Here is a 57,671-nt window from a genome sequence, read left to right as displayed (position 1 = left end):
CGATTGATTGGCGCGGAAACTTGCGGTACAGCAGCACGAAAAGAAGTCATCACTTTTTGTAATTCGGGCAGAGCATTCCCTTGCTTCACCATCTGATCAGTAACTTTCTGTAGTTTGAGGTAATCAAAACTGCCATCTTGCATTTCTACCTGCATTTGGAAACCGCCTGATAGGCCCAAGCCTTGAATCGGGGGCGGTACAACGACTAATACTTTGGCATTTAATGTTTGTGCGGCAATTTTGCTAAACCTGGCATAAAGCGATTTTAAATCCTCTCCTTTTCCACGGACACTCCAATCTTTGAATATAATATACACGACACCCGCATTAGCCAGGTTGGCGTTATTATCGAGAAGAGAAATACCATCAATGCTAATGACGTTCGCAACACCAGGAACTGTGGAAACTTTTTTACTTAATTCATCCAGAACCGTTTCCGTGCGCCCGAGGGTTGCACCATCGGGTAAGAGGACGTTTAAAATTAGATACCCCTGATCTTCTATGGGAATAAAACCTGTCGGAATAAGGCTGATGCCACCAATAGCAATAGCAACTAACAGAACACCGATGAGGCAAACCTTATTCGTGTGATGTACAAGGCGATCCATGAATCGTATATAAGAGGCTTCGATAGGGTTATAAAAGCGATCGAAGGTACGAAAGAAAATATTTTTGGGTTTATCTGGATCAATCGGTTTCAGCCATAAGGCACATTGGGTCGGTTTCAATGTCATGGCGTTGATCGCACTAATGAAGGCCGTTGCAGCGATGACTAAAGCAAATTGAGCATACATCGCACCGGTTAAACCCGGCATAAATCCGGCGGGTACGAAAACGGCCATGAGTACCAGGGTAATACCAAGAATTGGTCCAAATAACTCACGCATTGCTTCAATTGCAGCCTCTTTGGGTGGCATGCCTCTTTCAATATGTTGTGTAACCCCTTCAACAATAACAATTGCGTCGTCTACCACAATACCAATAGCCAAGACCAGGGCAAACAAGGTTAATAAATTGATGCTATAACCTAATAAGAACATGGCAAAGAAAGTACCAATAATAGTTACTGGTACAGTGGTGGCTGGTACTAGCGTAGCACGGAAATTTTGTAAGAAAACCACAATGACCAGTAAGACTAAAATGCCTGCTTCAAAGAGAGTCTTATAAACTTCGTTCACCGAGGCTTTTACGAACATGGTTGTATCAAAAGGAATAGAATATTCCATTCCTGGCGGGAATTTTTTTGCCATTTTGGCAACGGTCTTACGTACTTCTTCGGCTACTTCCAAAGCGTTAGCTCCGGGAAGTTGGAATATTCCTATCGCTGCGGTTGGTTTGCCATTGAGTTTGGCAAGCTGACTATAACTGGAAGAACCAAGCTCGACTCGGCCCACATCCCGAATACGTACAATTTGTGCGGCACTACTCGCATCAGCTCTTTCATTGGGATCCGTACCTGAACTTTTGATGATGATGTTGGCAAACTCCTCTGGATCGGCAAGTTGGCCAGGGACATTAACAGTAAATTGATAAGGTTGTTGGCCTACTACAGGGGGAGCTGCGATTTGACCTGCAGAAACTTCCTTGTTTTGATTGCTGATCGCATTGAGAACGTCGCGTGGGTTCAAGGAAAAAGCGAACATTTTTTGTGGGTCCAGCCAGATTCGCATGGCATAGGCGCCTGAACCAAAGATAATGACGTTACCTACTCCAGGCAAACGAGACAGTTCATCCTGCATGTTAATCGTGGCATAACTGTCCAGGAATAAACCATCGTATTCGCCATTTTTGGATGTTAACGTAACAAATTGCAGGATAGCAGTAGATTTTTGCTGAACGACGACGCCTTGTTGTTGCACTGATTCGGGCAATTGTGCCATTGCTGCCTGGACGCGATTTTGTACCAGTACTTGAGCGAAATTGAGATCAGTACCGATAGCAAAGGTAACAATCAAAGTATAGTTACCACTATTGGTTGACGTGGATTGCATATAAAGCATATTTTCCACGCCATTGACTTGCTGCTCGATAGGAAGTGCTACGGTATTAATTAACGTCTTGGCATCGGCACCAGGATAATTGGTTGTTACTTGAATCGTTGGCGGTACTATCGCAGGGTATTGTGACACTGGTAAAACAACAATGGCAATCAAGCCAAGAAAAACCAGCAGTAAGGCAATAACATTTGCAAGTACAGGCCGTTCAATAAAAAATTTAGAAATCATTTCTGTTTCTTCTCACTTTGAAGATCCATTTTTAGACAGGAGGTATTTTCTAAAGCGTGCAAGTTAAATGGCTAATCGGTTTTTTAACCGCACTTACTTTTTCTCTTCCTCGTTTGCAAAACATTTATTTTCCTACTGATACTTGAGTCGACGAGTTTGTTTGCATTTTAGGGTTGACCAGGTTACCCGGCGTTGCATTCTGCAATCCGTCAACGATAATCTTATCCTCGGCATCAATCCCTTTAGTAATTGCTCGTTTGCCTTGTTCCAAACTACCTAATACCACGCGCCTTGATTCCACATAATTGTCTTTATTGACTAGTAGCAAATAGGGGCCGATTTGATCATATTGGATGGCGGTGTCAGGTACTGTTAAACGCGGGGTTTTTTTGGTCAATGGAATACGGACTTGTACAAATAAACCAGGCAATAAGGGATAATTTTTATTGGGTAAAAGGGCTCTAAACTGCATGGTTCCTGTTGAGGAATTCAGTCCTGTATTGACGAAATCAAGTTTCCCTTCATGAGGAAAGCCTGCTTCATTTTGCATTCTTACATAAACTGGAATTTGATTGATCTCGGAGGGTTTAAAACCACGGGCTCTTGCAGCGTCACGCAGTCTAATTAAATCCAGTTCATTGAGATTGAAATAAACATAAAGAGGATCAACCTGTTCGATGGTTGCCAGTTCAGTTGCCTTGCCATTACCGACCAGATTTCCGACATCGACCAGATGGCGACCAATTCTGCCGTCAAAGGGAGCAAGCACATGGGTATAACTGTAATTGATGGCTGCGACTTTAGCGTTAGCCTCTGCTTTGGCAACTTCTGCCTTGGATGATTCAGCCTGAGCTGCCCATTTTTCCACATTCTTTAACGAAGTGGCATTTTCTTTATACATTTGCTTTTGGCGTGCGGCCTCAATCTTGGTATATTCATAAGCGGCCTTTCGTGATATCACGGAGGACTCTGCTTCCACAAGTTTTTCATAGTAAGGCTGAGGCTCTATAACAAACAATTCCTGATCCTTTTTAACAAAGGTTCCATCAGTAAATTTTATTGCATCGAGGTAACCTTCAATTCGGGCAACCAAATTCACAGAGTTGAAAGCAACGGTATTACCTGTTTGGGTAATATATTCAGCCATCTCGATTGATTCCGGTTTTTTAACGATAACTACCGGAGTAGGCAATGGTTGTGTATTGCTGGTTTTATGGTGAGTTATCAGATAAATGAGGAGAAGGATAACGAAGGTGATGGCTGCTATTTTCACTCGGTTAATTTTTTTTTCTGAAGTCATATTCATCACCAGTTTGGTAAATAAAGTTGCTTTATTTGTTGTTCTTCAGTGAGCGGCGGCAGATGATTTTGTTTCTTTAACAAATTGCCCCAGTTGGTGCGTGCAGCCATATCTGCCTTGATATGTTTACGAACAATATCATTCCCACAACGGATTTGCCAGCCACCACCCAGAGCACGATAAAGTGCCACCAGGGATTGGGCAATATCACCCTGTGACTGTGTCAATGATTTTTGTACCCGCAGCAGTTGTCGTTCAGCATCCAGTAACGTGGTGTAATCCGTTTCACCTTCTTTATATCGAGTCATCGCCAATCTTGTGGTGACAGTGGCGGCGCTATTTGCTTTAACAAGATAGGCTTCGGATTTTTTTGTTTCCACATAACGAGTAATATTATCTTGGACTTCTTTCTGTGCTTGTAATACGAGATTGAGGTATTTTAACAAGGCTTGTTGGAAGGCTGCATCTTGCACCCGTACCTGGTTAGTAATTTGGCCATAATTCAGGATAGGCCACAGGAATGAAGGTCCCGCCGAAATATTGCGGCTTGACCAATTGAAAATATCACTGAGTGAACGATTGCCAATGGTATTAGAAGCAAAATAAAACGTTCCAGATAGTGAAAAGGCCGGATAGAGATTAGCTGCAGTGGCTCCTATCGCTTCAGATTGCGCGATGGCTTCCATGCGTGCTTGATAAACATCGGGGCGCTGTGCCAACGCCTCCCTGGGAATACCTACTGATACCATGGACGGTGCTTTGGGAATACCCTGATTCTTTTTGAGTAAATCATCTACACAGTTCGGTGTAGTACCAAGTAATACAGCCATTTTGTCTTTCTGTGTTTGCAGTTCACTGACTAGTGTAGGCAGTGTGGCCTGCGTTTCGGCAAGCTCTGTTTGTGCTTGTTCGACATCGAGCAAACTCGTTTGGCCTCCTTTATAACGAGACCGCGCGACCTTGAGACTCGCCGTCTGTAACTGAATATTGGCTTGAGTGACTCGTATTAATTTCTCATCGGTACGGATGCTGACATAGGTGCTTGCAATATCTGCAGTGAGGGTCACTAAAGCATCATCATAGGCAGCGACCGACGATAAGAACGTTGCATCATTGGAGCGAATAGCCCGGCGATATTTTCCCCAAAAGTCAATTTCCCAGCTCGCAGTAAAGCCGAGGGCAGCTGTTTCAAATTTGTTGGGTAAAATGTCTTGCAGTGAGCTACCGCCAATACGATTATAAGTAATATTACCCCCCATATTTTGCTGTTGGGGATAAAGCTCTCCTACTGCCTGGGCCAGTTGCGCTCTGGCTTGCAAAACCCGAACCCCTGCAACTTGTAATGATAAGTTATTGAAATAACCTTGCTGGATTAATGAAGTTAAGGTTGGGTCGTTAAATGCTTGCCACCAATTTGCATTCCGAATGGGGGCTGCTCTCACCCCGGGACCATTTTTCAACCAATGCGGTGCAATATTTTTTTTCGGCTCTTTATAGTTGGGGCCGACCATACAGGAACTTAGAACTAGACAACTTATTGCTATAAGAATCTTTAACATGTGGGCTACTATTTCCCTATATTACTAAAGTCTGTTGGCGTTTCTAGTCCCTTGGTGTTTATGCGTTCGGTGCTTCGCTGGTCACATACTAGTGGGTATGCTCCGCTACGATGCTCGAAAATCAATGCACAAACACGCAAGCTAGCGAAACGCTAATAGACCCTATTCCGGCCATGAAACAGGAGATGAAACAACTAAGCGGCAAAATAATTTTAAGCCCTGTTCTGAGCTAATATTATCTGTGATAGTACAAATGAACAAGTGCTATTGTGTCTTTCTTTGCAGGAAATATTCATTAAGACATCAGGTTAACTCTTCTAAGTTATTTTCCCTAGCGAGCATACTCTTTCATGTACTCAAGAATGTATCTTGGTAAATGAAGGGCGTTCTCTTCCTTATCATTATAAGGCGGTAATGAATGCGCCATATTCTCTGTGCAATAGGCATGATGTAGGGGAAAATTTTCATAGAGTAGCTGCACTTTGCCGGCTGCTTCTTTGCCATCAATTTCGGCGATAAATTCAAAAGCCAGGTCAATCCCGCTTGAGACACCGGCTGCAAGCCATATGTTCCCATTTTTTACCATTCTTTCTTCCGTGACATGTACATTTGAAAGCAGTCTTGCCTCTGGCATGGCTCGCCAATAAGTTGTTACTAACTTATCATGGAGCAGCCCTGCTTTATGAAGCAGGAACATACCAGTACAAATAGAAAGGATATATTGAGCATTTTGGGCTTGTTTTTGAATAAATGATATTAATTTGGCATTGTTTACTTCGTTAATTCTGCCTTTTCCGCCGGGAATAATTAGATAGTCTAATTGGGGGGCGCGTTCAAAATCACAATGGGTCTTTATTAGAATGTCATTGACACACTGTACATAACCCCCATCTTGAGAGATCAAATACAGGTTAATCGGCTCTGCAATGGTTTTCCAGAGAGAAAATACTTCCCAGGGAGCAATGAAATCAATCGGTTGACAATTTTCGTATACAAGTACTCCCAATGTTTTAGCCATCGTTTACTCCTTTAATAAAATGGACGTGTTTGGCGACATGACCATGACTATTCCAGGCACTGCTTTGTACATAATGCATTAAATTGCGCTATTAAGCCAGAGAGGTCAATCAAGAGATGAGAAACAGCGATTGATAAAGGGGGGGCAAAATTTAATAATAAAAATTAGTTGGGCTAATTAGGTGTTCTTTCTGGTAGCTTTCGAGTATTTCTATTTCTCCGATAGGAAGGATAAACTATTTCTTTATAGCTCTGATTCCAGCACTGAGTCTATTTTTAATGACGTCGCTTCTTATGCTGATTTTATTGATTATTTTAATCAGTATAGGGCTCATCGAAAGAGACGGTTTATTATTGCTGGTAGATTAATTTATTGCTTCCATTGATTTGGTTTCTAGTTTTTATTTATAAAAAAATACTATTGTTTTTTTATAATTTTATTTAAATTAATAAATAGAAAAAAAACACATATTGCTTATCTATAATGTAATTAGATATTGTTATGTGGATAGTCTGTATGTTTCACCCAAAAAATGAGGATAAAATAGCAAAGATACTTAAGGATTCTGATGCTGGTTTTAAGGTTGCCTCAGATACTAATGGTAATTTCCTAAAGTCCAGGTTATTTTCCACACAAACAGATGCTGCTTCCGTGTTGGTTAATATTCGCTCTAAAATAGATCTCAGCTATATCGCTATAGAAGTAGAACCAGGTGGGCGCGGTTGGTACATAGTTTATAATGCAAATCCAGCGGTTCTTAACCAATTTCCGCATGAAGGAATTGAAAACAATAATCTTCCAGAGCCTTAAATAGCGAGCTTTATCAATCATAGCGTTCTATGAAATTTTTAAATAGCTCAAAAGCTAATTCGGGCTGATCTAATAAAACCATATGGCCTGACTCTTTCACAAACACTAATTCCAGAGGATAGTCGACAGCTTTATAGACTAATCCCCGATTGTCTTTAGCTTGTATACGTATATCGTATTTATTAAGCCACATAGGGTGGGATAAATAAGGAACCATCAGATCTTCCATGCCATTAAAAATCAATATCGGTAATTGAAAGTCTTTTAATAATTTTACAATAAGAGGGGCTGACGAAATGGGAATAGAATTCATTAGATGATGGCGGACAATATGATTATCTTTACCGCATTCTACCCACGACCCTTTGGCTTTTACTGGCTTGTAATTTTCATCATTTAAAAAGTGGTTTAAATTATCTCGAATATAAGGGTATTTAATAATGCGGATATCATAGGTATTAACAACAGGAATTTGGTGTTTTTTAGTCAATATTTCTTTTAATCTGCCGAGGGTAAAATAAGCTGTTTTTTTAGCTAAATGCAAGCTTGGTTTTTCTCCTTTATCTCGTAGCTCATAGAATTGTTGCCATTTAGCGTGAGCTTTGGCTAAGAGCTCTTTTGCTTTTTGTTCATCAATTAGTGAATTATTTTTAGCAAATTCGACTTGAGTAATATTGATTGAATGAGGATCAATAAAGCCATTACCCATACCAATCCCTTTCAGGTTGAAATCAGTTGAGCGTTTGATTTCATAAGCAATATTTGGAATATCTTTACCGGCATAAGATTCACCAAAAATAAAGAATGCATTTTTTTTCAATTCTGGATGACGAGTAAAAAATTCCTGCAAAGCCTGTACTACATTCTGGCGCATTTCTTTGGGTGAGCTGGTATACCGTGATGGCAAAGAAAAGCCTGTTCCTACCGGATTATCCAGATAAAGCATATGGGAGACTTTTGTCCAGGCATAAGGGTTTTCTTTAAAATGGTAAGCTGCCGGTTTAGTGACCGTTTCCAGGTTTTGTAGAAGATAGGGGCCATTTTCTATAAATAGCCCAACCATCGACGAGCATCCCGGTCCGCCATTTAGCCAGAGTGTCAGTGGGGCATCAGGGTGATCAGCTTTAACAAACCAATACCACAATTGACCATGCTCTACGGGCAAATAGCCATGCTCACTCCTTGCCAGTAGCATAGTCATGTATTGTTGGGAAGATTTATGTGCCAGTGCCAAGTGATTTTGTAGAAACAAGGCAATGAAAAGATAAATTACCACAGGAAAATAATTCATAATTAATCTGCGAAATTTATTTTTAATATAGATTATACGTTAAAATTACCTCTTGTCTTGTAAGGTAGATTTTTATTCTGGTTGCTTACCAGTATTGTCTTTATGGTTAATAAAAGACCGAATAAAAATATTGGTCTTTAACACAGATTTATATTCTCTTTCTCTCAATTCTCCTGTCTATCAAAAAAAACTCTTTTTACCCGAGATTCGTTAAACTTAAAGACTATTTTCTATTAATCAAGGTGCGATTTTTTTATTCATTCTTAATGTTCAGATAATGTTCATATGATACTTTTGTGCAACATTTTAGTTGTGGAAATGGTGGTATGCCTAGATCTGATATCGTTGTAAAGCGTAAATCAATTGAAGACGTTAGTTTGCATGAAATACCTTTATTTGCGGGTAGTCAAACCGTCGAATGGCAAAAAGATGGACACACAAATCAATTAAATCGATTGGTGGTTGCAATTAACCGTGGGGCTGATGGCAAGGGTAAAATAAAATATAACACCATTGATGAGATTATTTATAACATCCAGGAAATATGGACCAGAGCACAGCTACCATTCCCTAATGAATCTGTTGATTCTGAAAGTTTTTTTTCAAAGTATTGGCCTCTACTTAAAGAAGCAATCGCTAAACATGCGAAAGTTCATGATTTATCTTACCAATCTTCCGCTCTTGATGAAGAGGTGTCTGATGGATGGGTTAAATTACAAATTTTTAAACGCCAACTCAATGAGGCCTCGTTGACAATAGAAACACCAGACGAATTGGATCTGGTAGCGAAGAAACCAGAGGATGATCTGGAGCGTGTTGTCGATTCATTCGATACATTGGAGCAATCTTATGTAATTAATGAGCGAAAGCAACAGCTTACTCGTGGTGCTATCAATAAACATATTGATGAATCGGGTGCTCTTGTCCCGCCAAGTATTTTTGTTGGGAGATTATTTGTTGGTTGTGGTTATGCTGGTATGACTTTAATGACCACCGATCCCTCAATACCGAAGAGTGCTGTAAAGGCCTTTAAGCAATTGCAACATTATGTTTCAACGGAGTGCTCTGGTCCTTTATGTCTGGAAACCCTGGTTATTTCCGAGCAAGAAGTAGGACATTGGACCAGTGCTGATCATCGAGCCGAACAAGAACATCCCTTGTTGGAAATACCGGGTAATGCAACTGCCAATGATTTTATTCCCAAGAGCCAAAGTTTGGGACGTACCCTAAGAACCAACACCAGGCATCTTTTCTATGCCAATACAGTTAACATGGCTCTCAAAGATACACCGCCACCTTTTTACGGTGTGTCTGTGCAGGCACTTGAAAGAAGAGAAAAGCATCTGGATGACTGGCATGTCGAGGCTACTGTCTATCATTACCGACTGAAGGTCTCCATTCCCCATGGTAACAAGACGCTTACTGCTTATATTTATGCCCAGTTCATGAATTTCTCACTGGGTATGGGTATAGGACAAAATACCTCCTTTGAGAATGCCCTGCAGTATGAATTCGTAAGACAAAGTAGAGAGATCAGCATCTCTTCGGGTATGGGAAAAAGTTTATATCAACAATATTCGACTTATGATTCAAAAAGAGGTTTTACACCTATTCTTCATGGAAATGAGTACGATCTCAGTTCCAGAGAAAGGCAATGCAGTAGTGATGTGAAAACAAGGCGAGTCGTTGTAATCGGTGGTGCAGGTGGTGCGGCTACAGCTTACAGGATTGCTGTGCTTGGTACAGACCTTCATGGTTATAGATTACTGAATGAAAATGGCGAATTAGTAAAAGATGGCAAGGGACTTCGCCAAAATCCTAATGTAAAAATTTTCGCGCGCGGCAAAGTGACTTATAATAACCTTGCAGTCCAGGCAACTGAATCTTTTGAACATGCCAAAGCAAAGAAAAATCTGTTTGAAAACTTTCTCTTAGTGGGAATTAAGAAAGCCGGGAATGGCGAAATAGTGTTGCGTTTCCATAAACGTGAAGGAGCGCGGGAAATAGAAAAGATAACCGCTCTTCATTTTAAGAAAATGATGCAAGATCCAGGAAGGCACAGTAGGCGCGTTATTCCTGAGATTGTAGAAGATAATGGCAAATTTTTTATTTTAAATCTCCACGAAGAAGTTTGTGATCAATTGATTTCTGGTATGGGGCAGGATGCCAGCAAGATTCGAGGCCTGATCTTATCTGAAGTCAGAGAGAGTGAATTAAGAACAGTAAGGGGACGTGATGGACATATTGTTGCCTTGACAACAGTGTCTGGAGAAATTCGTCTTAATGGTGCTATGGCAGGAAATGTTACGCGCCAATTTACTGAAGATTTAGCGGTAAGTTTGAAAAAATCCAGTCTTCCCAGAAATGGCAACGATCAGAACATTATGCCTTGTGTGCTTGGCAAGCTCTTTTCTTTCTTTTCTGCACGCCAAGAAGAACCTAAACTGCGTCGAGTCAGCATTAATGTCAATACTTGCTTTCTGCAAAGAGGGGATTTACGTGATGATAAGACCGAGTTTCAAGAATTTTTAGAGCATGCTGGATTAGCTTCTTCAGAGATAACAAAATTTGTTGAGTTTCTATTGAAAGAACGAACTACTGATCTCTCTGGAGCAGGTGTATCTTTTGAAAAATTAACAAGTTACTTGAAACTGGCTAAAATTGATAACCGCGTTCAGATTATATCTTCCTGTACATTGATTGCGACTAAGGATTTAGGTCCAGTTGACTTGAAACGGTCTAGAATAGATGAGCCGGTTCAGATTGTATCGTCCGGTACTTCGAGTGCGACGGAGAATTTAACGTCAGTTTCCCAAATATAGCCTCCAGATGCTGCTTTATATTGATATAAACTGGTAAAATATGTATCATTAGACTCCAGCAATTGTTTGGAGTCTCTAATGGCTAGCACTTCTAAAGACACGGCTTTTAATGAGGGGTTCACCCCCCCGACTTTCACCAAATTAAAAGACGCAGTAACCAGTGGCAATCATCAGCTTGTTGCCGATTTTTTATCTCGCGAAGGCTGTGAAACCTCTGATCCTTTGGAAGACACAGGCTATGAAGATGACGACGGCTATAATACGACTGTTTCCCATAGTTTGTTGTATGACGCAATTTCTTTTCCTGCCGTTCTTAAAGTACTTTTACAGGATGCGCGCTTCAATCCCAATGAGAAAGAGTATGATGCTTTTTATCGATGTTTAAATTTTGGATTGGTGGAAAGTTTAAAATGTTTTATCGAAGATAGTCGGTTCGTTATCCCTGCTGGTACGCTGAGAAAAGCAGCTGAACTCGGTGGTTATGAGCTCATCGATTATTTATTGACTGTCCCGGCTATTGTTAATAATGCTTCATTTCATCCAGAAATACATGAGGCTTTGCAGATTTCTGCTCAAGGTAAAAACAAAGAAATAGTTAAAAGATTTTTGGAGTGTTATCACCAGCGTGCAATCCCAATCCCTGAGCTTTTAAAACAGCAGGCACTGGTCCAGCAAGTCATTGTCAGCTCTAATCAAAATTATGATTTGGTTCCGGAAGAGGTAAGCGAAACGCTAAATCCAAGTGATATACCGCAACATGTGGCAAGAGAAATTACCTATGCCTCTGACAATCGCCATAGCTGGTTTCCAAGTGTTGGAAATGTCGAAGGAGCGAGCGAGAACAAAGATGTACCAGAGGGAAAAAACGTTATGTTTCGTTTTTGAACTTCCAAACCAAGTCAGACTGTTAGCGCCTGTTTTATATAAAATAGGCCATCTAATTCTTATAAAATTGAATGGCCATATCAGTACAAGCAATCCACTAGTATTAATAACTGCTTAGGACAGGCTCCCATGTTATCTCTCAAACGAGGTCTAAGGTGAGGAGTTATCTCTATTTCCATTTGCTCGTAATTTGCTCGTAAAATGAACATCATGTTTTTTCAAAAGTTTGACAGCTTAAAAATCGTCTACTATTAACTAATAATTACCTGAAAAAATACCCAGCCAAGGAATGGCAATGGTTTGTTAGCAAATACAAGGAGGTTGTATGTATTTAGGTAAATTAGGTTTTTTTAAGGAAAAGCAAGCGATTGAAAAACAGAATCTCAAGAATCACCTGGAACAAGTAACAACCAATCTAAAAAATAGTAATCTCAAAAGATTGCTACTTGCTCGTTTACAGCAAGAATTATATTTGCTGACTCTTTATGCTGCGCCCAAAATTAAGATGGCAGCTAAGAAGAAACGGTTATTATGTAAATTAAAATATTCGATGAAAAAGCGTAGAGCAAAAAAACGCGCCATTTTAAGTCATCGTCACACCATCAATTCAATGAAAAAAATTCCAGTTTCTTCTGCGGTCAGTTCCGGCCGATTGAAAATCAGTGGGGATACTGTCAACACAGATCCAGGAATTGTACTTTGGTATGCACTAAGAAGCGGTTTATCTCCTGTTGAAAAACCTGTCAACAGGAATTCGCTGCGTTAATGCCGCCTGATCAGGAAATATTTTTATACAATTAAGACGTGCGATATCTTCTATGCCTTGGTTTCCGCTTGTGAGGGACAGCGCGTTAACTAATCACGGAGTAAAACAAATTGTTTGTTTTACTCACATGGGTTACTCAATTTCTAAGCTGTTGTCAGATAATCTTTGCCAAATTGTTCGAGATAATCATGATAATTACCCAAATAGTTTTGTACGCCATATTGCTCTGTTAATACCAAGACGCGAGTTGAAATACGATCAATAAAATAGCGATTATGGCTAACAAAGAGCACTGCACCTGGGAAGGCTTGTATTGCTTCGCTCAGTGCATCGATGGACTCCAGATCCAAATGGTTTGTTGGTTCATCGAAGATAAGCACATTATTTTTTTCTAAAATCAGCTTGGCTAAAATCAAGCGTGCGGATTCCCCACCACTCAACATCGCAATCTTTTTATCGACATCTGAACCGCGAAATAATACTTGCCCTAGCACTTTCCTGATTTCTTGCTCGGGGGCAGCAATATGACTTTCCATCCATTGCAATATGGTTTGTTCTGTTGCCAATTGGTTGTGATAATCTTGAGCAAAATAACCTATTTTGGCTGTTTCATTCCATTCAAAATGGCCTTGATCGGATTTAAGTTCATTCAACAAAATTTTTAATAAGGTTGATTTACCGATCCCATTCGGGCCGATAATGGCGCATTTATCGCCTCTTGATATATTGAAGGATACTTTTTTTAATAATACTTTTTCGTCAAATTTTTTATGAAGGTCTTCTACAACCAGTACTATCTTGCCGGATGGATTTTTTTGTTGAAAATTAAAGTAAGGTTTAAAAATGTTGGAGTCTTTTATCTCCACCAACTCAATACGATCAATCATTTTTTGGCGTGAAGCGGCTTGGCTGGCTTTGCTTGCCTTTGCTCCAAAACGATCAACAAAGCCTTGTAGTGCTTCAATTTTCTTTTCCTGGTTCTTTAATTCACTTTGTTTGAGAATGAGTCGTTCTTCTTTGGTTAAACAAAATTTGTCGTAATTTCCCGGGTAATCGAGGATAGTATCATAGTCAATATCAAGAATATTTGTAGATACATTGTTGAGAAAGCCTCTATCATGCGAAATAAAAATCAATAGGCCTTTGAAATTGGTTTTTAAGAATTGTTCTAACCAGGCAATCGATAAAATGTCCAAATGGTTTGTGGGCTCATCCAGCAACATAATGTCCGGCTTTTGATAAAGAACCTGAGCCAACAAAACACGTAATTTGTAACCACCTGATAAGGCACTCAAAGGACCGTAATGAAATTTTTCAGCAATACCCAGGCCCAGTAATAAATTTCTCGCCGTAGATTCTGCTTCATATCCTCCCTGATGCATAACAATTTCTTCTAATTCACTGAGGCGATAACCGTCTTGTTCAGTGAAATCTTCTTGCGAATAGAGTTTATCTTTCTCTTCGAGGGCTTCCCATAGAACAGAGTTTCCACGAATCACCACATCGATAAGGCGGTCATTTTCATAACGGAAATGATCTTGTTTCAGAATTCCAATGTTAAGATTTTTCGCTTTTTCGACAGTGCCCTGTGTCGAGGTTTCCTCGCCGGCTAAAATCTTTAAAAAAGTGGATTTACCTGTTCCATTGGCACCAACAACTCCGTAGCGTTGTGAAGGCAACAAGATTAAATCCACTTCTTGGAATAAAGATTTTTTGCCAAAATCCATACTTATATTTCGTACATCTAACATAACATTGCCTCTAAACGGTAATTGGGTGAGAATTTACGCAAAACGCCGATCTCTTCATTAGCATTTAATCATCGTTCATTGAGTTAGACTAAACTCCATGATTAGAATCAAATTTTGTTTCAACTTTAAACGGTTACGTAAGTCCTGTTATTTTGTCTTTTTATTGATCAATAAATTATTAATTTGCGCAATTTTATCATTTTTTGTATTTTTTTGCACGGTAATTAATCTAGAGTCAGACTATGAGTTAATTTTGGCCTCTCAAGACTCCTCTGGCTTTGACAACCAGGGATAAAAAAATGTCGCTTCGTGCTTGTTATAAAACAGATTGACGATGCGGGAGTTTGGTATCTCTTGGAACTTTCTAATAGTAGCTAAATCAGTTTTTCCTTGTAATTTTATGGTAAAAATCATTTTTTTTGCCTTACCAGAGGCTATCCATTTCATAACAAGTGCATAAGCCCGGTCAGGGTAGCAGGCCACGTCTGACAGTACCCAATCATAAGTTTGCTCTAATTTCGCGGGCTCTAGTGAAAATGCACTTTGTTGTAAAAAATGCACTCGTGGAAGACGGGCAATTCTGGTATCCAATAAAGCTTTATCAACAGCAGTAACATTGGCGCCTAAGGATTGCATTACATAGGTCCAACCGCCAGGCGATGCACCCAAGTCCAATACGGAGTCTCCAGCTTTAGGATATTCTTCTAACAGGGTAAGAGCTTCCCATAATTTCAGATAGGCTCGATTGGGTGGATTTGTTTTGTCTTCGTTAAAAAAGCACTTTCCATCTGGCCATTTCTTGAGGCGCTTATTACTGTAGACTAAGGTGTTTTGATCTAAAAGACTGAAACTACCTATAGCTGGAATCTCGGTTTGGAGTGGAAAAGAGCGTATTATAGAAGGATATTTCCGTAATTGTTCTTCAATTAAACGGGAGCGTCTTATGTTAGCAATAGGATGTAAATACCAAAAATGACCAGCCTGGCGAAGAATTTTTACTGCTTCTGAAATGGATTGAAATTTTACAAGATGGGGTTCTAACCAAATATCCTGGGCAAAACATACATTTAGTTTTTTCACAGGGGAAAAGACTAAATCTTCGACAACATCAGAGAATTCTTCTATTTCTTGGCAAAACTCATGAAGAAATTCGTGTTTTACGGTATAAATGGCAGAAATTTTTTTTTGCGTTTCCATAAGCTTGTCATAAGAGCGGTTATTGTTGATGCCGGGGCTGTTTACTGATGTTGCAGATGGAACAGCGAACTAACTTAAACTAAGCTGATTATAAGTCATTCGATTTTAGATTAACAATAAATCGTGCTGGCTGGCTTTATCGCTAGTGTAAAAATTGAAAATTGGATAGAGTGCATCCTTTGGGAGTTGAGCGCTATGAATAAAAAAATGTTATTTTCTATACTCATCATGAGTAGCTGCCTATTAACCGGATGCTGGACAACCAAATCAGGCCAGAAATCGGGAATTATTGTGAAGGTTGCCAAAGAAGGTCGCTATTGGGGAACCTATGAAGGAGAAATGATACGCGGTGGTCTTGATAATGCGACTGGTGCTACGGGTCGAGAATTCCACTTCACCTTGGGACAGTTTAATTCTGAACTTGTTGAGCAGGCTGAACGTGCGATGCAAAATAATGAGCATGTTATTCTTACCTATCATTGTGAAGAATTTGTAGCTCCCTGGCGTGGGGAAACGAAATGTTTTGTCGACAGCATTAAAAGTTTGGACAGTGAGAAAAAAGAAACTAAATCCAAGCAATAAATTTTGCTTTCCTGGAGCTTACAGTGTGCTTGGGATCAGTGAGCGGTTTCACTAGCCGCTCGCTGTTTTGCTGATGCCAGACAAGTTAACGTGAACGTGGCATTTCAATGTTGCTGGTCAGGTTAGCCAAGTGTGCTTTGTATTCTTTCCAGGTGATCATCTGTTTCATTTCTTCATCATAGAGCTTGAGAGATATCAACTCTTTTGTATTTTTTAATCCAAACTTGGGTACGGCACTGAAACAGTCATTCTCTTTATGGCATTTTGCTAATCTGTAAAAGGGAATTCTAGGCGCCAAGGTATGGATGTGGTGGTAACCAATATTTGCTGTCAGCCATTTGAATGGTTGGGGTAAATCATAGAAGGTACTTCCTTTTAATGCTGAATCAAGCAAATTCCATTCTCTACTAGAAACAAAATATCTATGTTTAAAATTATGTTGTACATAGAACAAATAAATTCCCAAGGCACCAGCAAGCCATTGGGGTAATAGGATAGCTATTAAAAAAAACTTCAGGCCTGCAATGGCAATGATAGGGCCGTAAAGAAGAAGAATACCCAAATTGGTGATTATGACGCTTCGATGCTCTTTTTTACCAAACCCTTTGCGTTTACGAAAGAAGCGCTGATCAATTCCAAAGACATAAATCCAGCCGAGAAAAAACATGACGAAGCTATTTCGATATAACTGATAAACCAATTTACCCCAACGACTTTTTGCTTCGTATTCTCTAACGGTGAGAAGTTTTATGTCCCCTACCCAGGGCCGGGTATCTGCATTACCACCATTGGCATGATGAATAGCATGTGCTTTGCGCCAATAAAAATAAGGTGTAAAAAGGATAATCCCGGTAAAAACCCCAACCCAATCATTATATTTTCTCTTTTTAAAAAGATTCCCATGACCTAAATCATGCTGAAGAACAAAGAGGCGGGTAAAAAGAAGAGCAAGTGGAATGATCAGGATGAGTAGAGGCCAATAGTGATTGCTTAGAGCAACCTGTAAAATAACTAACCCCAGAATAAGTAAAACAAAATTCAAAGTAATTTCACCCAGACCACGCCAATTACTGGTTGCAATATACTTATAAATATCAAATGGAAACGTATTCAAGAAAATTCCAATAAGACTTCTAATATCATTAGTATACCTTAGATTTTTCATCGAAGAGGTTTTTTATACTTGTTATTACAGATTATTAGCAGATTGGCCTGGAAAGGATAATTCCGCGCTGGTGGGACTTTATTCATCAAATGACTGCCTCAAAATAGGTCAGAATCACTCAAGCTAAACTTTAAATTGTGGGGAGGGGCTTGTCATTGCATCAGTAAAAATAGCAAGGTAAGCAAAGCTGGCAGGGCTTGAATAAATAGTATTCTTACATGCACGAGAAGCCCCCCGGCAATGCCAGCAATTAAAGCACAACTTAAGAAGAAAAGTTTTACATGAAATGCTTCTATGGGCTCAGGGGATAGTAAGCCCCAGATAAGCCCTGCACTTAAAAAGCCATTATAAATACCTTGGTTCGCTGCAAGGGGCGCTGATTGAAAAGCAAACTCTGGCTGTGTTCGGAAAATTTTGCGGCCCAATGGTTTTTTCCAGAGAAAGAATTCGAGGATGAAAAACCAAAGATGTAAAATAGCGGTGATTACCACCCCAATGTCAGCCAAAAGTTTGAGCATTGCTTATCCAATAAAGTAAGTCCAACTTTAATCATAGCTCTCCTTTTCTACCAAGTCTCCCCAAAAGGACGTGCTTCGACTTCAAAAGACCATGCAGAAGGAGGTTGTTGAGTCAGCCAAAAAACAGTGTTTGCCACATCATTGGGTTTAACAAAAAAATCATCTGCCTTATCTGGCATGTGCTGGCGTGTGTTTGGCAAATCAACGATACCATCAATAATGACCAGGGCAACATGAATACCAAAGGGCCATAAATATTTGGCCATCGATTCTGTAAGGCTTCGTTGGGCCGCTTTGGCAGAGGCAAAGGCTGCAGTATTAATTCCTCCACGTCTAGAGGCAGTTGCGCCAATAACAATAATGTTACCGCGGCCTTTTTTCTTCATCTCGGTAATGACAGTCTGGCTGATAGTCAATAAACCTAAGGTATTAACACGCCAACTGGCTTCAAACGCCTCTGGCTTAATTTCTTCAATATTTCCCCAACTTCCTGAGCCAGCGTTATAGATGACACTATCAATTTCCCCCAGTTCGTTGGTGATTTTATTAAAAGTCTGTTTGATGGAGTTACTGTCAGTGATATCACATTCATAGGCCTGTGTGTCTGTCAGTTCAAGCGCAAGTTTAGAGGTAAAATCACTAGTGCGTGCCAGTAGGGCGACCTTATTGTTTTGCTTGCTAAAACAAGCTGCAAAAGCTGCTCCATTGCCCGGACCAACACCTACAACAACACAGACTGGCTTTTTCATATGATTTTCCTTAAAGCGTTGTGATTCCCTGAGTTTACACTTAAGATGGCTGTCAACGATAGCGAGCTGGATTAACTGATATTCTGGGGTATTAATCGTCTCTAATGAGACAATATTTGTTTAGTCTTGAATCATCATATAGTATTAAGTTCTTTTATCCGGGTAAACCAATAGTCATAAGATTCAGCCTTGATAATTAAGAAACCACCACGAGCAAACTTGTGTCAATTTGTTTAATTTATTGATATAATTAGATTTTTTCTATATTGAGTAATTATGAAAACCATAAATAAATGCTCAAAGTGCACAGTGGCTGATCCTCCGCCATTTGAAATCTCTTATGAACACATTAGGGAATTGTTAGATGCGGGTAAATTAAATATCTGGGAGTGGGATCTCGTCTCAGACGATGTCATTGATTTTGGCTATTCAGAGTCCTTATCTATTTTAGACGGGTATAAGGGAGAAATTGGGAGATTAAACCATTTTCTGACACGACTGCACCCGGATGATCGCGAACGTATTGCAAAAGAGTTGGAAGAAGCCTTTGTTCTCCAGGATGATTACAATGCCGAGTTTCGCATTCGACTGATGAATGGTCGCTATGAATGGGTTGCTGCTCGTGGCCGGTATATCCGCGACGCTGCTAGAAAACCAATTAAAATGATTGGTACCTGGTGTTTTATTACCGATCAAAAAAATATTCAGGAATTGGCGCGACGGCAGCAAACTACGCTTACGCGCTTATCACGTTGCTATGTGTTAGGAGAAGTTGCATCAACGTTAACCCACGAAATTTCTCAGCCACTACTTGTTACTAACACCTATCTCAGCGGCAGTGTACGTCGCTTAAAACAGAATGATATTGATAAAGAAGAACTCACTAATGTTTTAGAAGCTGCGCTCAAACAGGTTGATTTGATGGGTAAGATTATCAAGCGCATTAAGCGCTTTGTTACCCATGGAGAGTTGCATTATGAGCCAGTTGATTTAGCTTCAGTAGCAGAAAATGCAGTCAAAATAGCGCGTTTTTCATTCGATTTTGTCGTAACTGTAAATTATGATTTTGATAAAAACCTAACAAAGGCCATCCTGGATTCTAATCAAATCAAACAAGTATTTTTAAATCTTATTAATAATGCCTTTGAGGCTATGTTAGAGTCCAACACTCGGCAACCAACGTTAACTATCAAAATAGAGACAGCTAACGATGAAATCAATGTTTATATTATGGATAACGGGCCAGGTATCCCGCAAAATGTTGTTGAAAACTTATTTACTCCATTTTATAGCACGAAAGAATATGGCATGGGTGTGGGTTTATCTATTTGCCGTAATATCATCAAAGCACATGGCGGGGCGTTGTATATAGAAAATAACCTCATTGATGAAGGTGCTATATGCAGATTTAGCCTACCTTACATTGTGGAAGCAAATAATGGCTAGTACTGTATATATTGTTGAAGATGATCTGGAAGTGGCAAATGCACTGGAATGGCTTTTAAAATCTGTAAAGCTGGCAGTAAAAACATTTCTTAATCCTTACGAGTTTCTTGCACATTCCGATAAGCTGGAAGAAGGTTGTGTTTTATTGGATGTACGGATGCCGGCTATGAGTGGCATGGAGGTACTTAAGTTATTATGTCAGCGCAGCCATTGTCCTCCTGTTATTATGATTACCGGGCACGGAGATATTCCTATGGCGGTACAAGCGATGAAAATCGGAGCCAAAGAATTCATAACGAAACCTTTCAATGAACAATTTTTACTCGAAAAAATCCAGACTATATTAGCCAGCAAAAACGAGGTTAATCGAAACTATCAGCAAATGACTGAGGTAGCCAAGCAGTTTGCCTCGTTAACTGAACGAGAGCGCCAGGTAATGCATTTAGTTGTTGACGGTTATTTAAATAAACAAATTGCAGTGGAATTAGATATCGCTATCTCCACCGTCGAATTGCATCGTCGGAAAATTATGCTCAAAATGCAAGCACGTAATTTAGCGCAATTAATCAAAAAATCCTTACTCCTGGAGATCTAGGGTAATCAATAGGGTAATTATGGTAATTTGGTATATTCAACGATTACCCACATTGCTAAGATGCACCGTCGTAAAGCCCTCCCATTAGGACTCTCTCCATGTTGATAGCATGTGCCAGTTGCTAATTCCGAACCTAGGACCAATACATTTACCTAGGTTATACGACGAAGGCAGATTTTATGTGGAACTGTCCTACATGATTGAAAATATGGTGGAAGTTCAGCAGCCCGTAGTTCTTTTTTTGATGGATATCATTCCGGCTAACGAGGTTGAGTACAGTTTTTTTCTTACCAAGATTCAGGCGATTCGAAGAGAAGTAGCGAATAGTTTACGTCTGACTTTTAATAACAGGGGACTCCTGGGTTATAACAACAGTGCCCGGCTTTCGCTTGCAAATTATGTGAGCCCATTCAATACGTTACCTCATATGTGCCAGCAAATAGGGAACATAGTCGACTCCATCAATTCTTCTTTAACCGCCAAATGCCGTTTTGCCTTACTCTTATCTTATGCCTTAACAAATAAAGACGTGTTTACCGATCATCTCATTACGGAAGCACGGAATGCGCCTAAATGGATTTTTAATGAGGAAAAGCAACTCTGCATTCAGCAGGCTAAAAAATATATGGACACCCTATTTGAGCCTGCCAGTTAACGTTGTGTGGCGAATTTAGTTACATTTAGCACTTGGCGTACTTGACTCATCCCGGGTTGGCTCATCCTGACAACTTGTGAGGACAGAAACTCCTGCACTCACCAAATTACCAACGGCTTTCACCGCATTGAATAATCCAGGGGTAAGTGTACAAGCTGATGTAACACCTTGATAAACGGCGCCTATCTGGGAGGTGTTGAGTGCTGCTGCACCAAGATCAGTAAAGACACTATTATGTTCTGTTAAACTCAAGCCAGACAAGGTGCTAACAAACATAGTCATGCCATTTTCAGCCAAGGATGCTGGATTCATATAGAGATCATAAGCGGCATAAGTGAAAACGAGTGCATGGTAAGCCTGCATTCCAGCACGCCAGGCATTCTTTTGGTTAAAAAAGCCGAACATCTAAATCTACCTCCTGATTATTAAGTGCGTGTGGATTTAATAGTATGACCAAAAAAAAATCAAGATATATTTTTAAATCATCCGATCAATGAACGCTGTTACTTATTCCAGCTACAAATGTTTTCTTCTGTTTAAAAAAGGTTATTGAGTACTTCATGATTCTTTAAAATCCAGTACCGCATAGGCACACCCCGTGAACGAGGAAGTCAGTACCTGCCTATTTATGTTCAAATAATGGGCAACATTTGTAAAATCAAACTATACTAAAAAAAATTGTTTTCTTTTTGTGAGTTACCATGCCTATTCCTGCTTATCCCAAACAATTAGCTGAATTATTGCGAAAAAATGAGGCTGGCATAGCCAATACGGCTGACTCCTCACAGGAAGCAGATCAAAGTGTGATCAGGGAAATGCGTGTGCAGGATAGTTACGAGAATAATAATGACCCTAATGATATGCCGCTTGAAATTATGAAAAATGAAGAGAGTGATTTAGATCCCATCGATACCGAAGCTGAAATTAAAAAAAACCTGCAGCCTTAATTAGTTATCAATAATTCCCCCATCATTTCTACCAGGTACTGTCAAACACCCGTACAGGTTTGCGCCCCTTTCTGGCTAGTGCTATAAAGAGAGTTATTACTATTTGCTTTTAATGTATTGAAAAGAAGGAATCTTTCATGGCAAAAATGACAGGCGGTCAATTACTCGTTAAATGCTTGGAAGAGCAAGGTGTAGAATACGTATTTGGAATTCCTGGTGCTAAAATTGATTCAGTATTCAATGCATTAGTTGATTCTCGTATTAAACTGATTGTCTGTCGGCATGAGCAAAATGCAGCATTTATCGCAGCAGCCTATGGCCGTTTAACTGGAAAGCCTGGTGTTGTTTTAGTCACTTCCGGACCTGGAGTGGCCAATCTTGCCACTGGGTTGCTGACAGCAACGACAGAAGGTGACCCGGTAATCGCCATCGGTGGTAATGTAGCCCGGTCAATGAGCCTGAAACAATCCCATCAAGGAACAAACAACGTCAAATTGATGGAGGCGGTGACCAAGAGCAGTGTTGAAGCCCATTGGGTTGATAATATCCCGGAAATTGTTGCTAACGCATTTCGCACGGCTCTTACTCCTTCCAGTGGGGCCTGTTTTATCAGTTTGCCTCAAGATGTGTTGAATGACAGTACTGATTGTAATCCGATTCCTGGTATTGCTGCACCAGAATACGGTGAGGCGCCGAAAACGCTAATCGCAAGAGCTGCTGCCTTAATCAATCAGGCAAAGCAACCTGTCATTTTACTCGGTATGGAATCAAGTCGCCAAAATAATGCCAGGGCGATTCGAACGTTACTCAAAAAACATCCTTTTGCTTTAATCGGTACTTATCAGGCGGCTGGTGTTGTATCGAAGGAGTATGTTGATCTTTTTATGGGGCGAGTAGGATTATTTAAAAATCAGCCCGGAGATCAATTGCTGGATCTTGCTGATGTGGTAATCACCATAGGTTATAACCCCGTTGAATATGATCCAGAAATTTGGAATGCCTCCAATAAAAAAACAGTGGTTCATATCGATTACCATGCTTGTGATATCCATCTATCCTATCATCCTGCTTGTGAGATATTAGGTGATATTGCAACGAATATTAATAGTCTGTCTTCCCATCTGGAAAAACGTGAACGAGCGCTAAGCAATAAAATAGTTCATGCACGTCAATCCTTACTTGATAAAATTGATTCGGGAAAAAACTACAAAACATCACCCATTCATCCTTTACGTTTCATCTATGAATTAAGGCAGGCGGTTGATGATTCAACAACCGTTTGTTGTGACATTGGCACCGTGTATATGTGGATGGCACGTTATTTTTTTTCTTTCCGCCCACATCAATTATTATTTAGTAATGGCCAGCAAACCTTGGGAGTTGCCCTCCCTTGGGCGATTGCCAGTAATTACGCGCTTCCCCATGAAAAGGTCGTGTCAATTTCCGGAGATGGAGGCTTTTTATTTAGCGCCATGGAATTAGAAACAGCCGTGCGGGAAAAATTGCATTTCGTACATTTTATCTGGCGTGATGGAAGTTACAATATGGTTTTAGAACAAGAACTAATGAAATACCATCGTATCAGTGGTGTGACCTTGGGGCAGGTTAACATCCCCGATTTTGCTGCTGCATTCGGCGCTATTGGTTTGGAATTGACGAAGCCAGAAGAGTTTCAGGGTATTTTTGAGGAAGCTATGGCACAGAAGAAACCGGTACTGGTAGATGTGCCGATTGACTATAGCGACAATGCAGAGCTGTTTAAGACTATTGATCCAAACGCAGGTCATTGAGATGAGATGTCAGTAATCACTCAATCGGCGAGAAAAATGCAGGGATAACCCTGCATTGATCATTTGAAATTTATTCGCATGGAATCGACTGCTTTTGCTCTGTTTTTGGAAAGTCCTCAATCAGTTGCTCTTCCATGCCTTGGTAAATAACCTGTTGTGCAATAATATCAACGACATATTTTTGAGTTCCTGCAGCTACAATACGCTCAAGGAAAGTTGGATAATCAATCATTTGTTGCTGAATAGCAGAGATGGTTTTTTGTACTGATTCTTTATCAAAATTATTATTCACTGCTGTCTGGGTAAGGGCTATTTCTTCCCTATGAGTGGTTTTATCGTTGAAATAATAGTCTATATGATTGGCTTTCAAGTCGACCTCGTAGCGAATGACTCCCATTTCAGCAAGCTTTTTAACGTGTTCAGGGAAAATTATGGTGTTATTAAAACAACCATCGAGAGATTGTTTAATAAAAGCGATTGCCTCAGTTGATGGTTTCATTTCATTCTCCAATTAATAAATAACAAAAACCAGTTTAGAAGAGGTTTAAGGGAATATATTGGAAAAACACGACAAATCAGTAACAGATAATTTCGCCCGGCGTGCAGCCGGAAAACTGTTTGAACTCATGAATAAAGTGAGATTGATCGTAATAATAGTCATTAGCAAAAATGTTACTGAGCGGCAAACCGGTTTGTAATTGCTTGAAAGCGTGTTGAAAGCGTTTAACCTGCAAAAATTTTTTTGGGCTTATGCCAATCATTTCCTTAAAATGACGCTCCAGAGTTCGAGTACTATAACCGTAGTATTTCGCCAAGTTGTTTACAGAATTGATCAGCGGATTGTCCATTATTTCTTTGGCCAGCGAAATAATGGCCGTTTTTGGTGATTTCTCCGTGTTGGCTGAATGTAATTGGATGAGAAAGGCCTGCATGATGTCTGCTGAATGCGAAGTATTCTGTGCATTTAGTAATTCTTCTTCCAGTAAATCCATTTGGTTATAACCAATAAGTTCTGCTAGGCCAATTGCCTGATTATGCAAATGATAAGCCGATTCTTTGAGCAATAAAGGGATTGCCCAAGGATAAAATTTGATTAATAAGGTTTTCGTTTGTTCATTTTCCGGCTGGAATTCTTTAAATCCTGTCTGTAGACCACTGATACCGCAGCGTTTAAGTAAGGTTTTTTTACCATCCATGAGCAAAGAAAGTGAGCCATTGTATTGAAAACCCATCACAGCAAATAAATCGGGTAAGACTTTATATGGAGAGGCAGAGCGAGTATCTTTGGCTGTTTCAAGCGTGATACTTTCTACATAAGCCGTCAGTAAGGGATGTACAGGTATTTTTAAACTAGTCTGGTTTACAAGCAGCTTGTGCATAAGCGGTTTCATAGAATGTCTTTATTTCTGTCTATCACTAACAAGTAACCATCAAAACCAGTATGGTATAGGTTGCGTGAATTAATGGCAACTTGATTATTAGTTAACAATCCATAGTGTCGATTGTAGGTAATTAAGTAATGGTTCAACCCATTACTTAATTTTTGCTAGTAGCACTGGGACAGGCTGCATAGGGCCATGGATCTTTATTCATATTAAGTTTTTCCAATAAGGTATTTCTCAGGAGAGTACTATTCGCCTTGGTAGTGCCTGACCAATATCCTGTTGCACAAGTGGATGTATTGCAATCGCCCCCCAAAGTAAAGAATGGTTTTTTATGATGGATTTTACAACTACAGATGGCTTGACTGGGGGTTCTGGGATTGACGGTACAACGGGAATCAAGGCAATCAGTCCATGGGGATCCTTCAGGGCACATCATGCCTTTCTTTTGACCAAATTGAGCAAAGGAAAAGGAGGAGCGAATGCGTTTAATTTTGTATTTATTAATCCTGGGTTCTCGCTTATCACAAGAGGTAAATCCCAGACTAATGTCATTTTTAACAACGCAGGTGCAAAGTGCGTAACGTGGATGTCTTGGATCTGGTACGCAAGCAGCTGAGGTACAGAGAGCATACTCTTGTTGGCAACTAATTGGTTTTTGGGGTTGGCCAGAATAGGCATCAGCAAGACAACAGTTCAGAAGTAATAAACAAAAAAATATTTTTTTCTGCAGGTTAAATTTCATGCGTTCATCCCTAAAAGTTTTATTTAAAAAACATAGTGGATATCAAGGTAAAACACAAGAATGAGTCAAACGAAACCGGTAGTCGTATGGTGATGACTCGACTAATTACTCGCGTCAAATATCATAATTCCGTTTCCATCGTTGCCGTTACTTAAATGGCAACTCCAATCCATACCTAACTGTTTTTCATCGGTGAGCGGATCGTAATAGGCTACATGGAGTTCCGCTGAGTTGTCTTCAAATATACGCAGACGAGCATAATTATTCCAAAATTCGCCATGAGGATGTTCTATCAGCATGGTGATAGACGTGACAATAATATCCTTTTGTTGATCATCTACTTGTAATTTATAGTGGGTATATTCATTAAAATTAAATCGGGTACTGGCTCCTTTTAATTTAGGAAGAATATGGGAGGCAGCCGAATTGGGGTCAAGACTGCATTTATCAAAATGGAGAATAGCCTTAACATCATCACCACGCTCCAAGGCTGTGACGAGTTGGTTGTAATTGCTAATCAGGGTCGTTTGCGCTGAAGCCGCGTGGGTTACCAAGCTAAGAAACAAGATTCCTGTATGATTCAAAACTGAGATTCTCATCCATTTTCCTAACGGAGCAGACCTAATTAAAGGATAGCAGCTGCTTAAGAAGGCAGGTGAAATTTTTCGGTTTTGAGAATTAATTTGATGATGTCTTAAAACGATCAGAAGACACCTTCTGGCAGAAGGTGTCTCTAACATTCAGATTAGACCCGAGCTGAATTGTCTGGGCTGGGGGTGGCGGTATATTCTTGCCACTTGCGTTGTGCCTGTTTGCAACCATAGCAAGCCAAGTTATATAAATCAGGCAGGAACGACACAAAAGCATCGACGAAATCCATGGCTGAACCCTTGTTAAAACCATATATACAGCGATTAAATTCAGCGCTTTTTTTACTTAAAGCGATGTTTTCATCACGAGAAGAGGATGTTTCGCGGGAGGGGGGAAATAAGGTTAGAGAAGGTACTTTATAACTACTCTCATGTTGGTTTAGTTCCGCAATGTAGCCTTCTTCAATATCATTTGCAACTAAGTGTCTTATTTGTATAGGCGTAAGAACCGGGTAAAGAGTAACCATCATATTGCGAATGATGGGACTGTTTTGTAACTCTTCGTTCGTATTGACTCGCTTTTCTTGTGGGCCAAGACTCCAATTACAGCAAGCAACTGAAAGTTTTAATGCTTCTTGATATTCAGCATAGGCAAGAGAGCGTTGACTTAAGTGGTACATGGCTGAGCCCCAGCCTGCCCAACTTAAATACCCGACTAGAGGAAGAAAGGACAAGCTGGAGGCGACTACACCAAGAACAATACTGCCCATAATGGTTTGATCAAGTTCTTTGAGTGCTTTTGACTTTTGTTGCAATAAGGTGGTGCACCCTTTAATGAAGTCAGCATGTTGGTCTAGACTAAAAGGCTGAACTGGATGAACTGCAAGCACACCGTTCGAAGCTTGTGCCTGGTCTCCAATAGTAAAATAACTGGTTGAAGTTATTTGTTGCTTATTAAGTGGATTATCAATTGCTAGAGTAGGGATGGGTGTAGAAACTGGTTGTGTTCTTCCAAAATAACTTAATGCTAATTCCAATACTGATGCCATGTTATTTTCATCGTAATAATGAACGAAATGGCATTATAATGTTTTTTCTGCCAATAACAATTCATGGTTGACATGAAGGCCTATTTTCTAGTAGAACCCAATAGCATAAAAAAAGGCCGATTTCACCGTTATGAGTAGTAAAGTACATCATTATCAAGATTTAATTACCATTTTTAATACTTGCTTTTCGGAAAAGTATAATACCCAACTGGTTAAAGGTGATGAAGAGCCTATTTATCTGCCGGCTGACGAGCAACGTTCTTACCATGCTATTTTTTTTGCGCATGGTTTTTTTAGCAGTGCTCTGCATGAATGCGCGCATTGGTTTATTGCTGGCAAAGCGCGTAGAAAGCAGGTTGATTTCGGTTATTGGTATTTGCCGGACGGGCGCACAGCAGAACAGCAAGAACTATTTCAATCAGTGGAGGTAAAGCCTCAGGCGATGGAATGGATACTTTCTGTCGCAGCAGGGCATCGCTTTCGAGTTAGTATCGATAATCTTAATGGAGATGAAGCAGATACCGATATTTTCAAGCAGGCTGTGTATGAGCAGGTCGCAACCTATTGCAGACAGGGATTGCCGAGGCGTGCCGATTTGTTTCGCAATGCCTTGTGCTGCTTTTATGGAACATCTCCAGTGATGGACATCACCCAGTTCAAACTGGGCGATTTGTAAGTTTTTTCGCTAACCAAAATTATAGATTAAACCGAATTCGACCTGATTCCCTGTAGGAGTAATGGTCGTTGTTTTTAATGTCTCATTATCAAGCACAGCAAATGTTACTTTTTTATAGCGAAGGTAAGAGTACTCTATTCTTGCCGCGAGGTGTTCATTAATTTTTTGATTCATTCCTAAGCCAGCACGCAAACCGCCCAGATTCCTGCGAATACTGGCCAAAGAATTATCTCTAGTTGTAATTTTAAAGCGCCCATTGGTGTAACCCACACGACCGTAAAAGAGAGTGCTGTCGCCAAAGAGAAATCCCGGTAAGCCACTTAAACTATAGCTATAAGGCATTTCAAAGGTTGTATCAGTAATGTTGCTATTAACGTATTCATTATTTGCAGAAGCAAATTCCACCGTACTGACAGTAATATTGGCTTCAGCCGCTAGGTACCAGCTTCCATGCTGCCAGCCATGGCCTGCAAATAAGGAGCCAAAAACCCCTTTACCAGTTTTATGGGTTTTATCCAAGACATCAAAATTGGGGGGCGTATTTTGAGATTTAACAAAGGCATATTCCTTAAAATCTATGATGTCGGGTCCAGCACCGGCACCTGCATAAAACCCCGCGCTCCAGCATGATAAAGGCAATAAAATAAAAGCAAAGATAGTTTTCCGTAACATTGTTTTTCCAACCATTAAAAAATGAGTCAATGAGTATAATCCGAATAGAGGGGCTTGCAAGGTATGATCATCTTTTTCATGAATTAACGATGAAGAAAATCCCGCTTTAATATCTACAGAATAATATTCTTATTCCAGCCAGTCGGTCTTCAATTAGGTGTTGATAGGTTCATAGGCTTCTCCTGCCAAGGCTCTTATTGACTCCGGATAAGTAAAACTGGAGAGGATGCAATACGAATCACACTTTCTGCGACACTACCTAAAAATAAATGACTAAAGCCACGACGACCATGAGTCCCAATAACGAGCAAGTCAGCAGGCCAACGCTCAGCTTCTGCTACAATTTTTTCTGCCAGGCGTCCTTCAAGCTTCAGTTCGATAAGGCAATTATCACATTTGATCTTGGCCTTACGCACTAAAGCGTTGGCTTGATCCAGAATTTTTTGTCCTTGCCGTTTGTAAGCCGCAGCTAAGGTATCAAAATCAATATAACCCTCTGTGTAATTAACGATATTCTCATCAATGACATGAACAAGGCGCAGCTGAGCCTTGGCGTGAGCAGCCAGTTTAATTGCTTCCTGCAGGGCTAGCATGGAGGAATCGCTGCCATCAATGGCCACCATAATCTTTTTGTATATCATGATGCGTCTTCCCTATTTTCTATCTTTAACCTGGTGAAATGACTGGTACTTCTCTCTACTTATTTTAGACCCTGTTGTGACTCTTTGATAATGGAATGAATAGTAGTCAACTATACTCAAACAAAGGGACAAGTTCTCTTTGAGGTGGATTATTATCTGAAAAATAGAGATTTTTTAAGGGTAATAGAAGGGTGCGGGTAAATTTCATGAATGCAAATAAGGGAATTGAGCTGCAATTATTGACCATTACTCGCGGGTTCTTAAGTGAGCTCCAGGCAGATCGTGCGTTACAGGCTATTACGTTGGATGCTTCTTTGGAGCGTGAGTTAGGTATTGATAGCCTGGGGAAGGTAGAACTTTTCCATCGTATAGAACAAGCCTTTTTTGTTCATTTACCTGACAATGCAATGGTTGAGGCAGTGACACTCCGTGATTTAATCAAAATGGTTAAAGAGGGCAGAGTTAATACTTTATTACGAACTAAAAAGCAGCAATTTTCACCTGTACTTGAATCAAAAACACTTGACTTGACTACCACTTCATCACTCTATGAGGTGCTTTATACCTATGCGGAAAAAGAACCCAAACGCCCGCATATTTATTTGCAAGATGAGCATGGCAACGAGCAAATCATTCAATATGGCCAATTGGTTAAAGAGGCGGAGACCGTAGCTAGAGGTTTATACCAACGCGGTATTCAACCGGGTGAAACCGTCGCAATTATGTTACCTACCAGTGATGCATTTTTTTATACTTTTTGTGGCGTGTTACTGGCAGGAGCCATCCCTGTTCCTATCTATCCACCATTTCGTGCGGATCGTATCGAGGAGTATGCAAAACGTGAGGCAGGAATTCTACGTAACGCACAAGCTCGTTTATTAGTGACTTTTACTGCCGCGGAAACGCTCAGCAATATGTTGCAAACCTTCGTACCCAGTTTAAGCAAAGCCCTTACTGTAAAAAATTTACAAACATTTACTGGCAAGTTACCTACTGTTACTATAGAGCCAGATGATATTACTTTAATTCAATATACGTCAGGTAGTACGGGGGAACCGAAAGGGGTCGCTTTAACTCATAGAAACATGTTGGCAAATATTCGAGCAATAGAAAAGGCCATTGGCATAAAAGCAACCGATGTCAGCGTGAGTTGGTTGCCTCTTTATCATGATATGGGTCTGATGAGTTGGCTGGGTAGCCTTTATTTTGGTATTCCTGTCACCATTCTCTCGCCTCTTACCTTTTTGACTCGTCCAGAGCGCTGGTTATGGGCAATACATTATCATCGCGCAACAATATCTGGTGGCCCTAATTTTGCCTATGAATTATGCTTTAAAAAGATCAATCCAAATGAAATTGAAGGCTTGGATCTGAGCTCATGGCAGTACGCTTTTAATGGTGCTGAAGCAATTAATCCCAAAACTCTCGAGCGTTTCGCCAGGAAATTTGCTCCCTATGGTTTTAAGCTTGAGTCGTTTGCTCCTGTCTATGGTTTAGCAGAAGCTACAGTAGGGTTAACGTTTCCTGGCAAAAAGCGAGTGCCACGAATCGATAAAATTCAACGTGAATGGTTTGAAAAAGAAAGTAAAGCAATTCCGGCATCGAAAGGGGAGGAAGCTGTTGAATACGTGGGATGTGGGGAGGTTTTAACCGACCATGACATCCGTATCGTGGATGATAAAAGTGCTGAATTACCTGAAAGGGTAGTAGGAAATATACAATTCAAAGGTCCTTCTGCCATGCAGGGTTACTATAATAATCCGCAAGCGACCCAAAAAGCGTTCAGTGATGGCTGGTGGGATACGGGAGATTTAGGGTATTTGGCTGATAAAGAACTGTTTATCACTGGACGTAAAAAAGACTTGATTATTAAAGCAGGCCGTAATATTTACCCGGAAGAGATCGAGGAAATACTCAACCAGATAAGCACTATTCGCAAAGGATGTACTGTAGCTTTTGGTATAAGTGACCCGAGTATAGGTACTGAAAAACTGGTAGTAGTTGCTGAAATTTATGAGTTGGTAAAAACAAAACAACAAGCTATTCGCGCGGAAATTATTGAAAAAATGGCGATGGAATTAGGTATACCGCCTGATATAGTCATCTTGGTACCACCAAGAACTGTTCCAAAAACCTCAAGTGGAAAACTACAACGCTCTGCCTGTAAGCAGGCTTATATCGAAGGCAAATTAAGTAAGCAGCAATTGCCAGTCAAGTTGCAGTTGATAAAATTAGCTTGTATCAGTGCAGGTAAAAAAATTGATAGCTGGTTTTGTTATTTGGGAAGACTGGTATACAGCCTCTACGTAGCTATTTTATTAGTCATTATTTTGCCCATTATGTGGTTTCTTTTGCTGCTTCTTTCCTCTCAAAATACCGCTAAAATGCTACGCTTTTTTGCTCGTCTCTTTTTTAGACTCACTTTTTGTCCTGTTACCATCGAAGGAAAAAACAACTTAAAAGATCTCGGTTCTGTGATTTATGTAGCTAATCATGCCAGCTATGTCGACGCGCTTGCTTTAGTGGCAGTTTTGCCGACAAATATTGCAATCGTCGCGAAAAAAGAATTATTAAGCGTACCTGTTATTAATAAATTTATTAAAAAATTGAATTATCCAACTGTTGATCGAATGGATTTTACCAAGAGTTTGGAAAATAAGAGCCTCATTGAAGCAGTACTGCGACAGGGGCAATCCATTGTTATTTTTCCTGAAGGAACGTTTACCTATGCTACCGGATTACGTCCCTTTAAATTAGGTGCCTTTATTATTGCAACCGAAACAACCACATCCCTGTGTCCAGTTTCCTTACAGGGAACACGCGCAATTTTACGTGGCAATAATTTACTGGCCAAACCAGGAAAGATCAAAGTGGTTATTGGCAAACCTGTCTCTCCCAAAGGGAACGATTGGCACGAAATTATCCGTCTGCACTCAATAGTGCGTAACGAAATTGCCAAAAACTGTGGTGAGCCGGTGATTGATATCATTGTCGCAGGTCCAGCCATCGATTAGAGGCTGTTGAGCTTTCTACTATCTTGGCACTTATAGCCTGATTTTCTGTGCTTCGCTGCTCACATACTGGCATGTATGCTGCGCTGCGATGCTCGAAAATCAGGCTATAAGCACTCAAGCCAGCGAAAGCTCAACAGCCTCTTACTTATCTTGGTGCTTTAGGTCTGATTTTCCCTGTTTCATTGCTCACATACTGGCATGTATGCTGCGCTGCGATGCTCGAAAACCAGGCTATAAGCACTCAAGCCAGCGAAAGCTCAACAGCCTCTTACTTATCTTGGTGCTTCAGGTCTGATTTTCCCTGTTTCATTGCTCACATACTCGCCGCCCCAAGAGGAGGATTTTCTTCCCGTTTTCTTTCTTTTGCAAAAGGAAGGTAGGGACGAAATGCAAAAGAAAGAATAACAAGCAGAAGTAAAATAACCATCATCCATCCCATTAAGTAAAAACAGTCGTCCAGGGCTAAAGCTGTAGCCTGGCGATCGAGGAGTGAATTTAATTTTGCCAATGCTTTCTCCCCTGACAGATGGAAGTGTTCTGCCCGTTCAAAAAATTGTTGGGTAGGCGGGGCCAGGGGAGTTAGCAGGCTGCCTAAGCGTTCATGATAAAATACTTGTCGGCGTTGCCATAAAATAACATATAAGCTCGCACCCAATGCACTGCCAAGCAGACGTACAATATGAAATACGTTGATCCGTTCCGCTGCCTGATCTTGAGGATAGATAGTGACAGACATGCGGAAAAGCGGTGGTAAAAAAAGGGCGAGTCCAAGTCCTGCCAAAAGCCGCGAAACGGCAATTCTGCCAAAATTAATCTCTACATTAAATGTAGCTGTGTAAAAGCAAGAGATAGCAAAAAAAAGTAAAGCGGTTGCAAGCGGAATCCGTGCATCAAAGCGTTTGTAGTTTAAGAATATCGGAATCCACGCACCAAGAGCCATTGTACCTATCAATAAAATAATCCAGTCCGGGGTGTAATTGACGTAGAGTTTCAACCATAGTGATAAGAGAATGACCATACCAAAATAGGCCGAAAAAAGGAGCGCAACATTCAATAAAGCAAAGCAAAAATAGAGATGTTTGAATAGCCTGAACTCAACGATAGGATGAGGGAACGAAAGACTACGTAGAATAAAATAAAGAAAACCAATTCCGCCTGCGATGAGCATAAAAGTAATTAATGAAGAGCGAAACCAATCGAGCTCTTGCCCAAGAATTAAGGCTGTACCAATAAAAAACAGGCTAGTGCTATAAAAGCAATAACCAACCTTATCAAAAAGCACTTTCTCCGGCGGCTTATGAAATTTCCTAAAGCCATAACCAACATAGATAATTAAAAAAAGGCAGATAGGAATATTGGGTACAAACAAGGCTTGCCAATGATAGTTAAATGCGACCCAGCCACCCCAACAAGCACCAAGTACCGGGGTAATAGCAAAACAGGTTAAAAGGAGTGGCATAACAAATTCAGGTTTTTTTTCTGGAGCCAGGAGAGGGATCAGAGACATGGTAATCAGGAGAAACAGTGGTCCAGATGCAAACCCTTCCAAAAAACGAAACAGAATGAAATTAAAATAATTACTGGCAACAACGCATTGCCAGGAAAAGATGACCATGAGGCATAAACACAGGACATAGAGATGAATCGCACTCAAACGAGTAACCCAGGGTTTTCCCAAAGGGACACCCAATACGTTACCGAGACAGAAAAAGCTGACCCCATAAGGCGCTAAATAAGCATTGCCCCCGAGATCACTGACGATATAAAGACCTGCCATCATTGGCAAAGTAAGGTTAAAAATAACAATTGCTAACGAGAGAATCAAAACATAAAAGATCATTTAGGTGGCCCCTCGCCAAGAACTACCTCTTTAAGAGCCAGGGGAGTTTGTGCATAATCTTTTAGTTTGGGATCTAAATTATTGGCGATAATGTGAGCAATCAAGTCCTGAACACCTAGTTCTTCTTGTTTGAATATATCAGTTGCATAATGGGGTGCTCCTTCGGATGAAGTCGGTACCAGCGAGCCGCTTTGATCAGAAATATCAACAGTAACTTCCAACGATAAACCAATACGAAGTGGATGTTTTTTTAATTCATTGGCATCAAGTTTGATACGAACAGGTAAACGTTGGACTATCTTAATCCAGTTGCCTGAGAGGTTTTCTGGTGGTAACAATGAGAATGCGTTGCCTGCAGCACCTGGCAAACCGACAATTTCTCCATGAAAAACAACGGAGCTGCCATAAAGATCGGAAATAACCCTGGCTTTTTGGCCAATACGCATTTTTTTAACTTGCGTCTCTTTAAAGTTTGCATTGACCCAGATTTGATCAAGCGGGATGATACTCAGTAGCAGGGTACGCTTTAACGCCCTCATTCCTACCTGAATCCGTCGTTGTGCGACAAGTCCATCTACGGGGGCATAGATTTTACAACGATAAAGTTGTACCCAGGTATCACGTACCTGTTGGGCAGCTTCCAGCACTAGGGGATGCGCGGTAATGGTAGTCCCTTGCACAAAAGCCAAGGCCCTTTGATACTGGCTTTTTATGCTTTTTAATGCGGCAAAACTAGCTTTCAAATCATCTACGGCATGTTGATAATCTTCCAGAGAGACGCCTTTTGCATGAATGACTGCATAACGATGCTTGAAATCTTGTCGGGCTTTCAACAATTGCGCTTGTCTAATTTCAATTTCTGCCGCTAGTGTAAAAACATCATGGAAAGCCTGGCAGATATCACGCACAATTCTTGCCAGATTTTTTTTTGCTTTTTCCAGTGCAATTAATGAATCGGTTTCATTCAATTGCACCAGAAGCTGGCCTTTGCTAACAAGAAAACTGTCATCGGTATTAATGGCCGTTACAAAACCTTCCCGCAAAGGTTGAAGAAAAACCTGGTTACCTTCTACATAAGCGTCGTCAGTGTATACTTCTGTTCGCCAGACGATAAGCCAATAAAGGAAGAGAAGCAAAAAAATGCATAAAAGGGCAATGGTTAACTTATAAGCAGGAGTCGTTTTTTTCATGCGGTTCTCACCAGAGGGATCTCCGTTTGACAGTAGCCGCCGCCCAATACTTTGGTTAGTTTAACTGACGCTAAATATTGGTTATACAGCAACGTGGTGTTAATTAATTTTTGTTCAATTACTTCTTCACGCAGAGCATAATCACTAAATTGACTGTCTAGTCCTTTTTGTTGGCGTAATTGGGTTAAGCCCAAGCGTTTTTCGGCAGAAACGATGAGCTCTACCTGGTCTTGCTTCTGTTGATAGACGGATTTTGCGAAAGCCAGCACGTCCAGCACTTCCTGTGTACTGCGTAACAATAAATTATTGTAAGCAAAAATAGCTGCATCAAACTCTGCTTTTGTTCCTCTGATATTCGCTCGAATAGCGCCTGCGGTAAAAATCGGTAAGTGAATGGCAGGCCTTAATGCTGTTGTGGCACTTGAGCGATCAAACAGTTTTTTCCAATGAGTACTTTCTAAACCAACGAGACCAACAATATTGACGTTGGGGTAATATTCCGCCATGGCGGCACCTGTTCTAAAAGCTAAGGCTTTGGCGCGCCAAATCTGTGCCATCAGATCGGGCCTGCGAGCGATCAGATCGATGGAGAGTGTTTGCGGAATATGAAGTTTTTTCGGGAGGGCGGGAAGTTTCTTATCGATAATTAATGGGCAGTCAGGACCACGTCCTGCCAGAACATTGATAAGGTGTTTATCAACGGCAAGTTCTTCATTAATAGTGCTGAGAAGCCGTTTGGCTTCGAATAAATTTTCTGCAGCGAGATAGGTAGGCAGTGCTGAAGACAGTGCGCTGCGCTGCATTAAATTTTGTAAATCGTTAATGTTTTGTCGTACGCTAACCAGCTGTTCATACAATTCTTTCCTGATGAGGTTGGTTTGATAAGCAAAAAAGGCTTGGGCCAGGGCCGTTGTTACAATTAATTCAACCTGGGCTTCTTCTGCTTGTTGTGCTTTTTCCTTGCCAATTGCCTCATAAAAAAGGTTATGATTTTGTCCCCAAAAATCAAATTCATAATTGAAGGACAAGGTTAGATCAACCAAATTGACGCTTAAGGGAAGGTTGGGATTCAGGGCACGGTATAAGCCGTTTTTACTTAAAAATTGCCTATTTTCTGTGGCATCAAAAAACACGAGTGGGAATAACACCGAGCGAGCCACAACGGCTTCTTGTCTGGCAGTAACAATACGACTTCTCATCTCTTGAATTGAGGGATTTGTTGCTAATGCAGAGGCGATCAGGGCATTTAATTCGGGTGAATGATAGGCTAACCACCATTGTTTGTCTGGCCAATCACCCTGTGCAAAAATTTCTTGTTCCTTTAAATTTTTTTTAACGCTTTTTTCCATATTAGGGAGGGCTCGCAAATGCTTGACCTGAGCGTGTGGGGGCAATGAGATAGAACAGGATGTTAATATAGCCACTAAACTGACGAAAATGAGTATCCTTGTAATTACCCACATGCATGTTTCCCTTTGCTGACTCAAAACGAATAGAATTCAAGAGATGCCTGACGAAGAGCTCGTCTGGCATCCTCTAAGAGATTATCGGGAAAATGGTATGGTTGCAAAAAATAAAACAAAACAAACAGGGAAAATAGCCAGGGTATTTTAATCGTTTTTCACAGATGTCTGCATCAACGATCATTTTGTATGCTTTAAAAGCACTATAATAGAGTTGTGAAGGCTATTACTCAAATAGAGAGCAAGATGAAAAACGGACTACGGGAATGGAGTAAAAAAGCAGTACTTGCTTTGTTAGTTATTGTCATTCTTGTGTTGAGTTTTAATGTTTTGCTGAGCTATCTTGTAACCGATCTGATTTACTCGTATACAAGTAAGGGTTCGGAGGGGAGGGAGAAAAATCCAGAATTTAATTTGCAAGTCAATCTTGTACCCTATTTTAAAATAGATGTTGATCATTTTGCTTATCGTTATAAGGGAAAAGTTATTATTTCATTTAGGAAAGCAAGTGCGCATTTATCTTTACTGGCCTTACTTAAACAACAGCTTCGTATTTATGATCTGGAACTTAAAAAAGGGTTTATCAATTTGGTGAGTTTGCCCAAAATTGCTGAGGAAGAAAAACAGGCAGTTGGCGTGAATACCCGAGAGAAAAAGGAACTCTCTGATAGTCAATCTATCCTTATCGATAGGGCTCGTTTATCCCATATTGATATGGTGTATTCTTTATCTGACTTATTACCACCATTGCATTTTAAGACGATTAAGATAGTCCGCATGACGAAAGCACCATACTCTGTTTTCATCGAAACTCGTGGTGACCTACAAGGAAAGCGGTTCAATGCCAGCGCGGTGCTTAATACAATAAACAAAGAGCAATTAATTAATGCAGAGCTTTTTGTAGCCCAAAATAAATTTTCCTTCCATGCTAAATACGCTGACAATACCCTGGTTTCTGATATCAGCGGCAAGATCGTCAATTCTAAGATTATTGAGAAATTATTTGCTATTCAGCCCGATCAGCTGCCAACAGAGTTTAACGCGAAATTTAGCGCAACTGATAAAAGAATTGCTATTTCTCCTATCCAAATCACTTTTCTTTCCGGTTTGGTTAGAGCTGATATAAGCCAGATAGGATCCGATCCTATTATTATGAAAGTTTCATTTCCTCAAAGTTTCCTGAAAGATTTAGAAGAAGCTGAAAATTTTAGAACCTGTCCTCTCCCGATGTTGCTGGTAACTATTGTTAAAGATTTAAAACTCCATGCCACCGTTCAGATCACAGCTGAAGATGCTGTTGGCAGTGCAGCAGCACAACAAACAACGGTCATCATTGATGGGCAGGGTATTCATTTTGACAACGATTTTTTACCACGCGTTTTAAAACAAGGCCTCCACCTGTGCTTTGATAAGTTCCCCAATAACAATTCCATGTCTGTACCTTGACTACAAATCCATCCTGTAGGCTGAAGGTATGGAATACTATATGCATTTAAATTTAACAAGCGACCACATAAAAAAATACTATCATTAAAATAAGTACACTGTGGTTTGTAGTAGTTTTCCCCTAAGGCATTTATCTATCTGCAAGGATTAGTATGTCAACAATTAATGAGTCAGGAAGAAAATCCAAGGGCCATATTGTTTTAACTTCTCATCCCTCTGAGCATATCGCTGTGCCGCTGAAAATTAAGTGGGGGGCGGAGGATCCAAAGGAACGGGGGCCTATTATTGCTTCCCTTACGAATATCAGACATCGTAATGTGGTAGGTACTCATTCAGGTTCTTACTCTGTCTATCGGGCGTTGGCCATTGCTGCGGGTGTCCTCAATCCTGAGCATAAACCTGATTTAACTGATACAACACCACCAGTAGTGATTGGTCCCCATAAACAATGGCATGAACCGGGAAAAATTGTTTCTCTCGATCCTTGGGGGCATGTCGTCGCGGATGTTTTTGCAGAGGAAATAGCGGCTGGTTACGATATTAGACCGAGTATTGCTGTCACAAGAGCGCATATTAATATCCCTGAATTACAAAATGCTATTCAAAAAGGACGCTTGAAACCAGATGGTAGAATTCTGCAAGAGTCAGGCGATGTACTGGTAACTAAAGCAGCCATTGAACCGGTATGGTATTTACCAGGCGTTGCCGAACGTTTTAATGTCTCTGAGGCCGAATTGCGTCGTACTCTTTTTGAGCATACAGCGGGTATGTTTCCAGAATTGGTGACCAGGACGGATCTAGATGTGTTTTTGCCGCCAATTGGTGGTTTGACGGCTTATTTTTTTGGTGATGTAACGACAATTCATGATCCAAAAATTGAACTTTCTTGCCGTATTCATGATGAATGTAATGGCTCGGATGTTTTTGGTTCTGATATTTGTACCTGCCGTCCTTATCTGGTTCATGGTATTGAGTTATGTGTTGAGTCAGCACAAAGAGGGGGGGCAGGACTCATTGTATATAATCGCAAAGAAGGCCGTGCGCTAGGTGAGGTTACTAAATTTCTCGTTTATAATGCTCGTAAAAGACAGGAAGGTGGTGATACTGCTGCCAAATATTTTGAACGTACTGAATGTGTTGCTGGTGTGCAAGATGTACGATTCCAGGAATTAATGTCTGATGTTTTACATTGGCTTGGTATTACGAAGATTCATCGTTTTGTATCCATGTCCAATATGAAGTTTGCCGCCCTCGAGCGAGCAGGTATAGAGGTTGTAGAGCGGGTGAAGATTCCTGATGAATTAATACCCAATGATGCCAAAGTAGAAATGGATGCCAAACGGGCAGCTGGCTATTTCTCGCCGGATCGAATTATTGATATTAACGAACTTGCCATACCAAAAGGACGTGGACTTGATGAGTGATAATGAGTCAACGAATAGCGTGCTGCAAACTCTGCAAGATCCGCGAACTATTCGTCAACAAGCCCAGCGTCTGTTGAGTCTGGCATACCAAGAGCAATTGGAGCATTTTGCTGTTGATAATGAACAAATGTCAGCAACTGCCGCTTTTGTGTTAGATGTTATCCATGATCAATATCCTACCCTGGAAATCCCCTATCATAGTCGTTGGCGGCATTTTACAACGGGTGGTATTGATAGGATCAATGCTTTGACTGCTCGCTTGCACGGTTTATCACAGGAAGAGCAAGGTAAAATTTTTTATGAGCTAGTCATTATCAGTGTTTTTCTGGATGCTGGTGCAGGTAACTATTGGCGTTATCTTGATTCAGATACTGGCCAAGAATATAACCGTTCGGAAGGATTGGCGATAGCCAGTTTAGCTCTTTATCTCAGTGGGGTTTTTAGTAGCGATCCAAACCAGCCTTGGCGTGTTGATTATGAGCGCTTACTGACTTTTGCCCATTCCGATTTGACCAAGGCTTTCCAGCTAACGAATACCAATGTTCTTGAAGGAGCAGAAGGACGAGTAGCTTTACTTAATCGCTTAGGAATGGCCATTAGCAAACAGAGCCATTATTTTGGGAAGGAACGGCGTCTGGGTAATTTTTATTCTTATATTTCATCCTTACAAGTTAATCAGACGATTAGGGCGAGTCAAATTTTTCAAGCTGTATTAGCGGCTTTTACTGAAGTTTGGCCGACGCGATTACAATTTGAGGGTGTCGCCTTAGGAGATGTTTGGTGCCATCCCAAGCTGAAGACAGATGTCTTGGGTTCCGAATTGATACCTTTCCATAAATTATCTCAATGGTTAACCTATTCTTTGGTCGAACCTTTAGAATGGTCTGGAATAAAGGTAACCCAGTTGGATGAGCTGACTGGTCTACCTGAATACCGTAATGGTGGTTTGCTAATCGATATGGGCTTACTGCGGGTAAAAAATAAAGAGTTATTTCTTAAGCCACATAGCCCAGGAGCAGAGGCTATTGTTGAATGGCGGGCTCTAACGGTGGCTTTGTTGGATGAGTTGGCAACGACCATTCGTCAGCAGTTACAGATGGATGCTGTTGCTCTCCCTTTGGCTAAAATTCTGCAGGGGGGAACTTGGGAAGCTGGGCGGCGTATAGCCAAACTACGGCGTAGCGAGGGTAATCCTCCTATCCAGATTATTAGTGATGGCACTGTTTTTTAAAAAGGAAGAATAATGACTGATCAACATGTGGTTGTAGTAAACCATCCACTTATCCAACACAAACTGACCATCATGCGTAAGAAAGATACCAGTACTGTGAAGTTTCGCACCCTTTTGCAAGAAGTGAGTATGCTGCTCGCTTACGAAGTGACCCGTGATTTACCGATTGAGTATGAAGAAATTGAAACCCCTCTTGCGACCATGCAGGCGCCAGTCTTGCAAGGGAAGAAATTGGTCTTTGTCTCTATCTTGCGTGCTGGTAATGCAATTTTAGATGGCATGTTACAACTAATACCTTCTGCGCGTGTCGGTCATATTGGTTTATATCGCGATCCCAAGACTTTGATGGTCGTAGAGTATTACTATAAATTACCTGAACATATTAAAGATCGGGATATTATTGTGGTTGACCCAATGCTGGCAACGGGAAATAGTGCTATTGCAGCGGTCAGCCGAATTAAGGAAGTGCAGCCGAAATCAATTAAATTTCTTTGTTTATTGGCTGCCCCGGAAGGTATTGCCTCTTTTCACCAGGAACATCCCGATATTCCGGTTTATACAGCAGCAATTGACGAATGTTTGGATGAAAAAGGCTATATCCTCCCCGGACTAGGTGATGCCGGTGATCGGGTTTACGGCACCAAACTGCATGACTAGATTCTCTGGGCATGGATCATAAGAGGTCTAATTGTATTTTTAATAATTATTTTGATTTAATTTTGATTAAACTGAATATTTTTATCTGTTGCAGTGGCGTGAATACATAATAAAATGTTAAGCTTTGAGGCGTAAGATTCACCTCTATTTTATGACATGGCCTGACATATGGAATTTTTGGATATAGCTAATCGGTATATACCTGGTTACGGCCTCCTTAATCGGCGAAAACGCAAGACTTTTGAGCGCTCTCCAGCAGGCCTGCAATTTATTAGAGCAGTTAAGGATACCTTAACTTCGATAGAAGAGATTCGTTCCTCTTTAGCCTGGTGGCAAGTCCTTTTTTCATCCCCAGAAACAATCTATGCCCAAGCTAAACAAAACTTTGTCGCGCAAAAAACCCGATTGCTGATTGATATTGAACAAACAGATGAATATAAGAAAGTTGTCGCGCGAATTATTTGGGAGATATTAAGGGCTGAATACCCTGAATTTAAATTATTAACCCCTGAACAGAAACGTATACTTACCCAGGCTGAATTTTCCAGGGTTCTACAAATTAGCATCCCTCCTCTTCTCGAGGAGGAACAAGACGTTACGAATCCTGCGGCTCTGAAGCAGATACAGGATAAAAAGAAAAAGATTATTGCCGATTGGGAGGAACGCCTTTTTACCAGCCCCGAAATGGTTGATATCTGCAAAGCCATCATCCAGGAAAGAGAGCGAATTCGCCAACAAAAAATTGTCCAAAAAATCGTTTTGTTAGATGAACGTGCGAATGCTTTGGCTCAAGCTTTCCCCTTGCTTAACAATCCATTGCCTCCACATGAAGAAAGTGCCATCGCCGTATTGCGTGCCAGGTACCGCGTTGAAATGCAAAAGAAAGAACCCAATACGGCGAAAGTAGAGGAAATGCTAGTAACCGAAGTGGTTTTTTATTATTTACAACAGGCAACTGCTAAAAATCTTCCTGATGAAATGATATTGCATAATTTCAATCAAAGGCAGGCTAACCGTATTGCCAAAAAAATTATGCAAGCTTTTAATGATAATGAAGCGCTGTTATTAGACCATTGGCTTCAAGTGTACAAGCAAGAGCTTGGCAACCATATTATTGAAAAGCTGCTTCTCATTAATGGTAAAGAATGGATAATACCAAGTGAACCGCGAGGACAAGCTGTAGTGAACTCCTTGTCTGGTCTTTGGAATAATAGGCTAGTCAATGGCGGCACAGAGTTGGTCAACAAGCTGGCAGATGCACATGCTTTTATTCAGGCTACCAGTTTTGCAACACAAAACGAGAGTTCGTTTCTTGCCCTCCTCGATCTTTATAACTACAGTCGTTTTGCAACTCAAATTAATGAAAACAAAGCGATTATTGCAAGCTTGCTTGCACCTTTTCGTCCCATTTATGAAGAATACCGTAACATTGGTTTATATGAAAAGGACCCGTTTTTTAAATTTGCAAGAATGGTAATGCCAATGATCGTTGCCGTCACTGCGATTGTTTTGACGGCCATTCTACTCAATCCGCTAGGCCTCTCTGATTTGGTGTTTACTTTCATCTTAATTCCAACCGTGTTGGTTGCTTTGAGAGCTGCTGCTGAATACATTGTGGTAAAAAATGATCTCTATCAAAAAGCGCGCCAATTCTACTATGGTGGTACGTTTGAAATTCCCGAGTTTCAAATTAATCCTAGAATGACCAGTGCTTTTGGCAACCATGAAAAGGCAACCATGGTTAGAAATTTTTATATTGATGAATTCAAACGTTGTGAAGAGATCGAAGCAAGGTATCAGTCAAAAGAAGCCCTCAGTGAAGAAGATTTAATCAGAAGAATGGAAAATGTTAATAGACGCCGTACTCTCTGGTTAGAATGGTACGATATTCATAGCAATCTGGCGCTTGGATATGACAAGACACCCAAAATAGTCTTGGCGCGTTTGCAGGAAGTAGGTAATACTGAATTTCAAAGTTTGAAAAAGGTTTTAGAAGATAGCGACAAAGCACAGCTCCAATCGTCTGTTAACCAACTGGTTAGTGAGGTTACAACCACCCTTAGCACTATCCCTCAACAAATCCCTGTTGATAGTGCTGATAATCACGGCGGTGGTCCTCAAGAAACCCCTGTCGGTAGTGATGATAGTCACGTCGGGGGTCCACAAGAAACCCCTGTTGGTAGTGGTGATAATCACGGCGGTGCTATAGTAGAATTACCTGCTGTTCGAGCACCAATCAATCATTCCCCTCGCTTATTTAGACCATTGCATTGTCTCGCCCACCAGAAAAGGGTAGAGGAAGTTGATTGTATAGTGAGAGCCCTGAGTACACCGATAGCGGGCTGATATTTCTACTGGCTTGATGTTCAAGCTAGCAGAATGCCATAGGTCTTAAATAATTTCTGTTGAGTGCATTAATACCACATTAGTATTTGTTCTATATTTCTCTTTCAGTGGCTTCATCCCAAACCATTTATTTTTGTTGATGGTTAGCAAAAATCTTCCCGTCAGGTATCACAAAAGCTAAAAAAACAGTTATTGTGCACAATCTTCTATTAATGTCATACTCCATTTCAATAGCAGGTACTTCGAGGATGGGGCCATTAAATAGATAAGGGATTGATCATGAAACTCTGGAAGATTTCAAGTTTTATCATGATGGGCGATAGTTTCTCTGCTCAAGGAACGCTGGATAGGCGAAATTTACTTGGGTTTACTCCGATGAGTACTCTGAGTGGTCTGCGAGGCCGCTCTTCTTTAAGTAAATTTACTACAGGTTTAATCTGGAGTGATCATCTAAGCGCAATGATTGCCGAAGAATTCATCATTGAGGAATCAGGTGCTGCTCCAGCTATTGCGGATAATATTAATAGTCATGAGCGGCGGGTCGAAATCTTAGTGCAGACGGGCTATTTCCTTAATAATGATCTGGTTATTAACCATAAGGGTAAAAATTTTATTAGAAACTACGATGAGGGGGGATTAACGGCTCATGATTATAGCTGGGTACCCAGTGTAAACCTTGATTGTTTCTTTAACCGTTTAATTTTGCCGACTTTAAATGGAGTGCGTAAAAAACTATTAGCCTATGATGAAGCGCTGGAGTTATCAAAAAAACATAAGGCAGAAACCTTGGTCATTGAATGGTCTGGTGCCAATGATTTAATGGCTGTGAATACCAGTCCTTCTCGTGATTATGTTGATCTGGCTATAAAAGCCCGCATGGAAAATCTGGCTCAATTGGTAAGGAATGATTACTCCCATTTTGTTTTATTTAATCTTCCTGATCTTTCGTTAACCCCTCGTTACCAGGCTAAGAAAGAAGAATGTGAGTATACTCGTGACTGCTCGCTCTATTTTAACGAGCGTTTGTCTACAGCTTGCCAAGAGTTTGCTGCGACCCACTCTCAATGCTCTGTTGATGTATTTGATGTGAATTCGATAGTTACTGAAATTTATGAAAACCCTGAGGAATATGGGTTTGACATCGCTAAACGAAGACAATCCTATATACAATCTACAGATTTTATTATAGAAAAAAGCGATTTTTCCTCAGAAAGAGAGTATATGTTTGGGGATGATGTACATCTTAGTACTTACATGCATGCAAAATTGGCTGAACATTTTTATCGCAAATACCGGCTGGAATATTATTTTTCCACCCCGGAGATGGAATTAGTAAATGAAGAGTAACTTGCTATTGTTATTGAAGAATTATGTGAATTCCTTATGATAAAAAGAGCAATTAATTGCTGCAAACTACTAAAAGAGTGTGCGTCTGGATCTAAATCAGGAAGGATTTTATTATGAAGAAAATGGTGTTTGCTGTTCTGATGATAGTACATTTTAATCTGACAGCCTCCACATCCGCACCCAGTTTTAATCTTTGCAAAAATAAATATGCATTGTGTACAACTGCCTTGTGTGAACCCATTCCGGGAAGGAAAGATTTTGTATCTTGCAAATGTGATGTGAAAGAAGGTTATTCTGCAGGTGAAAAACCTTGTAACAGAGGGTATGAAATCATTTACTCGCGTTATTATCCCATTAAAGGTTATATAAGTTGTGACAATAAACGCCCTTGGGCCTGGTGTTTCGATATGCCATGTTCTATCGATAAGAATGATGCATCAAAAGCGTCTTGTACTTGTGCTGTTGTCAGTAATCAAGGACCTTATGTTATTGTCGCCAATCGTTATAGTAAATCAGCTTGTACACAAGGTCTGTATTCGTCAGCCACGATCACACAGGTGAATCTGGTGACTGATTTTTTAAAAGGACAGAACGAGTTAAAGCCATTTCCTATTAAGGTTTTTAAAGATAGGTAAGAAAACGAAAAGCGTCGGATAAATGCATTAGTGCTATCCAAAGGGTTTCATTACTTTATAAGAACTTGGGATGGTAAAGCATCTACCGGTTAATGATTGAGGCGGAGCCTGGTTGATGGAACTCTTTTCACAAGGATTGGAACATGTATGTTTTTAGGCGCGCAGGTTTTAATGTAATAAAGTTTATTGCATCAGTTACACTTTTTTTTCACTTCATTGGCCACTTATGGCACTGCATGCAAGAGTTTCTCTGGGGACGCGCTGTTATTTCCTGGGATCGTATAATAAAAACCATCTACCGCTCTGGTGCCAAGCTGGCCATTCCTTTATTGTTTATTAGCGCCTTAATGGGAATGTCTATAGCCACCAATCTTCACCATATTTTAAACAAGTATCATCTGCAACATAAGGCACTGTCAGTTGTGCAAAATTTGTTAACACGAGATTTTGTTCCCTTATTAATCGGCTATGTACTGTGTGTGCAATCTTCTTTGAATTTGATTACTGCTCGAGTTACAAAACTGCATCGCGTCCCTCAGGAAGTATTACTGGATTATATTTTGCCGATCATTATTGGGATCAATATTACAGCGTTACTTCTCTACACCTATACAGTGGCTGCCTTTATTTTTAGCGTTTATCTAACTTTCCACTTTGTGTTAGGGATTAGTACTCATGAATATTTGCTGCATTTGGCAGGTTCAATAACCTTCATAGAAATATTTATCTCAATTTTAAAAACCTCCGTGTATTGTACCATTGTGAGTCTCATCGTAGGCTATTACTATTATGATGTAGCGGTAAGAAATATCTCAGTAAGGCAAGCGGTGTCTCGAATCATAACCCGGGGCTTATTATGGCTGACAGCCTTTAGCTTATATTTGAATATTTCTAATTTTTAAGGAGCGTAATGCGTCAGGAGCGACTCTACACATTAGTGGGTATTTTTATTGTTGGCGCACTCAGTTTAATGATTTTTGGCGCAATCTTTTTTTACAATGAATACTTACGTGCCGAGGTGGAAACCTATGTGATGTTTTTCAAAGGATCATTGACCGGTTTGGAAGCCTCGTCAATAGTGACTTACCGCGGGGTGAAAATAGGTCAAGTTACAGCAATAGAAATTACGGAAAATAAGGCAAAGAACGAAGTGGAAATCCCCGTTTATGTACAATTTTTTGTTGAGAAAACGTTTGGACTGCGACGTAATCCGATGCGAACACTCATCAAGCAAGGTTATGTTGCTGACATATCCAAACCCAATTTTTTAACTGGTGTTGCAAATATTGAACTGGTTCAATCATTGCCTGTGCATAAATATAAGCGAACACGTTATCGTAATTATCCCGTTTTTCCAACAATCAATACAATTGATAAATACACGACTTTAGATGACGCATTAAAAACCGCTAAAAAGACGATGGAAGACATTAGCAAATTTGTTCGTTCAGAAGACATGCGTCAAACAATCATTGCAGTTAAAAATATGGCAGAGAGTTTTGAAAGATTAACCAATAATCTTAACGAAGATACTCCGCCAGTATTCACCTATTTTACCCAAACGTTAAAACAGATCTCGGGTGCTGCTTATTCAGCTCAAAATTTGACTGATTATCTATCGCGGCATCCTGAATCATTATTGCGAGGTAAACAGTGAGAATAGGCAGATTGGGTTTTGTTTTTTTAATAGGATTAATTCTTGTTGCTTGCGGACGCAGTAAAGAATCGCAATTTTATGTGTTAAATCCTATTCCACCGAAAAAGCAGCAAACGAATACTTATAGCTATTTAAAAATAGGGATCGATGAAGTGAATTGCCCCGCTTATATTGAAAAACCGCAATTAATGATTCACTACACGCCACATCAGATTGCGTTAAAAGAGTTTCATCAATGGGCTGAAGCTTTGGATAAGAACATCATGCGTGTGGTAGAAACCAATCTTTCTACCCTGTTGCCAGGAGCCGTGGTTGAGAGCTTTCCCTGGGATAGTAAATTCAAACCCAACTACCATTTACAAATCAATATTGCCGATTTTGCCATAGCGAGTAATGGCAGCAGTATATTACGAGCTGAATACATCATTTATCATGATCGTGATTTAATTGAAAAACGTGATGTTTATTACCACCTGAAGCTTACTCAAGTGACGCCAGAGGCGCTCGTTGTCAGCATGAATTCGAATTTAACTTGTCTGACAGAAACAATTGCGCGCTCATTTATGGCAGGGAAATACCGTCGCGAGGATCTGAAGTAAGGAATAGTTTTTCCGAACACATCAACCATGCCGAATGTTATGTAAAACAAGGAAATGAACATGTCAGCGCAAGAGTGGCCTGCCAATGATTATGCAATAGGTTCTTTTATTCAAGCGACCATTGCTGATAATTATTTAAAATATTTGACGATACAGCCAACCGATCAGGTCCTGGATATCGGTTGTGGGAATGGTGCCTATACTCGAAAAATTGTCGCAAAAGTTCCGCAGGGCACGCTGCTTGGTATTGATGCGTCTGAGAATATGCTGAAGTTAGCCCGGGAGGAAATGGCCAATTACCCTAATGTAAGTCTAAAGCAAGATGATGTATTAACCATGACTTTCGATAATCAATTTGATTTCATCGTATCGTTTTGGTGTTTGCAATGGTGTGCTTTTAGTATTGAAAAGGCATTTCAGGCTATTTATCGCGCTTTAAAACCAGGCGGAAAAATTTTGACGCTTTTTCCTTCAGGTGACGACCCTTTTATTACAAGTTATATGGCGGTAAAAGCGTCCGGGGAGTTTCCTAGTTTAGCTGGTTTTAAGCCGCCTGTGGATTACAGGAATTTAGATCATTTACAAGAAAGAATGCAGGCTCTACCTTTTAAACGCATCAGCATAGAACGACCGAAACATGCATTACCCTTGCCTTCCCTTGATGTTTTCCGCAAATTTGTCAATGGAATAGCCTTTTTTCATGGCCAAATCCCCAGTAATGAAATACCCATTATTAATGAAGCAATGGTAAGCGCTTATGAGCGGGAGTGCCAGGAAAAATATCAGGGTGAATATTGGTTTAATTTATCAATTTATTTGATAAGAGCCGAAAAGTAATGTCTCACCCAAAGGGTGGTTTTAATGGCTTACAAGAGAATGGCAAAACAGAACGTTATATGAAAAATCCATCCTTTAGATGGTCATTAATTAGTAACGCCGAAAACGTTGTTCCTGCTATGGTTGTCAATTGATCCAGTGGGGGGCTTTTAATAAGGCTCTTATCTTTTAGTTGCCAGTTATGGTTGGATGGTCGATAGAGTCTATGAAATTAGGTTAGACACCAATATTCACTATTGGATGGTGATAGTGAGGGCATGACTATCAAACAATCAGTTATCGGTATGGATGTTGCATTGAATGCTCATTGGGCCGTGCCGCTCGAATAGACTCATAACTTATAAAGATAAATGTTATCCTATTAACCATCAGTTTATGACGTTCAATAATCCAAAAGGCCCTTATTATGCTTCTTCGAGCGGAAACGAAGGCTTAATGGGTTAAACTATCGATGGGATTGAGAAAGGAGCCAATAATTGTCCCATGTATTATTAATAGAAGATAATCTTATTGCTGCTCGCCTGACTGAAATCATTATCCAGCAGGCTGGTTGCCAATTTTCTTTTGCCATAAACTGTGAGCAAGCCTTAGAACTAATGCAAGCAACCCATTTTGATATAATACTCACGGAGGTTAATTTACCGGGAATTCCTGTTGAGCAAGTGATTCTGGCAATCCGTGAGCGAGAAAAAGAGTTGTCCCGCACACCAATCCCAATTATTGGTTTAACAGTGGATATTCTCGAGGAAACCGAAAGCGATTATCTAAACGCAGGGATAGCACAACTAATTAGAAAGCCCCTGCATTTACAGAAGATGCAAGAAATTATAAAGCAATATATTCATTCTGCTGACACCGGGATGGCCGTCAAAAAGTCGGTTACTGGTCAGTTAGGGCGCGATTTACCTGACACCGAAGAGCAATTATTTGCATTGAATAACTTTCCTTTACTTGATAGCAATAATGGAATCAAAATCCTGGGTGATGCCAAGGTTTTTAAGGAATTGCTCAAAGTCATGGTTGATGAAGCAATCCCTGACGACAAAAATGCGATGGAAAAAGCTTATGCTGTTAAAGACTGGGCTCTGATTGAAGAATTGGCCCATAAGATGAAAAGTGGTGCTTTATATTGTGGTACCACCAAAATGCTGTATGCTTGCCAGTATTTGGAGCGTTATCGAAAAGCGGGTCATGTCCGATTACTGGAAGAACTTTACAAGCAATTGTTAGAAGTACTCTCTGATACCGCCTGCGAGATTAAGAGATGGCTGAATTGCCATTGAATGCTTAATAAGTCCTAATTTTTCAAAATTTTGTGAAAATAAAGCCAGTTTGGTGAGTTTAAATTTAAAATGATCGTTTGGTGACTTTAAGCTATACCCATCGCGAAACAAAATTTATCTTCTATGTATAAGTATTTGACAAAAAACAACTACTCTCTGTTGCGAAGTTATTAAGAATTTAACAAAAGGTTAAAATACCTCTTTTCACCTATAGCCTTTTTGGCTCTCTTGTACTAGCATGGCTCATTTTTGAGCTATCGAATCCCAATTAATACAGTCTAATGCGTCTATAATCAGATAGTGGATTAATTTTACCTTAATAATTAGAAGTTAAACTTACATATATCTATAGAAATATATAAAAAGCAGCCGCTCGCGAGGTTCTAACATGGCTTATTGCAAGAAATTTATCAATGGTATTAATGCCATTAATTTTTCTGAAAAATCAGTGGGTGTCGTTAAAAATGCTTTAATAGCTTATGCATATCAAGAATTAAAAAAAGAATCGGAAGCGATTGAAGAGCGATTGGCACAATTGCCTGAAAGAATTGAAGGTAATGAGGCTGCTGATGAGCAATTAGCACTCTACAAGCAAAAGCAACAAGAAATTAATGTCGATATTAAAGCCCGCATGCTGGCTCTTAAAGACTTGGTCAAGGTTAATTTGGAAGAACCGATAGCCCTTGGTGATACCGCGCTCTTTATTAGCGAATTTGCTCAAAATTTCCGTAATATCAGACACTTGGCCGATACCCTCGCTGACGCTCCTGCCCCCGTTAAAAAACTACAAACCAATCTCTATGTTGAAATGCTGGCCAAACTTGGGCAAGCAGAACAAGAAGAACAATTGCAGACGTTATCGCTGGATAATATCACGGACATGATTAAGCAAGCGACTTTAATGTATGAAAGTCACCCTGATGATGTGCACCTGCGAAATCAATGCCAAAGACTCGCACAGATGGGATTCTACGAAATTGTACGCCGTGATTGCGCAAAAGTAGGAGCCGCTGCAGAGGTTGCACAATATGATGAATACAAAGAATTTCTTTCAAAATTGCGCACAAAATTACCTAGTGTAGAAGCCTCGGCGATCATCGATAATTTAAGCCAATATAAAGATAGCAAAGGGCATTCTGTTGCGGATTTACTGGCGGGTGTAGAAGGTAAATTCAAAATAACCCAAAAAGGTGATTGGGATAATTCAGCTAAAATCGGCATGGTTAAAGAACGAAAGGCACTCTTCGATCGATTAAGATTTGGCCAGGAAGATCGCCGCGAATATGCAAGAAAAACCCAAGCAAACCTTACTCGTGATTTATTTTGGGCAAGAAATATCAGGGATGTGGAGTTATTCACTAAAAGCACTGTTGCTGATGATTTGTTTACGGGTTTGGCAGAAAGACGCTTGCTAGCAGGTAAAGAAATTTTTACACCTCGACAAGCTCAATATATCTATCCAACAATCCCAGCCTACCAAAAATTTGAAGAAGCGTTAGATTCCTTATGGAGGCAAAGAGACAGCTATGGGATTCAATCGGGTAGTAGAATACAGGTGTTTACTGAAGCCGATGTCAAAGTTCCAATTCCAAAACCAACACTTAAGGATCCCAATCCTGTAGAGAGGCTTTTGGCAACTGATCAAAGATTAATCCTAATACCACCGGAAACTGCCAGAGGAAAACCAACGTTAATCCAACGGAGTGATAAAACATTAATCAAGCAATGCGTACTGGACATATTTGCTGAGGAAGCCGTTACTCCTACAGTGTCAATTTCTCGGGAGGGTGAAATAAGTGTCAATCTCTATTATTTCGGCCTGACTGAGAAATTTTTAGATACTCTTTATACAGTCATTAAATCAAATGGCGGGTTTGGTCGTGATTTCAGAGGGATGTTCAAGAAATTTACGGATAGTACAGAGATTACCGATTGCCTCGAAAGTGTATCTATAAAAGGAAAATCTTTAGCAGAAATTCAAAGCAAACTGACTCAATTAGGTTTGACTGGAGAAAAAGCGGAGGCTTGTCAAAAAGCACTAGATAGTATTAAAGCTAGCATTCCCAAAGAGAGTCTTAAAATTAGTGAAGCGGGGTTAGGTGATGGCGAAATACTCCTCCGCAAATTGTTGGAGTTACAATCTATCGCTTCAGTACAAGTAGTAGAAAATGCTATTAATGCTTCGGAAGTACAACCTGTTACTTATCCAAAGCTCAAAACTGCTTTCGCACTTATAAGGGCAGGTAACTACACGCAAGCTTTAGAAGTTCCGGGTATTGCGGATAGTGTCGAGACTGCATATACCAGGCTTTCTACATTAAACCTGGAAACTGTCCCTTTAGCTTCCCAACGCGCTGTTGGTCCTGTTATCACAAAATCACAAGTCATGGTTACTTCTGCCCGGGAAAGACGGGAAAGAGCCGAGGCTTTGGAAGCGGCTTTCCGAAGCGGAGAGAATGTGGCTGCTAAAGTAGAAGCAGTTTTTCTAGCTGAATACCGGGCGATGAAAGACACCTTGAACTTGAAGGGGCCAGACATTGAACGTATGGAAGCGGAAATCAAAGGTATGGCCACAGAAATGGCTCGCTTGGTTGAGCGTACTCAAAAAGGCGAACCCGCTATTAGTGATGCGGAGCAAAATGCCTATTTTTCCATTGTGCAACAGATTGCGGCAGCAATAAAACCTACAGACATTACCGATGTACGATTCAAAGTAAAACATTCATCGACTGGTCCAATTTCCGTCGTGGTACTAAATTCAGTCGGAGAGCCTGTTTTAGGTAGCCCGGTTGCCGTGGACTTAGGCTCAACAAAACTCCCCTATTCTTTGGTGAAACCACCGGGTGGCGAGTTTATTTTTTCCTATGGTGGTAGTCGTGGTGTGATTGCACCTTTTGAGGGCTTAGAAGAAGCTTATGGAAAGAAAGGTCGTTTCTTTACTCATAGCAGGCTCTTAGGGGTTGGCCAATATGGTTCTGTCAAAGAGGTTGAAAGTTTACTGTTTGGTTTAAACCAGGTGGTAAAAAAAGGTTATGTGCCTGACGCCGATCCAGACTCACCAACCTTTGCTGCTGCGAGTCGTGGGAATTTAAGAACGCGACCTATCACCGCACGGGATGATCCTCTATACCGTATTGAAAGTGATGTTTTGCAAAATCTTTCTAAAGCAGAGAAAGCACAAAAAGGGGCTCTCTCTGGAGGTACCCAATATTGGATAGAAAAAGATAAACCCAGAAAAGCTGCGAAAAAAGAACAACCGGTGAAATTGTATCAAAAGGATAAAACTCCCGACCAATATCAGATTCTAACTGAACGTGCAAAGGGTGATACTTTAGCGGATGTAACCAATGCCGAATTAAACCTTTATACAAAAGGTGCTATTGAATATCACGATCCCTCAACGCGACCTGAGAGTGTGCCTGGGAAAAAGACAAAGGATTTAAAAGAAATGCTTGCCTTGGGCCAGGCGATTGTAAGTAAAGCCCGGGAGTTTGCGGACTTGGGTTTTAGTCATAATGATATCAAACCAGAAAACTTTCTTTATAAGAGAAATCCAGATGGTAGTTATCAGGTCAAGTATATTGACTGGGCAACTGGCGGTTTTAAAGCAACTTACCATGGGGATAAAAAACCTCTGGAGACAATTTTTACCGAAACATTTGGCGCGGGCCTGGTAACCACGACAACGAAGGCTGGTAAATATTGTTCTGATGCCAGTGGACGTTTTGTGGAGGAAACCGAAACTGGAGAGATCATTTTTGGGGTTAAGCCCACTTTACAAATTCTACATGGTGCACGTAATGGTACCCTGCCTTACATTAGTCCCAAGGTCCTGGATATCACCCCTGAAGGTGGAGACAGAAGCGCGATACCTTTATCGGATACTAGTAAACCTAACCCGGAAATGAATACCGTATTTGATACCCCTGCCAATCCCTATATGGATGATTGGTCATTGACCGCGATGGCTTTCGGTATTTGTAACCGTCAGGCTTATTTCAGCCTGGTTAGGGGACGTGCGGTCGGTGATTATGTCATACCAAGGGTTTTGGAAGCTGATGGTAAAGATCCTCAGGGATTAAAAATTACTGATTTAGATAATTTTAATAGGTATTTTGCCTGTGGTGGTGATGTTAGTAGACATGATTTTGAATCCGGCGCTGTCTATACTAAAAAAGACGCCATCATGTTCATTCCGTCTAACCAGCGTGAAGGGGCACCTCTCCATATCTATCGCCGTCTACAAGGCTTGCAGCAATCATTGGCAGAAGCTGCCCGTCTTAAAGGGGCTCAAAGTCCAGAGCAAAAACTTATCGATAAGATCGATGCCATTCTCACCGATGCTCGGAGAGTAGTTGCTAGTGGCCAGGGTTACACTAAAGTCGAATTGCAAGAAAAGTTGGCAGCCGCTCAACAATGCATTAAAGATTATGAACAATTAAACGATCTGGGGCATCAGCAAGCCTTGGCAAAAGGCGATGTTCTGCAATCGGTAATTAGAAAAACTACAGCAACCTTTCACTTACTGAATGAGACGGGCAATGTAAAGCACCTGGATATCTTGTTTACTTATCCAAGTAATCCGGAACAAGTCGGACAAGTGAAGGCTGTTTTAGATAGAGTACTGCCTGAAGATCAAATTAATCATATTTTTTTGGAGGACGAAGCGCCTGGTCGCCACATATTAAAAGAATGTATTGCGCAAGGTCAAAATGAACTTCTAAAACATTTACTCAGTAAAATTACTAAATCGAATCCGGACTTTATTGCGGCTGTTGTCAAAGATGGTTTACTGCATTATGCCGCAGAGCAGGGAATGACTGATGTTTTCAATAGCCTGGTTGATACGTTAAAAAGAGCGGGTGCCTCTGAAACAGAAATATTCAAATTCATGATGCAGGAATATGGTCCTGGAGCGGAGCGCCTGGCTACTGCACCCCATATTAAATGGGCAACGAATGGTTTGCATATCGCTGTTCGTAATAATAATGAGGTTCAGTTAGGAACCATTTTAGCGTTATTCCCGAATGAAGAAGCAGAAAAATTAGTTGAGGAAACAATTAGTAACCTTGATGATCCTGGCGTATTACGCACCCTTGTTGAGGCTACAAATAACGGACCTTTCAAAGCACTAGAGGGTTGCGACCAGTTAAATCTGACTGAGCAGGCTTATAAATCTCTGCAGAAAGTTGCAGCGAAGCGTTTGGAGCTCTTACAAGGAAAGGCAAAAGAGATCGATGTTGCGCAAGAAAATCTGAAGTGGGCCACAGCAATTGCCATGTTTGCCAGCGAAATTAGTGAGGGTCGACATGATGGGCAATTGGTGTTTTTAGAGAAAGGTGATTTCTCTTACTATGCACATAAAAGGCTCAAAGAAATAGATGGAACTCTTTCACTTCAACGTTCAACTTTTATAGATGAGTTGTATAGCTCTGCAATCATGGCAGTAGCCGCGGAACGTAAACGGCAGAAAGTAACAGCGAACTCTGAGGACGCAGCACGTGTACTTGATGAGGTAACCAACAGCGTAATAGGAGGCGCTAAACTGGCTGTAGCGATGGCTAAGTTGGCTGGGGAAATTGCTGCTGGTAAACATGATAAAGATCTGAATACGTTAAAAGCGCTAAGCAGCGGAGGTCAAGCACTTGTGCTTGCCATACGGGAACTTAAAAGAATCGATGAGACATTAACTATTGAGGGCCTTAGTGTAGAACAATCTAAATTGGTAGAGACTGCGGCAGTGCAGCGTGCGCAGCAAAAAGAAGCCTTAGCTACTGCCAAAGTAACTGCCAAGCTCTCTGCAGATGCTAATTTTAAAGCGATCAAAGAGTCTCTTCATCTTTGTGCAGTTCTTGGTAATAAGACCTTATTTAACCAGATCATTGCTAAATACAATGCCTTAAATCCTGAACCTGGGAAGAAAATCGATGCGAAAACCATTCTGGCCATTCTGTTGCCGCCTGATGATACTTCGCCTTACCATCTGTTCATGCGTGATGAAGGGACGCAAGATCTGGCATGGACAAATCTGGAAGAAAATAGAGAGCTTGCCAAAGACTTTCTATTAAAGTCCCCAGTTGGTACAGAGGCTTACCCGTCTTTAATTGCTGCAAAAAACGGTAATTTTGCGGGCGTAAAAGAATTAATTCGACTTGGTGAAAAGCTTGAGTTATCTGCCGAAGAATGGACGGCGTTTTTTAAACAAAGCGATGAGAGTGGCAAAACCCTGCTTAATTATGCGTTAGAACAAGAGCAGTTTACATTCCTTACTGAATTGCTTGCTAAAGTTAAAACGCATTGTGGTGCTGCTACTGAGAAGACGTTAGTTCATCTTCTGAGTAACCCACACCCGGTTAATCCGCTTAAAAATTATTTAGCCGTTGAAAAAAGTGAAGTAAAGCAATTTAAAGTTGTCAATGAATTACTTGATGCAGTGTGTGCTAAAGCGAATCCTCTCAAACCCGAGTTAGAACAAGCACGGCTGGTCGCTTTGTTGGTTAATAAAGATTGGTTAATTGAAAAAGCTCAAAATGAGGCTCTTCACGAAACCCTGGAGAAACTATTACACAGTGACGCACTGTCTATCCCTTTCCGAAGAAGTCTTTTCGCCCAATTAGAAAAAGAGGCCAAAGATCCTGCAAAAACCTTTTTTAAAGGCTTACTCGCTGATGTGAGCCCTCGTGAAGAACTTCCGGTTGCCCCAATAGTTGCAATTCAATTACCTCCAGGAATTATGCAGGAAGTGGCCAGACAATCTGGCAATTTGAATGAGTTGATTGCTGCTTTGGCGAGTGATCGGGAAGCGGTTAGGGAGGTTAGGGAACAAGTCGAGGTACTGACTGCAGCAAGAGTAGAGCTTACTAGCCAACTAGAAGC

47 protein-coding genes (1 of these 47 only partly in view) are annotated in these 57,671 nt (G+C 40.5%); 26 read left to right on the top strand and 21 right to left on the bottom strand.

Going from position 1 to position 57,671, the window contains the following annotated elements; all coding sequences use genetic code 11:
• From Lfee_RS12055 to Lfee_RS12040, 4 genes are all read right to left on the bottom strand, one after another.
• Positions 1-2,225, bottom strand: the 5' portion of a protein-coding gene (locus tag Lfee_RS12055; RefSeq protein ID WP_058447148.1) for an efflux RND transporter permease subunit. The gene continues 952 nt to the left of window position 1, outside the view; 2,225 of the gene's 3,177 nt are visible here — the first part of the coding sequence; it begins with the start codon at positions 2,223-2,225; its stop codon lies beyond the left edge, outside the window.
• Between the two features lie 124 nt (positions 2,226-2,349).
• Positions 2,350-3,525 (bottom strand): efflux RND transporter periplasmic adaptor subunit, encoded by a 1,176-nt coding sequence (locus tag Lfee_RS12050; protein WP_058447146.1) that lies wholly within the window; start codon positions 3,523-3,525, stop codon positions 2,350-2,352.
• A gap of 5 nt (positions 3,526-3,530) precedes the next feature.
• Complete coding sequence (locus Lfee_RS12045; RefSeq protein ID WP_058447144.1) at positions 3,531-5,084, bottom strand: efflux transporter outer membrane subunit; 1,554 nt, start codon at positions 5,082-5,084, stop codon at positions 3,531-3,533.
• 331 nt (positions 5,085-5,415) lie between these two features.
• A complete protein-coding gene (locus Lfee_RS12040) occupies positions 5,416-6,102 on the bottom strand; it encodes a DJ-1/PfpI family protein (RefSeq protein ID WP_058447142.1) in 687 nt (228 codons plus the stop codon).
• 516 nt (positions 6,103-6,618) lie between these two features.
• On the opposite strand from Lfee_RS12040, the gene Lfee_RS12035 reads away from it, so the two are divergent.
• A complete protein-coding gene (locus Lfee_RS12035; protein ID WP_058447140.1) occupies positions 6,619-6,912 on the top strand; it encodes a hypothetical protein in 294 nt (97 codons plus the stop codon).
• 13 nt (positions 6,913-6,925) lie between these two features.
• On the opposite strand, the gene Lfee_RS12030 is transcribed toward Lfee_RS12035, so the two are convergent.
• The gene (locus tag Lfee_RS12030) at positions 6,926-8,203 is read right to left on the bottom strand and encodes a S10 family serine carboxypeptidase-like protein (RefSeq protein WP_058447138.1); all 1,278 of its coding nucleotides are present in this window, start codon (positions 8,201-8,203) and stop codon (positions 6,926-6,928) included.
• Between the two features lie 326 nt (positions 8,204-8,529).
• Between Lfee_RS12030 and Lfee_RS12025 the strand changes: the two genes are divergently transcribed.
• The 3 genes from Lfee_RS12025 (at position 8,530) to Lfee_RS12015 (ending at position 12,676) form a co-directional block, all read left to right on the top strand.
• Entirely contained in the window at positions 8,530-11,025 is a 2,496-nt protein-coding gene (locus tag Lfee_RS12025) for a hypothetical protein (RefSeq protein ID WP_058447136.1), read from the top strand.
• Between the two features lie 78 nt (positions 11,026-11,103).
• The gene (locus Lfee_RS12020; RefSeq protein ID WP_058447134.1) at positions 11,104-11,910 is read left to right on the top strand and encodes a hypothetical protein; all 807 of its coding nucleotides are present in this window, start codon (positions 11,104-11,106) and stop codon (positions 11,908-11,910) included.
• 325 nt (positions 11,911-12,235) lie between these two features.
• The gene (locus Lfee_RS12015; protein WP_058447132.1) at positions 12,236-12,676 is read left to right on the top strand and encodes a hypothetical protein; all 441 of its coding nucleotides are present in this window, start codon (positions 12,236-12,238) and stop codon (positions 12,674-12,676) included.
• Between the two features lie 143 nt (positions 12,677-12,819).
• On the opposite strand, the gene Lfee_RS12010 is transcribed toward Lfee_RS12015, so the two are convergent.
• On the bottom strand, positions 12,820-14,427 hold the full coding sequence (locus Lfee_RS12010) for an ABC-F family ATP-binding cassette domain-containing protein (RefSeq protein WP_058447130.1): 1,608 nt from the start codon (positions 14,425-14,427) through the stop codon (positions 12,820-12,822).
• A 261-nt stretch (positions 14,428-14,688) separates the two neighbouring features.
• Positions 14,689-15,624, bottom strand: a complete 936-nt coding sequence (locus Lfee_RS12005) for an SAM-dependent methyltransferase (protein ID WP_058447128.1) — start codon at positions 15,622-15,624, stop codon at positions 14,689-14,691.
• A 195-nt stretch (positions 15,625-15,819) separates the two neighbouring features.
• Between Lfee_RS12005 and Lfee_RS12000 the strand changes: the two genes are divergently transcribed.
• Complete coding sequence (locus Lfee_RS12000; protein ID WP_058447125.1) at positions 15,820-16,206, top strand: hypothetical protein; 387 nt, start codon at positions 15,820-15,822, stop codon at positions 16,204-16,206.
• A gap of 85 nt (positions 16,207-16,291) precedes the next feature.
• Here the strand turns inward: Lfee_RS12000 and Lfee_RS11995 are convergent, their stop codons facing one another.
• From Lfee_RS11995 to Lfee_RS11985, 3 genes are all read right to left on the bottom strand, one after another.
• Positions 16,292-17,320, bottom strand: coding sequence for a fatty acid desaturase (locus Lfee_RS11995; RefSeq protein ID WP_058447123.1), 1,029 nt, complete (start codon positions 17,318-17,320; stop codon positions 16,292-16,294).
• A 203-nt stretch (positions 17,321-17,523) separates the two neighbouring features.
• On the bottom strand, positions 17,524-17,889 hold the full coding sequence (locus Lfee_RS11990) for a DUF1304 domain-containing protein (RefSeq protein WP_058447121.1): 366 nt from the start codon (positions 17,887-17,889) through the stop codon (positions 17,524-17,526).
• A gap of 47 nt (positions 17,890-17,936) precedes the next feature.
• A complete protein-coding gene (locus Lfee_RS11985) occupies positions 17,937-18,638 on the bottom strand; it encodes an SDR family NAD(P)-dependent oxidoreductase (RefSeq protein ID WP_058447119.1) in 702 nt (233 codons plus the stop codon).
• 276 nt (positions 18,639-18,914) lie between these two features.
• Between Lfee_RS11985 and Lfee_RS11980 the strand changes: the two genes are divergently transcribed.
• The 3 genes from Lfee_RS11980 to Lfee_RS11970 all read left to right on the top strand — a co-directional run bounded on the left by Lfee_RS11980 (position 18,915) and on the right by Lfee_RS11970 (position 21,334).
• A complete protein-coding gene (locus Lfee_RS11980; protein ID WP_058447117.1) occupies positions 18,915-20,084 on the top strand; it encodes a sensor histidine kinase in 1,170 nt (389 codons plus the stop codon).
• Entirely contained in the window at positions 20,077-20,679 is a 603-nt protein-coding gene (locus Lfee_RS11975; protein ID WP_058447115.1) for a response regulator transcription factor, read from the top strand. Before Lfee_RS11980 ends, Lfee_RS11975 begins: the two co-directional genes overlap by 8 nt.
• Before the next feature lie 196 nt (positions 20,680-20,875).
• A complete protein-coding gene (locus Lfee_RS11970) occupies positions 20,876-21,334 on the top strand; it encodes a hypothetical protein (protein WP_058447114.1) in 459 nt (152 codons plus the stop codon).
• A gap of 15 nt (positions 21,335-21,349) precedes the next feature.
• Here Lfee_RS11970 and Lfee_RS11965 read toward each other — a convergent pair whose 3' ends face one another.
• The gene (locus tag Lfee_RS11965; protein ID WP_058447112.1) at positions 21,350-21,739 is read right to left on the bottom strand and encodes a hypothetical protein; all 390 of its coding nucleotides are present in this window, start codon (positions 21,737-21,739) and stop codon (positions 21,350-21,352) included.
• A gap of 296 nt (positions 21,740-22,035) precedes the next feature.
• Here Lfee_RS11965 and Lfee_RS11960 point away from each other — a divergent pair, with 296 nt between their 5' ends.
• Both Lfee_RS11960 and alsS read left to right on the top strand, forming a co-directional pair.
• Positions 22,036-22,281, top strand: a complete 246-nt coding sequence (locus Lfee_RS11960) for a hypothetical protein (protein ID WP_058447110.1) — start codon at positions 22,036-22,038, stop codon at positions 22,279-22,281.
• A gap of 137 nt (positions 22,282-22,418) precedes the next feature.
• Entirely contained in the window at positions 22,419-24,071 is a 1,653-nt protein-coding gene (gene alsS / locus Lfee_RS11955; RefSeq protein WP_058447108.1) for an acetolactate synthase AlsS, read from the top strand.
• Between the two features lie 70 nt (positions 24,072-24,141).
• Here alsS and Lfee_RS11950 read toward each other — a convergent pair whose 3' ends face one another.
• The 5 genes from Lfee_RS11950 to Lfee_RS11930 form a co-directional block, all read right to left on the bottom strand.
• Positions 24,142-24,570: a DUF1398 family protein gene (locus Lfee_RS11950; RefSeq protein WP_058447106.1), complete on the bottom strand. Its 429-nt coding sequence runs from the start codon at positions 24,568-24,570 to the stop codon at positions 24,142-24,144.
• 76 nt (positions 24,571-24,646) lie between these two features.
• Entirely contained in the window at positions 24,647-25,462 is an 816-nt protein-coding gene (locus Lfee_RS11945) for a helix-turn-helix domain-containing protein (RefSeq protein ID WP_058447104.1), read from the bottom strand.
• A 145-nt stretch (positions 25,463-25,607) separates the two neighbouring features.
• On the bottom strand, positions 25,608-26,198 hold the full coding sequence (locus tag Lfee_RS11940) for a hypothetical protein (protein WP_058447101.1): 591 nt from the start codon (positions 26,196-26,198) through the stop codon (positions 25,608-25,610).
• Between the two features lie 101 nt (positions 26,199-26,299).
• Positions 26,300-26,797, bottom strand: coding sequence for a hypothetical protein (locus Lfee_RS11935; RefSeq protein ID WP_058447099.1), 498 nt, complete (start codon positions 26,795-26,797; stop codon positions 26,300-26,302).
• A 146-nt stretch (positions 26,798-26,943) separates the two neighbouring features.
• Positions 26,944-27,837 (bottom strand): hypothetical protein, encoded by an 894-nt coding sequence (locus tag Lfee_RS11930; RefSeq protein WP_058447097.1) that lies wholly within the window; start codon positions 27,835-27,837, stop codon positions 26,944-26,946.
• Positions 27,838-27,967: 130 nt separating this feature from the next.
• On the opposite strand from Lfee_RS11930, the gene Lfee_RS11925 reads away from it, so the two are divergent.
• Positions 27,968-28,513 carry an elongation factor P hydroxylase gene (locus Lfee_RS11925; RefSeq protein ID WP_058447095.1) on the top strand — a complete coding sequence of 182 codons (546 nt, stop codon included), beginning with the start codon at positions 27,968-27,970 and terminating at the stop codon, positions 28,511-28,513.
• Positions 28,514-28,522: 9 nt separating this feature from the next.
• On the opposite strand, the gene Lfee_RS11920 is transcribed toward Lfee_RS11925, so the two are convergent.
• A complete protein-coding gene (locus tag Lfee_RS11920) occupies positions 28,523-29,185 on the bottom strand; it encodes an outer membrane protein (RefSeq protein ID WP_058447093.1) in 663 nt (220 codons plus the stop codon).
• 194 nt (positions 29,186-29,379) lie between these two features.
• Positions 29,380-29,826, bottom strand: coding sequence for a universal stress protein (locus Lfee_RS11915; RefSeq protein WP_172606819.1), 447 nt, complete (start codon positions 29,824-29,826; stop codon positions 29,380-29,382).
• 206 nt (positions 29,827-30,032) lie between these two features.
• Here Lfee_RS11915 and Lfee_RS11910 point away from each other — a divergent pair, with 206 nt between their 5' ends.
• Complete coding sequence (locus Lfee_RS11910; protein ID WP_082646642.1) at positions 30,033-32,840, top strand: AMP-binding protein; 2,808 nt, start codon at positions 30,033-30,035, stop codon at positions 32,838-32,840.
• A gap of 313 nt (positions 32,841-33,153) precedes the next feature.
• Here Lfee_RS11910 and Lfee_RS11905 read toward each other — a convergent pair whose 3' ends face one another.
• Genes Lfee_RS11905 through Lfee_RS11895 form a run of 3 tightly spaced genes read right to left on the bottom strand, consistent with a single transcriptional unit; the run spans position 33,154 to position 37,333 of the window.
• On the bottom strand, positions 33,154-34,680 hold the full coding sequence (locus Lfee_RS11905) for an MFS transporter (protein ID WP_058447091.1): 1,527 nt from the start codon (positions 34,678-34,680) through the stop codon (positions 33,154-33,156).
• On the bottom strand, positions 34,677-35,870 hold the full coding sequence (locus tag Lfee_RS11900; RefSeq protein WP_058447089.1) for an HlyD family secretion protein: 1,194 nt from the start codon (positions 35,868-35,870) through the stop codon (positions 34,677-34,679). The genes Lfee_RS11905 and Lfee_RS11900 overlap by 4 nt, the downstream gene beginning before the upstream one ends.
• Positions 35,867-37,333: an efflux transporter outer membrane subunit gene (locus Lfee_RS11895; RefSeq protein ID WP_058447087.1), complete on the bottom strand. Its 1,467-nt coding sequence runs from the start codon at positions 37,331-37,333 to the stop codon at positions 35,867-35,869. Before Lfee_RS11895 ends, Lfee_RS11900 begins: the two co-directional genes overlap by 4 nt.
• A gap of 246 nt (positions 37,334-37,579) precedes the next feature.
• Here Lfee_RS11895 and Lfee_RS11890 point away from each other — a divergent pair, with 246 nt between their 5' ends.
• The 14 genes from Lfee_RS11890 to Lfee_RS11830 all read left to right on the top strand — a co-directional run.
• The gene (locus tag Lfee_RS11890; protein ID WP_058447085.1) at positions 37,580-38,779 is read left to right on the top strand and encodes a hypothetical protein; all 1,200 of its coding nucleotides are present in this window, start codon (positions 37,580-37,582) and stop codon (positions 38,777-38,779) included.
• Positions 38,780-38,931: 152 nt separating this feature from the next.
• The gene (locus tag Lfee_RS11885) at positions 38,932-40,203 is read left to right on the top strand and encodes a GTP cyclohydrolase II (protein ID WP_058447083.1); all 1,272 of its coding nucleotides are present in this window, start codon (positions 38,932-38,934) and stop codon (positions 40,201-40,203) included.
• Positions 40,193-41,434 (top strand): URC4/urg3 family protein, encoded by a 1,242-nt coding sequence (locus tag Lfee_RS11880; protein WP_370446973.1) that lies wholly within the window; start codon positions 40,193-40,195, stop codon positions 41,432-41,434. Before Lfee_RS11885 ends, Lfee_RS11880 begins: the two co-directional genes overlap by 11 nt.
• A gap of 12 nt (positions 41,435-41,446) precedes the next feature.
• Positions 41,447-42,091, top strand: a complete 645-nt coding sequence (upp, locus tag Lfee_RS11875; RefSeq protein ID WP_058447079.1) for a uracil phosphoribosyltransferase — start codon at positions 41,447-41,449, stop codon at positions 42,089-42,091.
• A gap of 168 nt (positions 42,092-42,259) precedes the next feature.
• Entirely contained in the window at positions 42,260-44,437 is a 2,178-nt protein-coding gene (locus Lfee_RS11870; protein WP_058447077.1) for a hypothetical protein, read from the top strand.
• Positions 44,438-44,716: 279 nt separating this feature from the next.
• The gene (locus tag Lfee_RS11865; RefSeq protein ID WP_058447075.1) at positions 44,717-45,784 is read left to right on the top strand and encodes an SGNH/GDSL hydrolase family protein; all 1,068 of its coding nucleotides are present in this window, start codon (positions 44,717-44,719) and stop codon (positions 45,782-45,784) included.
• Positions 45,785-45,897: 113 nt separating this feature from the next.
• Positions 45,898-46,419: a hypothetical protein gene (locus Lfee_RS11860; protein ID WP_058447073.1), complete on the top strand. Its 522-nt coding sequence runs from the start codon at positions 45,898-45,900 to the stop codon at positions 46,417-46,419.
• A 143-nt stretch (positions 46,420-46,562) separates the two neighbouring features.
• Complete coding sequence (locus Lfee_RS11855; RefSeq protein ID WP_064088314.1) at positions 46,563-47,321, top strand: ABC transporter permease; 759 nt, start codon at positions 46,563-46,565, stop codon at positions 47,319-47,321.
• Between the two features lie 8 nt (positions 47,322-47,329).
• Positions 47,330-48,076 carry an MlaD family protein gene (locus Lfee_RS11850; protein ID WP_238584929.1) on the top strand — a complete coding sequence of 249 codons (747 nt, stop codon included), beginning with the start codon at positions 47,330-47,332 and terminating at the stop codon, positions 48,074-48,076.
• The gene (locus Lfee_RS11845; RefSeq protein ID WP_238584928.1) at positions 48,073-48,675 is read left to right on the top strand and encodes a PqiC family protein; all 603 of its coding nucleotides are present in this window, start codon (positions 48,073-48,075) and stop codon (positions 48,673-48,675) included. The genes Lfee_RS11850 and Lfee_RS11845 overlap by 4 nt, the downstream gene beginning before the upstream one ends.
• A gap of 60 nt (positions 48,676-48,735) precedes the next feature.
• Entirely contained in the window at positions 48,736-49,512 is a 777-nt protein-coding gene (locus Lfee_RS11840) for a class I SAM-dependent methyltransferase (protein WP_058447067.1), read from the top strand.
• Entirely contained in the window at positions 49,512-49,646 is a 135-nt protein-coding gene (locus tag Lfee_RS17820; protein WP_256593757.1) for a hypothetical protein, read from the top strand. The genes Lfee_RS11840 and Lfee_RS17820 overlap by 1 nt, the downstream gene beginning before the upstream one ends.
• 342 nt (positions 49,647-49,988) lie before the next feature.
• Entirely contained in the window at positions 49,989-50,795 is an 807-nt protein-coding gene (locus Lfee_RS11835) for a response regulator (RefSeq protein ID WP_058447065.1), read from the top strand.
• 388 nt (positions 50,796-51,183) lie between these two features.
• The coding region (locus tag Lfee_RS11830; RefSeq protein ID WP_193786950.1) for a protein kinase family protein at positions 51,184-57,671 on the top strand (6,488 nt) is incomplete at its 3' end.

The organism is Legionella feeleii, from assembly GCF_001467625.1.
Taxonomy (GTDB): domain Bacteria; phylum Pseudomonadota; class Gammaproteobacteria; order Legionellales; family Legionellaceae; genus Tatlockia; species Tatlockia feeleii.
Note: the sequence above shows the minus strand (reverse complement) of the source record. Positions and strands in the feature narration are given on the sequence as shown.

What these genes read in the sequence shown, in the direction of transcription:
- Lfee_RS12000 (WP_058447125.1), top strand. Translation starts at nt 15,820, where the DNA reads ATGAATAAAAAAATGTTATTTTCTATACTCATCATGAGTAGCTGCCTA.
- Lfee_RS12030 (WP_058447138.1), bottom strand. Translation starts at nt 8,203, where the DNA reads ATGAATTATTTTCCTGTGGTAATTTATCTTTTCATTGCCTTGTTTCTA.
- Lfee_RS11850 (WP_238584929.1), top strand. Translation starts at nt 47,330, where the DNA reads ATGCGTCAGGAGCGACTCTACACATTAGTGGGTATTTTTATTGTTGGC.
- Lfee_RS11960 (WP_058447110.1), top strand. Translation starts at nt 22,036, where the DNA reads ATGCCTATTCCTGCTTATCCCAAACAATTAGCTGAATTATTGCGAAAA.
- Lfee_RS11895 (WP_058447087.1), bottom strand. Translation starts at nt 37,333, where the DNA reads ATGTGGGTAATTACAAGGATACTCATTTTCGTCAGTTTAGTGGCTATA.
- Lfee_RS11860 (WP_058447073.1), top strand. Translation starts at nt 45,898, where the DNA reads ATGAAGAAAATGGTGTTTGCTGTTCTGATGATAGTACATTTTAATCTG.
- upp (WP_058447079.1), top strand. Translation starts at nt 41,447, where the DNA reads ATGACTGATCAACATGTGGTTGTAGTAAACCATCCACTTATCCAACAC.
- Lfee_RS11980 (WP_058447117.1), top strand. Translation starts at nt 18,915, where the DNA reads ATGAAAACCATAAATAAATGCTCAAAGTGCACAGTGGCTGATCCTCCG.
- Lfee_RS11915 (WP_172606819.1), bottom strand. Translation starts at nt 29,826, where the DNA reads ATGATATACAAAAAGATTATGGTGGCCATTGATGGCAGCGATTCCTCC.
- Lfee_RS11945 (WP_058447104.1), bottom strand. Translation starts at nt 25,462, where the DNA reads ATGAAACCGCTTATGCACAAGCTGCTTGTAAACCAGACTAGTTTAAAA.
- Lfee_RS11840 (WP_058447067.1), top strand. Translation starts at nt 48,736, where the DNA reads ATGTCAGCGCAAGAGTGGCCTGCCAATGATTATGCAATAGGTTCTTTT.
- Lfee_RS11910 (WP_082646642.1), top strand. Translation starts at nt 30,033, where the DNA reads ATGAATGCAAATAAGGGAATTGAGCTGCAATTATTGACCATTACTCGC.
- Lfee_RS11970 (WP_058447114.1), top strand. Translation starts at nt 20,876, where the DNA reads ATGATTGAAAATATGGTGGAAGTTCAGCAGCCCGTAGTTCTTTTTTTG.
- Lfee_RS11965 (WP_058447112.1), bottom strand. Translation starts at nt 21,739, where the DNA reads ATGTTCGGCTTTTTTAACCAAAAGAATGCCTGGCGTGCTGGAATGCAG.
- Lfee_RS11920 (WP_058447093.1), bottom strand. Translation starts at nt 29,185, where the DNA reads ATGTTACGGAAAACTATCTTTGCTTTTATTTTATTGCCTTTATCATGC.
- Lfee_RS11925 (WP_058447095.1), top strand. Translation starts at nt 27,968, where the DNA reads ATGAGTAGTAAAGTACATCATTATCAAGATTTAATTACCATTTTTAAT.
- Lfee_RS11855 (WP_064088314.1), top strand. Translation starts at nt 46,563, where the DNA reads ATGTATGTTTTTAGGCGCGCAGGTTTTAATGTAATAAAGTTTATTGCA.
- Lfee_RS12010 (WP_058447130.1), bottom strand. Translation starts at nt 14,427, where the DNA reads ATGTTAGATGTACGAAATATAAGTATGGATTTTGGCAAAAAATCTTTA.
- Lfee_RS11905 (WP_058447091.1), bottom strand. Translation starts at nt 34,680, where the DNA reads ATGATCTTTTATGTTTTGATTCTCTCGTTAGCAATTGTTATTTTTAAC.
- Lfee_RS11950 (WP_058447106.1), bottom strand. Translation starts at nt 24,570, where the DNA reads ATGAAACCATCAACTGAGGCAATCGCTTTTATTAAACAATCTCTCGAT.
- alsS (WP_058447108.1), top strand. Translation starts at nt 22,419, where the DNA reads ATGGCAAAAATGACAGGCGGTCAATTACTCGTTAAATGCTTGGAAGAG.
- Lfee_RS11885 (WP_058447083.1), top strand. Translation starts at nt 38,932, where the DNA reads ATGTCAACAATTAATGAGTCAGGAAGAAAATCCAAGGGCCATATTGTT.
- Lfee_RS12020 (WP_058447134.1), top strand. Translation starts at nt 11,104, where the DNA reads ATGGCTAGCACTTCTAAAGACACGGCTTTTAATGAGGGGTTCACCCCC.
- Lfee_RS11870 (WP_058447077.1), top strand. Translation starts at nt 42,260, where the DNA reads ATGGAATTTTTGGATATAGCTAATCGGTATATACCTGGTTACGGCCTC.
- Lfee_RS12035 (WP_058447140.1), top strand. Translation starts at nt 6,619, where the DNA reads ATGTTTCACCCAAAAAATGAGGATAAAATAGCAAAGATACTTAAGGAT.
- Lfee_RS11900 (WP_058447089.1), bottom strand. Translation starts at nt 35,870, where the DNA reads ATGAAAAAAACGACTCCTGCTTATAAGTTAACCATTGCCCTTTTATGC.
- Lfee_RS11990 (WP_058447121.1), bottom strand. Translation starts at nt 17,889, where the DNA reads ATGCTCAAACTTTTGGCTGACATTGGGGTGGTAATCACCGCTATTTTA.
- Lfee_RS12045 (WP_058447144.1), bottom strand. Translation starts at nt 5,084, where the DNA reads ATGTTAAAGATTCTTATAGCAATAAGTTGTCTAGTTCTAAGTTCCTGT.
- Lfee_RS11940 (WP_058447101.1), bottom strand. Translation starts at nt 26,198, where the DNA reads ATGAAATTTAACCTGCAGAAAAAAATATTTTTTTGTTTATTACTTCTG.
- Lfee_RS17820 (WP_256593757.1), top strand. Translation starts at nt 49,512, where the DNA reads ATGTCTCACCCAAAGGGTGGTTTTAATGGCTTACAAGAGAATGGCAAA.
- Lfee_RS11975 (WP_058447115.1), top strand. Translation starts at nt 20,077, where the DNA reads ATGGCTAGTACTGTATATATTGTTGAAGATGATCTGGAAGTGGCAAAT.
- Lfee_RS12050 (WP_058447146.1), bottom strand. Translation starts at nt 3,525, where the DNA reads ATGACTTCAGAAAAAAAAATTAACCGAGTGAAAATAGCAGCCATCACC.
- Lfee_RS11865 (WP_058447075.1), top strand. Translation starts at nt 44,717, where the DNA reads ATGAAACTCTGGAAGATTTCAAGTTTTATCATGATGGGCGATAGTTTC.
- Lfee_RS11985 (WP_058447119.1), bottom strand. Translation starts at nt 18,638, where the DNA reads ATGAAAAAGCCAGTCTGTGTTGTTGTAGGTGTTGGTCCGGGCAATGGA.
- Lfee_RS11935 (WP_058447099.1), bottom strand. Translation starts at nt 26,797, where the DNA reads ATGAGAATCTCAGTTTTGAATCATACAGGAATCTTGTTTCTTAGCTTG.
- Lfee_RS12005 (WP_058447128.1), bottom strand. Translation starts at nt 15,624, where the DNA reads ATGGAAACGCAAAAAAAAATTTCTGCCATTTATACCGTAAAACACGAA.
- Lfee_RS12040 (WP_058447142.1), bottom strand. Translation starts at nt 6,102, where the DNA reads ATGGCTAAAACATTGGGAGTACTTGTATACGAAAATTGTCAACCGATT.
- Lfee_RS12025 (WP_058447136.1), top strand. Translation starts at nt 8,530, where the DNA reads ATGCCTAGATCTGATATCGTTGTAAAGCGTAAATCAATTGAAGACGTT.
- Lfee_RS12015 (WP_058447132.1), top strand. Translation starts at nt 12,236, where the DNA reads ATGTATTTAGGTAAATTAGGTTTTTTTAAGGAAAAGCAAGCGATTGAA.
- Lfee_RS11890 (WP_058447085.1), top strand. Translation starts at nt 37,580, where the DNA reads ATGAAAAACGGACTACGGGAATGGAGTAAAAAAGCAGTACTTGCTTTG.
- Lfee_RS11930 (WP_058447097.1), bottom strand. Translation starts at nt 27,837, where the DNA reads ATGGCATCAGTATTGGAATTAGCATTAAGTTATTTTGGAAGAACACAA.